Origin of the sequence: Crossiella sp. CA198 (assembly GCF_052078295.1) — a bacterium.
GTDB lineage: Bacteria > Actinomycetota > Actinomycetes > Mycobacteriales > Pseudonocardiaceae > Crossiella.
Map to the genome: position 1 here is coordinate 1 of NZ_JBQJIM010000032.1, position 57,671 is coordinate 57,671.

A 57,671-nucleotide genomic window follows, 5' to 3' on the forward strand; every position below is an offset into this window, starting at 1 on the left:
ATACTGAAGGAGGCCTCGTCGGGTCGGTTGTGTGTGGTAACTCAATCCAACCCGACGGGGCTCTTCACGTTCGAGGGAAGGTCAACTCCCGCGAGTTACGGACACAACTTCTGGCAACCCGCTTAGGCTATGCGGGTGAACGAACTGACCCTGACCGTCCTGGGCAACGCCACGCCCTACCCCACCCGGGACAACCCCTGCTCCGGCTACCTGGTGTCCAACGGCGACACCCGGGTCTGGATGGACGCGGGCACCGGCACCCTCGGCCCGCTGCAGCACCACACCGGCCTGGCCGGGCTGACCGCGATCTGGATCTCGCACGCGCACGCCGACCACACCGCCGACCTGCTCACCGCCTACTACGCGCTGCGCTACGCCGACATCGACCGCGACCCGCTGCCGCTGTACTGCCCGCCGGGCCTGGCCGATCGCCTGGCGAACTTCCTGACCAACGGCCCGGAGCGCAGCCCGGTGGAGTCCGCCTTCGCCATCCACGAGCTGCACGACGGCCACCAGGTCCAGCTCGGCGAGCTGACCCTGACCAGTCGCGCGGTCGAGCACGGCATCCCGGCCTTCGGCGTCCGGGTGGAGTCCCCGGATGCCTGCCTGGTCTTCTCCGGCGACACCGCGGCCTGCCCCGCGCTGACCGAGCTGGCCAGTGGCTGCGACCTGCTGCTGTGCGAGGCCGAGAGCGACCGGCGCCCCGCGGACGAGCCGCCGGTGCACCACACCCCGGAGGACGCGGGAGAGACCGCACAGGCCGCGGGCGCACGCAGGCTGCTGCTGACCCACCTGGGCCGCTCGGTCTCCCCTGACGACGCGGTGACCCGGGCCTCGGCGCGATTCGCCGGGCCGGTGGAGTTCGCCGAACCGGGGTCGCACATCACGGTCTGAGGTGATCCACCGTGACGAATTGGGTGGAATTACCTGACTTCGTCACGACTCGCTTGCGGGCTGGCCGGTTCGTCATCCACGGCCAGTACAGTCCCCCCACTGCGCGGGCACGGCACACCGCGCCGGGAGGTCGGGGATGAGTGGGTTGGACAGTGCGGGCACCGCGGTCGCCTCGCCGGCGGACCGGCGGCGGACTCAACGCGGATGGTGTTGGTATGACTGGGCGAACTCGGTTTTCCCGACCTCGGTCGTCACCGTCTTCCTGTCGCTGTACCTGACCTCGATCGCGCGGGCCGCGGCCGAGGCGGACACCGCGCGCAACGGGCCAGCGCCGTGCGCCAATGACAACACCCTGGTGCAGTGCGATGTCAGCATCCTGGGCCTGGTGTTCCCGGCCGGGTCGCTGTGGGGGTACCTGCTCTCCTTCGCCACCGTGATCCAGGTGCTGGTGCTGCCGGTAGCCGGGGCGATCGCGGACCGCAGTCAGAACAAGCGGCGGATGCTGGCCGGATTCGCCTTCACCGGCGCGGTGGCCACCTGCCTGCTCGCGCTGGTGGAGGGGCAGAACTGGCAGATCGGGGTGCTGCTGTTCACCATCGGCAACATCTGCTGGGGCACCTCGGTGGTGGTCTACTACGCCTTCATCCCGGAGATCTCCACCGCGGACGAACGCGACGCGCTCTCCTCCAGGGGCTGGGCCTTCGGTTATCTCGGCGGCGGGGTGTGCCTGGCGCTGCAGCTCGGGCTGTTCCAGGGCCACGAGCTGTTCGGGCTGGCGCAGAGCGAGGCGGTGCGGGCCTGCTTCATCCTCACCGGGATCTGGTGGGCCGCCTTCACCCTGGTGCCGCTGCGGGTGCTGCGCGACCGGCCCAAACCCGAGCGGGCCGACCTGGGCGGCGGGAAGATCGGCGGTGGCTTCCGCGAACTCGGCGACACCCTGCGCTATGCCCGCAAGTTCCCGCTGACGCTGGCCTTCCTCGGCTCCTACCTGATCTTCACCGACGGCATCTCCACGGTGGCCAACGTGGCGGGCCAGTACGGCAGTCTTGAACTGAAATTGCCGCAGTCCACGCTGATCACGGCCATCCTGATGACCCAGTTCGTGGCCTTCATCGGCGGTGTGGCGCACGGCCTGGTGGCCAAGCGGATCGGCGCCAAGAAGACCATCCTGGGCAGCCTGGTGGTGTGGATCATCATGCTCGCGCTGGCCTACCTGGTGCAGGCCGGGGAGGAGTTGCAGTTCTTCGGCATCGCCGCGGGCATCGGCCTGGTGCTCGGCGGCACCAACGCGCTGGCCCGGTCGCTGTTCAGCCAGATGGTCCCGGCTGGCAAGGAGGGCCAGTACTTCGCGGTGTACGAGATCGGCGAGCGCTCGACCTCCTGGCTGGGTCCGCTGGTCTACGCCGGGATCGGGCAGGCCACCGGCTCGTTCCGGCTGGCGATCCTGAGCATGATGATCTTCTTCATCGTCGGATTCATCCTGGTTTGGCTGGTTCCGGTCCGCCGTGCGATCCGCGCGGTCGGCAACTCAGAACCGGCGGTGCTGTGATCAACAACGGCCTCACGTTAGGGTCACGGCCCGTGGACGTACTTGCGGTACCCAACCGACCGGATCCCACCGACGCCCTGTCCGCGGTGCCCGCGGCCGGAGCGCGGCGGGCGCTGCCCGTCTCGGGCAGGCTGCGGTTCTTCTACGGACCGATGGACTGCGGCAAGTCCACCCTCGCGCTGCAGATCGACCACAACCTGGCCCGGCAGGGCCGGGGCGGCCTGCTGCTCGTGCGGCACGACCGATCCGGGCAGCCGCAGATCTCCAGCCGGATCGGGGTGACCCGGCACGCGGTGGAGGCGCATGAGGACACCGACCTGGTGTTACTGGTCCGGCAGTGCTGGGCCGAGGGGCGCCGGGTGGACTACGTGATCGTCGACGAGGCGCAGTTCCTCAGCGCCGCCCAGGTCGAACAGCTCGCCGAGCTGGCCGATGAGGTGCAGGTCGACGTCTATTGCTTCGGCATCGCCACGGACTTCCGCAGTGAGCTTTTCCCGGGCTCACGGCGGCTGTTCGAGCTGGCTGACGAGCTGCAGGCGGTGCAGGTGGAGGTGCTGTGCTGGTGTGGCTTGCAGGGGCGGTTCAACGCGCGGATCCTGGGTAACCAGATAGTCCGAGCGGGTGACACGGTTTTTGTCGCGGACACGGTGACCGATACGGACCAGCCAGTACCGGATACGGACCGTGCCCAGCGCGAGAGCGACGCAGGAGCTACGGTCCGTTACCAAGTGCTGTGCCGAAGGCACTTTCGTCTAGGTGAGCTTGGTCCCACCTCGACACCGGTAGGCCAGCTCAGCCTGGCTTGATCTGCATCAGCCCTCAATACCTACCCCCAACTGGGTGAACTAGCCGTAGCATGCGCTGATAACGCGTCATGACTCTGCGGCGATGACATCCCTATGGAGGACGTCCTCGTTGATAGGTGAAATAGATCACCGTGGGCGACCAACTAGGCCAAACCGGGAACGACAACGACGCCCTCGTTGTTGCACTCTGTAAGCAGTACGCCGTGAGCTGAAGGCGGGCGGTCTTCAGCCGAGCGAAAGGACACCGTCATGGCCGACCGCGTTCTGCGTGGCAGCCGGCTCGGAGCTGTCAGCTACGAGACCGACCGTAACCACGACCTCGCACCACGCCGGTCGGTGCGGTACGCCTGCCCGAAGGGGCACGAGTTCGACGTCCCGTTCGCCGACGACGCGGAACTTCCCTCCACCTGGGAATGTCGTCTGCACGGGACCGAGTCGGAGATGATCGACGGCAGCCAGCCGGAGGCGAAGAAGACCAAGCCCCCGCGCACCCACTGGGACATGCTGCTCGAGCGTCGTTCCATCCCCGAGCTTGAGGAGCTGCTCACCGAGCGGCTTGAGGAGCTTCGGGGACGCCGGAGCGCCACCTCCGCCTGATCCGCACCTGGATCAACCCGGACTGAACGCACCACCGCACCTCCCGCGCACCAGGAAAAAAACGAAGGCCGTCCGGTTCTCCCGCCCGGACGGCCTTCGTGCGTCTGCGAGCGACTCAGCGCCTGCTGAACAGCTTCTTGAGCTGACCGGCCCGGTGCTTGACGCCCCACTTGCCGACCAGCAGCAGCGCCTCGCTGATGATGTTGCCGCTCATCTTGGAGACGCCGATCTCGCGCTCGGTGAAGGTGATGGGCACCTCGACCACCCGGAACCCGGCCTGCACCGTGCGCCAGGCCAGGTCGATCTGGAAGCAGTAACCGATCGAGGTCACGCCATCCTGGATGATCTTGTCGAGGGCCTCGCGGCGGTAGGCCCGGTAGCCCGCGGTGATGTCCTTGATCCGCACGCCGATGGCCACCTGGGCGTAGATGTTGGCGCTGCGGGAGAGGATCTCGCGCCGTTTCGGCCAGTTGACCACCTTGCCGCCGGTGACATAGCGGGAGCCGATCACCAGGTCGGAGTCGATCAGGGCGTTGAGCAGCCGGGGCAGGTCCTCCGGGGCGTGCGAACCGTCGGCGTCCATCTCCACGATGGCCGCGTAGTTCCGCTCCAGGGCCCACTTGAACCCGGCGATGTAGGCCGCGCCAAGCCCGGCCTTCTCGGTCCGGTGCATCACGTGGATGCGGCCGCGCTCGTCCTTGGCGGCCATCTCGTCGGCGACCTCGCCGGTGCCGTCCGGGCTGCCGTCGTCGACGACCAGCACGTGGGCCTCCGGCAATGTCGCGTGCAGCCTGCCCACGATGAGCTGGACGTTCTCCCGCTCGTTGTAGGTCGGGATCACCACCAGCACCGGGCTGGGCGGCCCGCTGGGGCTCGGGTTCTCCGCGTGGCTGTCGCGCTGGTCGGCCATTCCGTGTCCTCCTCGCCGGCGGTGGACGGCGCCATCGCCTCCGCCGGTCGGTGTTCGTCCTTGTCGTCAGGGCGCGCCGGTATCGCAGGGCCGTGATCCATTCGGGCCATCGGCCGACTCACCCGGCAAGCGTAGTCGCTGACGGTAGCGGAGCCCGGGTCAGCGGGTGCCCGGACCGGCACAAGTGAGTCTTCCGGGTGACGAAGAACGCTGGACCTCCAGCGGGCCCGAGGTTGCAGACTCCCCCCGTGGACACCACGACCCGCGCTGCCTACCTCGCCCGCATCGGCGCCGACCTCCCGGCCGCCCCCACCGCCGCCGCATTGGCTGACCTGCAACGACGCCATCTGCGCACGGTCCCGTTCGAGAACCTGGGCATCCACCTGCCCGGCCACCTGAGCCTGGACCCGGCCGATCTGGCGGAGAAGATCATCACCCACCGCCGCGGCGGCTTCTGCTTCGAGTTGAACGGCCTATTCGCCGAACTGCTGCGCGCGGTCGGCTTCGCGGTGACCCTGGCCGGCGCGCGGGTCTTCCACGCCACCGCCCTGGGTCCGCCGCAGGACCACCTGGCGCTGCTGGTGACCGACGAACAGGGCGTCGTGTGGCTCTCCGACGTCGGCTTCGGCCGCTTCGCCCCGAGCCCCCTGCGCTGGGACTCCAGGGAGCCACAGGCGGACGCGGGCGGCACCTTCCGGTTGATCGACGCGGGCGCCGAGGTCGAAGTCTGGCACGGCGACTCCGGGGCCTACCGGGTCGACCCGCGCCCACTGCCGCTGCGCGATTTCGCCCCGATGTGCTGGTGGCACCAGACCTCACCCACCTCGCACTTCACCCGCAACGTGATGGTCTCACTGCCCCTGGCGAACGGGGCGGACCGGATCACCCTCTCCGGCCACACCCTGATCCGCACCGAGGGCGACCTGCGCCACGAGCAGCAGATCGAGGAGGCCGACCTGCTCGCGGCCTACCGCGAGTGGTTCGGCATCACCCTCCCCCAACTCCCCACCTACCCGGCCGCCACCTGACCCACCCACAACGGCCAACACACCGGCAGACCGGGTTCCTTATGCGCTGGGTTCGTTGTGGAGGTCGGCCAGGTGGTGGTGCTGGGCGAGCCCGATCCGGCTGAGGACAACAGCACCGAGCAGGACCCCTGCACCCGCCACCGACGGCACGACCCAGCCCACCACCGAACCGCTGTCCCCCTGCAACGCACTGACCGCCAGGAATGCTGCCGCGGCAGCGGAGAGCGAGCTGACCGCCCACGGCGTCCCGGATCCAGTGCATACGAACAGGTCGCGCCGCTGCCGGAACAACGTCGCGGCAAACAGCGCCAGTGCGGCCAGTGCCAAGGCGACGGCGGCCACCGGATCAGGGACGACCCTGGCCGCGATGGTCAACGCGGCCAGGCAGGTGGCGACAACAACCATGGCCCCTCATTCACTCGCTGGTCGCGCCGGCTCAGCACTGCTCGGAAGAGGTGACGACCCCGCTGACGATTCCGCCGATCCCACCGATGACGTGCCCTGGAGTTCCGCCGAGGCTCCCCACGATCACTCCCTTGGCGAATTCCTTGCTGATGTTCGTGGTCCAGCACCAGAAGCCACCGGCAAACTGCGCAACCCCCTGATCCGGCGTCCAGCTGACATGTGAGTCGTCAATTTTCCGGAACTTCCCGGCCAGCTCTGCGTCCCCAGTACCCGGCCGCCGCAGGGCCGGTCCGGTCTGATCGACCACCCGCCCGTCCGGTCCGAGAAAGCGCAGTCCACCGTCACTGGTGACGTCAAACCGGTAGCCCTCGCTGAGCAGCAGCTCGACAGTGGCGGTCTGGGTCAAGGCGTCGTAGGCACTCCGCCGGACCGCGACCTCACCCGGCTGCAGCTTGGCGGCGGCGGTCGCGGCGGGATTCTCCGTGGCTGCCGACGCGCTGACGCCGATCAGGCCGGTGGCGGTCAGCAGCACGGCGGGAATGGCCGCGGCACAGACAATCCGCTTGATTCGCATCATTTCTCCGGTCCCCCCTCGGAAACTTCCGAGGAAATGCGTTGGTGGCGATGAGCACTCGCATCGCCACCAACGCTAGATTCCCGGAATCTGTCGCGGTAAGTGCAGATTCGCACCAGCTCACCGTGACAATGTCAGGCCACGATCAGGCCGCGGGCCGGGTCAGCGTGCAGCCCGGCCGGGCCAGGTCCAGCACCGACCCCGCCCCGAGGCAGGCCGGGATCATGCTGGTCCGCTGCCCGTACCGATGCCCCTTCCGCACCGTCACCGTCCCATCCGCGGCCACCTCGCACGGGTTGTTCCGGGTGCACTGCTCCCCGTTGTCATTCCCGGTGTTGTGCACCCCCACCACGGTCGCCCCGTCCGCCGCCACCAGCGGCGAGCCCGAAGACCCATGCGAGGCCCCGCACCCGGCCGCGTAACGCAACGCGCCATCCTGCTGGTACCCGTCCTCACGCAGGTGCGGCACCTCCGCCTCGACCACGCAGCTGAACCGGTTGCCCTGCCCGCCGGAGAGGATGTCGATCTTGTCCCCCTGACCAGCGGGGCTGGTCGCGAGCTGGAAGATCTTGGCGCCGTCGGCTTCGAGCTGGGCGTAGGTCTGGTCCAGGCGGTACAGCGCGATGTCGGTGCCGGTCATGGTGGCGTACAGCAGCCGGTTCGCCTTGGCGGTGGCTTCGGCGTAGCCGTCGCGGTCGCCGATCCGCACCACCTGGTCGGCGGGCTGGTCCACCAGCGCGGAGCCGGGCTTGGGCTGGTTCTCGCCCACGCAGTGGCCGTTGGTCAGCAGCAGCGCCGGGTCCTGCGGGCGGGACTCCGGGGTGCGGACCACCGAGGCCGCGCACATGCCGAGGTCGACCGCGCCCTCCAGGTTCGGGCGGGGGCTGTCCGGCGGGACGGCGGTGCCGCTGGTGATGCCGTTGATCCAGCCGGTGAACCAGTGCACGTCGGTGTAGACGATGGGCTGGGTGGAGTTGCCGCCGCTGACCGCGCCGACCACCACCCACCGGTCGCCCTCGCGGATCAGCGCGGGACCGCCGGAGTCCATGTTGGTCGGCGCCACGCTGCCGTCCGGCGCTCCCACGCAGATCTCCCGCTCCTCGTGGATGCCCGCGGGCTTGCACAGCTCGTCCGGCTGCACGACGGTGTCGGCCTCGCGCAGGAATTCCGGGTAGCACTCCGGCTTCCGGTCATCACAGGTCATGCCCCAGCCGAGGATGCGCGCCGGGGTGTGGTCGGCGGGCGTGGCCGAGGGCATCTTGGCCGGTTCGGCGCGGACCGGGGTTTTCAGGTGCAGCAGGGCGAAATCGCCTTCGTGCACGTAGTTGGAGTAGCGGTAGAACTTGTCCACCTCGGTGAGTTCGCCGCCGGTTCTGGTGCTCAGCGCGCCGAAGCGGACCTTCCAGTCCCGCGGCGTGCCGACCTGGGCCTGGTTGGGATTGCGCACGCAGTGGCTGGCGGTGACCGCCCACTGCGGCGCGATCAGCGTGACCCCGCAGACGTGACCGTCCGCGCGCGGCGAATCGGGCCGCTGCAACGACCCCATGAACGAGTAGGGCTGCGGTGACTGGATGCCGCCCTTGATGGCCAGTGCCGGGAGGGCGCCCGCCATCATGGCCACCACCGCGAGGGTGGCGGCCAAGGCTGTGGTCTGTAGTCGCATGGCCGCCAAACTGGCCCTGCCATGTCCGGGTGATATCCGCGTTATGTCACGGCTGGGTCACAGCCGGTGCGGGCCGGGACTCAGGTGGCGAGGAAGTCGCGGATCTTGTCGCTGATCGCAGGCCAGTCATGGCCGAGCCAGACGAAGTGGCTGTCGGCGGCGCTCTCGATGAGCCTGCTGTGCCGGATCGCGGCGGATAGGGCCTCGGCGTGGGCGAAGGGCACGGCGCCGTCATCGCGGCTGGCGATCACCAGGGCGGGCTGGGTGACCACCTCGTCGGCCCCGGCCCGGATGGTGGCGAGGTCGTTGCGGAAGCCTTCGCCGGACCGCATCCGGGAGAACAGTTCGATCAACAGCTGCCGGTGTTCGGCCGTCAGCGCGGTCACGGCCTGCCGGGCCGGCACCGCGGCGAGGTCACCCAGCAGCAGGCGCAGGCCGAGATCCGGCACGGTACGCATGATCGCGCGCACGACTGACCAGGTGACGCGCTCGGTCGCGGGCGCGAAGGCGAACCGGGCGGCACGGCGGGTCCGCGCATCCGGCCACGGGAGCGGGCCGACCGCGCTCTGCAGGATGACCCGCTCGACCAGGTCCGGGTGGCGGGCGGCGATCGCCATCGCGGTAGGTCCCCCGGCCGAAACGCCGACCACGGCGGTGATCCGGGCGATGCCGAGGTGGTCGCACAGCGAACGGAGGACATCGGCGAACCCGCTGGTCGTCGTGCCGGTGGGCAGGGGTGTGCGGCCGTAGCCGGGGCGCGAGGGCGCCAGCACCGAGTAGCCGGCGTCGGCGAACACGTCCTCACCCAGCGCGAGGCCGGCGTTGAGGTGTCCGCCGTGCAACACCAGCACCGTGCCGCTGCCGCGCTGGTCGAATCGGTACTCGACCAGGCCACGAGCCAGTTCCGCGGTCGTGGTGGGACGGACGACACCGCTCATGCCGACCATGATGGTCCATCAGTCCCAGTGTGTTGGCCGTTCTCGTACGCTGTGTTTGCCGTTGTCGTACACCGTGTTGGCCCAAACCGACGTGCCACAACGGCCAAGACCCCGTACGAGAACGGCCAACACGCCGGCGCGCTCAGCCCGCGGGTAGTGGGACCACCACCGTGCCGGTGGCCCTGGTGATCACCAGGGGCTCGGTCAGCACGTCGGCGGAGGACGGGCCGCGGTTCGGGTTGGCGCGGCAGGTCACCCGGGCCTCGAAGGCCACCGACCGGGAGCGGTTGCCAATGCGGGTCAGCGTGGCGGTCACCTCCACCACGTCCCCGGCGTGCAACGGGGCCAGGAACTCCACGCCCGAGTACCCGGCGAACAGGCCCTCGTCGCCGTCGGTGCGGATGCACAGCTCGGTGGCCACATCGCCGAACAGGCCCAGGCTGTACGCCCCGTCCACCAGGTTGCCGCCGTAGTGGGCGTGCGCGTACGGCACGTACCTGCTGTGCGTGACCGAGAACCCTTCGACCAGTGCCGCGCTCACACCGCCACCTTCCGCTCGTTCATCGCGTGGACCAGGAAACTGGCCACCTCACCCGGGGTGGTGCCGCGGCCGAAGACCCGGTCCACGCCGAGTTCCTCGGCCATCAGCGGGTCGAACCGGGGGCCGCCCGCGACCAGCAGCGGGCGGCGTTCGCCCATGGCCTCGCGGAAGGCCGCGGACATCTCCTGGGTGTTGTGGATGTGCGCGTCCCGCTGGGTGACCACCTGGGAGATCAGCACCGCGTCGGCCTTCTCCGCGCGGGCCCGCTTGACCAGGTCGGGCACGGTGACCTGGGCGCCCAGGTTGATCACGCGCAGTTCCCGGTAGTACTCCAGGCCCTTCTCGCCGGCGAAGCCCTTGATGTTGAGGATGGCGTCGATGCCCACGGTGTGCGCGTCGGTGCCGATGCAGGCGCCGACCACGGTCAGCTTGCGGCGCAACCGTTTCTTCAGCGTCGCGTTGACGTCGGCGGGAGTGAGCAGCGGGTACTCGCGTTCGACCACCTGCACGGCGTCCAGGTCGATGATGTGCTGTACCGAGCCGTAGACCACCACGAAGGTGAAGTCCGCGCCGATGGGGTTGGAGTGCACCACCATGGCCGGGTCCATGCCCATCTTGTTGGCCAGCTGCTGGGCGGCGCCCTCGGCGCGCGGGCCGTGCGGGACGGGCAGGGTGAAGGACATCTGCACCATGCCGTCGCCGGTGGTGTCCCCGTACGGGCGGACGTGCCGCTTCTCCGCGCTCATCGGTCGCTCCCCTCGTCCAGGAGGTCACTGGCCGGGTTGACGTAGCCGTCGGCCTTCTCGATCACGCCGTCCGCGCCCTTGCCGCCGTCCGGCGGACGTTTCATCAACCCGAAGGTGCCCTGGGCGATCGCGGTGAGCAGGCCGTCGTCGACGACGCGTTCGAGCAGGTCGACCGCTTCGCCGAGGACCTGGTTGGCGCGCTTGACGATGAAGCCGTCCGGGGCGGGCCGGAAGTCCTCGGCCAGCCGTCCGGCCGCGTTGAGCACGTAGCGCACGTTGGCCAGGGCCAGGTCGCGGTCGGAGAGCCATGGGGTCACCACGGCCTCGGTCATCATGCCCACCAGCAGGATGCTCTGCCCGGTGAGCACCCCGGCCAGGTTGAAGAAGCCGTCCAGCAGGTGGCCGCGGAAGACGTCGCCGGTCATGTGCTTGGTGGGCGGCATCCACTTCAGCGGCGCGTCCGGGAACAGCTCGCGGGCCAGCAGGGCGTGCGAGAGTTCCATCCGGAAGGAGTCCGGCAGCTCCGGGTTGATCTCGAAGGCGTGGCCGAGGCCGAGCAGCTCGTCCGGGAGTCCGGCCTCGTGTGCGAAGTGCTCGTTGAGCAGCTGGGACACCGTGACGGTGTGCGCGGCCTCGACCGCGTCGGCGGTGGTGAGGTAGTTGTCCTCGCCGGTGTTGATGATGATCCCGGCGCGCGCGTGCACCTGACGGGAGAACCGTTGGTCCACAAAGGTTCTGATCGGGTTGATATCGCGGAACAGGATGCCGTACATGCAGTCGTTGAGCATCATGTCCAGGCGTTCCAGCCCGCCCAGCACCGCGATCTCGGGCATGCACAGGCCGGAGGCGTAGTTGGTCAGCCGCACATAGCGGCCGACCTCCTTGCTCACCTCGTCCAGCGCGGCCCGCATGATCCGGAAATTCTCTTGCGTGGCATAGGTTCCGGCGAACCCGTGATGCGTGGCGCCTTCGGGCACATAGTCCAGCAGGGACTGTCCGGTGGAGCGGATCACCGCGATCACATCGGCCCCGGCGCGGGCGGCGTTGCAGGCCTGCACCACGTCCTCGTCGATATCGCCGGTGGCCACGATCAGGTAGATCCACGGCCGCTGCGCCGGATCACCGATCTTGTCGACGAGTTTGGCGCGCTGGGCGCGGTTGCGGTCGATCCGCCGCATGCCCTTGGCCACGGCCACCCGCGCGGTCTTCGCCGCCCGCTCGGCCGCTTTCCCGGTGGGCACGGTGAAGGTGATCTGCCCGGCCGCGGTGGCCTCGGCCAGCTCGGTCAGATCGCCCAAACCGTGTTCCCGCAAGGCGTGGAAGACCGGCAGCACCGATCCGTGCGCCAGGCCGCACTGCTCGCGCACGGTGTCCACCACCCGGTTCACCCAGGGCACATCGCCTGCCCGGTGCGTGGTGTCCGCGCCGGTGATCCCGGCCAGGCGCAGGGTGGCGCGTTCCACCGCGACCGTGGTGTGCGCCTTGGCCAGGGTCACCACCGGCAACGCGGCCTCGGCCGCCAGCCGCCGTGCCCGTGCGACGACCTCGGCGTCGAGGTCGAGCATTGTCTCCCGGCTCACCGGCGGTCCTCCTCGATGTGGTGGATGGTGCGCCCGCGCAGCACGGTGCGCAGGCAGCGCGGCAGTTCGGCCCCGGCGTCCAGTCGAGGCAGGGCGGGCACCCGGGAGCGCGGGTCGGTGGACCAGCGTTGCACCTTCTCATCGGGTGCGGCCACTACCAGCTCCCCCGCCGCCCACACCGCGTAGGTGGCGGGCGCGCCGGGCTGCAGGGTGCCGCTGACGCCGTCCTGGATGCCCGCGGCCCGCCAGCCGCCGCGGGTGTGCGCGGTGAAGGCGGCCCGCGGCGAGATGCCCAGGCCCTCGGTGCGGTGGTACACGGCGGCCCGCACGGTCGCCCACGGATCCACCGGGGTGACCGGCACGTCGGAGCCGAAGGCGAGCACCATGCCCGCCGCGGCGACGGTGGCGAACGGGTTGAGCTGGGCGCCGCGGGGCAGGCCGAGGCGCTGGGCGTAGGCGCGGTCGGTGCCGCCCCAGGCGTCGTCGAACAGTGGCTGCATGGAGGCGATCACACCCCACCCGGCCAGCCGCGCGGCCTGTTCGGCGGTGACCATCTCCAGGTGTTCCAGGCGGTGGTGCCGGGCGGCCAGCGCGGCCGCGCCGACCACGTTCTCCGCCTTGTCGAAGCCGGCCACCACCTGGGCCACCGCCCGGTCGCCGATGACGTGGAAGCCGCCCTGCACCCCGGCCCTGGTGCAGGCGATGAGGTGCTCGGCGACCGCGTCCGCGTCCAGGTAGAGCGCCCCGGAGGTGCTGGGGTCGTCGGTGTAGGGCTCGCACAGCGCGGCGGTGCGCGAGCCGAGCGCGCCGTCCACGAACAGGTCCCCGGCCACCCCGGTGGCGCCGAGTTCCTTGGCCACGGCCAGCCCGCCTGCCTCGCCCCAGTAGCCGAAGACCTGCGGCACGTCCCCGGCGGCGGAGCGGCGGAGCAGGTCGGTGAGGTCCTCGGGGCTGGAGATGTCCGGCCCGGCGCACTCGTGCACCGCGGCCACCCCAAGACTCGCCGCGTGGGTGAGGAAGAGCCGCTGGGCTTCCTGCCGCTGGGCTGCGGTCAGCGATTCCTTGGCCGCCCGGCGCACGTGGTGGTGCGCCGCGCGGGCCAGCGGACCCTGTTCGGACCAGCCGTCGGCGTCCCTGGCCGCCGGGGCGCGGTGCAGCAGCGCGGTGGTGACCAGGGCGGAGTGCACGTCGATCCGGGACAGGTAGACGGGCGCGCCACCGGCGGCCTCGTCCAGTTCGGCGCGGGTGGGCGGGCGGCCCTCGGCCCAGTTGACCTCCTCCCAGCCGTGCCCCCAGATCAGCACGCCCGGGTGCTCGGCCGCGTAGGCGCGGACCAGGTCCAGGCACTGGCCCAGGGTGCGGCAGCCGGTGAGGTCCAGGCCGCTGTAGAGCAGTCCGGCCGAGGTGGCGTGCACGTGCGCGTCCACGAAGGCGGGCGCGACGAACGCGCCGTCCAGGTCGATGATCTCCGCGTCCGGGTGCAGGGCGCGGCCGACCGAGTCCTGCCCGACCCAGACCACGGTGCCGTCGGCGACGGCCATGGCGGTGGCATCGGGCGCGGCAGGCGAGTGCACGCGGCCGCCCAGCAGCAGCGTCGTGGTGGCGGTGGCGGGGTTCGGGGGGCTCATGGTGCTCACACCGGCGAAGTCTGCCGTTCGCGGGCCTCGAACATCCGCCGGACCCCCGGCTCGGCGCGCAGCAGGTCCAGGGCGAAGTCGGCGTGCCCCGGCACGTACCCGTTGCCGACCAGCATCTCCACGTCCGCGGCCAGGCCCTCCGCGCCCAGTGCGGCGGCGCTGAAGGAGGTGGCCATGGAGAAGAAGATCACTGTGCCGCCGTCGGCGGTGGCCAGCACGGCCCCGTGCTCGCAGCCCGGCACGTCCACGCACACCACGGTGACGTCGACCTGCGCGCCAACGGCCTCGCCGACCGCGACCGGGTTCCGGGCGTCGGCGATGACCACCTCATCGGCGATCCCGGCGGCCCGCACGGATGCGGCCTCAGCCTCGGTCGGCACCAGCGCGACCAGCCGTCCCGCCCCGGCCCGGCGCGCGGCGACCAGTGACAACGAACCGGACTTGCCGCCGCCACCGAGCACGCACACGGTGGCCGGGCGGCCACGTTCGGCGTTCTTGCGGCGCACGATCCGATCGGTCAGCGCGGGCGCGCCGCACACGTCCAGCACGGACAGCGCCAGGGATTCCGGCAGGTCAGCGGGCAGCACGGCGGCGATCGAACGCCCGAACAGCACCGCGGTCCCGCGGCAGGGCACCTGCTCCCCCGCCCCGTCCCAGTCGGCCAGCCCGTCGGTGATGACCAGCGGCGTCAGGCTCAGCGAGACCAGCGTGGCCACCCGGTCCCCCGGCTTGAGACCCAGCGGCGAGTCCGGGCCGACCGCGCGTACGGTGCCCATGAGCATGCCGCCGGACCCGGTCACCGGGTTCTGCATCTTGCCGCGCTCGGCCACGATGCCCAGCACCGCATTCCGCAGGTCAGCGGCGTCCGGGTGGGCTTCGCGCAGCTGGCGGTAGGAGGCAGCGTCCAGGTTGAGCCGCTCGACGTCGATCACGACCTCGGCCGGACCGGGCGTCGGATCGGCGTCCAGCCGCCACGCCTGCTGGGGCAGCACCCCGGCGGGCTCGATCACGCGGTGCAAACCGTACAGCGACGAACCACCACGCTCCGTCACAGTCACCTCCGGAAGATTTACGTCAGCCTTGCGCTCTGGCAGCATATCTTTACGTCTTCATGAGGGCGAGGAGTACTTATGACTGCGGTTCACGAGGTTGCGTCGGTGACCGAGGCGCTCGAACACGCTGCTCGGCAGCCATACACCTATGTCCGGAAGGAGCTGGTCGAACCCGACTGGCGGCGCTTCCCAGGATGGCGTGCGGTGACCGAGGCGCAGTGGCGCGACGCGCAGTGGCAACGGGTGAACTGCGTGAAGAACGCCAAGCAGCTGCGCAAGGTGATGGGCGAGCTGCTGACCGAGGACTTCTACGAGGACCTCGACGCCGACCAGCAGCGCATGGCCACCATGTCGATGCTGATCCCACCGCAGATGATCAACACCATGGTCCCCGAGGGCGCGGCCCCCGGCGTGGAGTTCACCACGGCCTTCCTGGCCGACCCGGTGCGCAACTACATGATGCCGGTGGCCAGCGACCGCCTGCGTGAGTGGACCAGCCACCCACACAGCAGCCGCGACTCGCTGCACGAGGCGGAGATGTGGGTTGTCGAGGGGCTGACCCACCGCTACCCCACCAAGGTGCTCGCGGAGATGCTCTCCACCTGCCCGCAGTACTGCGGCCACTGCACCCGGATGGACCTGGTCGGCAACTCAACCCCGTTGGTGGACAAGCACAAACTGTCCCTCAAACCGGTCGACCGGCAAGACCAGATGATCGACTACCTCAAACGCACCCCCGGCGTCCGCGACGTGGTCGTCTCCGGCGGCGACGTCGCCAACGTGCCCTGGCCGCAACTGGAATCCTTCCTGATGCGCCTGCTGGACATCCCCACCGTCCGCGACATCCGCCTGGCCACCAAGGCCCTGGCCGGCCTCCCCCAGCACTGGCTCCAGCCCAAGGTCGTCGAGGGCCTGGAACGGGTGGCCCGCACCGCCCGCCGCCGCGGCGTCAACCTGGCCATCCACACCCACGTCAACCACGCCCAGTCAGTGACCCCCCTGGTCGCCGAGGCCGCCCGCACGGCGATGGAGGTCGGCATCCGCGACGTCCGCAACCAGGGCGTGCTGATGCGCGGCGTCAACGCCACCCCGGACGCGTTGCTGGACCTGTGTTTCGCGCTGCAGGGCGAGGCGAACATCCTGCCGTACTACTTCTACATGTGCGACATGATCCCCAACGCCGAGCACTGGCGGGTCGCGGTGTGGGAGGCCATGGAGCTGCAGCACGCGATCATGGGCTACCTGCCCGGGTACGCCACGCCGCGGATCGTGTGCGATGTGCCGTATGTCGGGAAGCGGTGGGTGCACCAGATCTCGGAGTACGACCGGGAGCGCGGGATCTCCTACTGGACAAAGAACTACCGCACGGGGATCGAGCTGCAGGACCCCGAGGCGCTGGACCGGCGGTACCCGTACTACGACCCGATCACCAGCCTGCCGGAGACCGGTCGGCAGTGGTGGGCCGAGCACCAGAACGACTGAGCACAATGGACGGTCCGGAGCCTCGGAATGAGGTTCCGGACCGTCCGTTCCATATCCTCCGGCAACGGCCCGTGGTTTAGCCCGTATTCGCTGGTCAGGTCCTGTTGCGTCCAGTTGCACTTTTCTGTCGGATGGCCCACGGCCTCATGATTGGCCATGATCCTGTGTGTCTTCCAAGCTCGCCGAGGACACGTTGCGTGCAACAGGCCGTCCAACAGGTCGCGCTAACCGAAGCCGAGCACCTTCGCAAAACCCTCGTGGAACACCAAATGACCCGTGGCCAGGCTCGAACCCACCCTTCACGGTCACTTCTCTCTGGAGAGCGGCGCAGCGTCCGCAGGTAGTTCCACTCGGCCAGGTGTGGGGTGGCCGTCGGCACGGCCACCCCACACGATCAACGACCTGTTCAGGCCGCTCTGGCAGTCAGGCCCCAGCGCTGCTGCGGCGGTGCGTGGCAGTCCCACAGGAACACCCGGTCACCCTTGCCGGCATCCAGGCACCTGTCGGACTGGTTGTTCACCAGGGTGCCGTCCGGGCGCATCGCCCACTGCTGGGCGTTGTTGCCGTTGCAGTCGAACAGCCGCACCGTGGTGCCGTTGGCGGTGCCGCCGTTCTCCACGTCCAGGCATCGGCCGTAGGCGCGCAGGGTGCCGTCGTTGTGCAGGGAGACCGACCAGTTCTGCGCGCTGTTGCCGGTGCAGGAGTACACCCAGACCTCGTTGCTGCTGGGCGTGCCACCCTTGACGTCCAGGCACTTGCCTTCGGGGGTCTCGATGGGGTGGGTGGTCGCGGTGCCCTGGCGCAGGATCTGGGCGGCGAACCGCCAGGTCTGGGTTGGCCTGCCCGTGCAGTTCTCCAGGGTCAGCTTGGCGCGCTCGTCGCCGGAGGCCGAGGTCAGGCACAGCCCCGAGGGCGGGTTGACCAGCGCGCCGTCTGGACGCAGGTCCCACTGCTGTGGCTTGTCTCCGGTGCAGTTCCAGAACATCACCGCGGTGCCCGGCGTGGTGCCGCCGCCTTGCACGTCCAGGCACCGGCCGTAGGCACGAATGGTCTGATCCTCCACCATGCTCCAGGTCTGTGGGTTCTCCGCGGTGCAGCGGAAGAGCCACACCTCGGTGCCGTTGGGGTTGCCGCCCACGACGTCCACGCACTGGTTGTTTAGCCCGACCAACGCGCCGGAGGTGGCCCGCTTGAGCTTCGGCTGCCACGTCTGCTCGGCGCGGCCGGAGCAGTCCTGCAACACCACCGCGGCGCCATCGATCGCACCCGCCGCGGTCAGGCACAGGCCGGACCGGACGTTGACCACGCTGCTGTCGGCGCGCACGATCCACTGCTGGGCGTCCCACTGGTTGCAGTCGAAGAGCTGCACGACCGCGCCGGGCTGGGTCGAGGCGCCCTGGACGTCCAGGCACTTCCCATACCCGCGCACGGTGCCGTCCCCGGACAACGTCCAGGCCTGGGCGCGTTCGCTGTTACAGCCCCACATCCGCACCGCGTTGGTCGCCGGATCGGCGTCCTTGATGTCCAGGCACTTGCCGTTGATGCCGGCGAAGGAGCCGACACCGGTGACCGCGTTGCGCCGCACCCGGATGTCGCGGAATCGCACCTGGTCGGCGGAACCGGTGTTCTGCAGACCGATAAAGCTCGGCGTGGTCAGCCGCGACCGGTCCGCCACGGTGTGCTCGTTCACCTTCTGTGCGTTGAGGACGACGGTGACCTTGTTGCCGGACACGGTGATCTCGTAGGAGTTCCACTCCCCCACCGGCTTCTCCGCCATCGCGGTCGGTGAGCTGAGCCCGACCAGGCCGCCGGTCCGCAGTGTCGCCTGCGCGTTGCGCGGCCCGATCTGGACCTCGACCCCACGGCCGCCGGGGACGTCCGGATTGCCCGCGGGGTGCGGGAATCCGACCAGTACACCGGAGTCGGCGCTGCTGTCGGTGGTCTTGTAGTCCAGCTTGACCGTGTAGTCACTGCCGAAGCTGGCTGCCGAGTACCACGAAGTTCCCTTGCCACTGCCGGGAATCAGCTCACAGCCGTCCTGCCGGGCCGGGCCACCGCCTGCGAGCTGCCAGCCTGCCAGCCCGGTCTCCACCCGGCCGTCGAAGACCGGATCGAAGCCGCTCTCCCCGGTCACCGCTGGGCAGACCGCCCCGGGGGTGACCGGCGTGCCGCCGACGAAGTAGCCGTTGACGTCCACTGACACCTGCGCCCGGCCGCGTTCGTTGCGCAGGTTGACCTTTCCACTGGCGCCCAACGGGGTCAGCGTGGTCGCGGCCATGGTCTGGGCCTGGCCGATGCCGACCTGCGTCACCGGGGTGCGGCCCAGTTCGACCGGGCTCAGCGACAGCTCGGTGCCGAGGTAGTCCTCGGTGCCGGTGACGGTCAGCGCCGCGCCGGTCGCGGTGGCGCTGACTCCGGCGAGCCCACCGACCTGCACGGCCGTGGTCGAGGCGTGCCCGAGCGGCGCCTTCGGCAGGCCGCTGCCGGTGCGGGTGTCCACTACCCGTGCCGCTTCCCGCATGGGCACGTAACGTGCGCCCTGGCCGGGGCCGAACCAGCCGACGACGTCGACGATCACGTTGACCGCGCCCGAGTCGTTGCGCAGTCGGATGTTGCCGTCCTCGGCGATGCCGACGATGGCGAGGTTGGACCGTCGTTCACCGCGGCGCAGGTTCAGCGTCGAGGTTCGGCTGAGGGTGTTGGTGTAGGCGGAGATCCAGGTCTCCTGGGTGGCCTCCAACGCGGTGAGGTTCACCGCGACTGAGGTGGCCGCCGTCGGGATGCCGTGCTGATCGCGGACCGGCACGGAGACGACCTGTCCGGGGCCGAGGTGCCCGCGATGGGCGCCGGCGAAGCCGCGGGTGTCCAGGATCCGCCCCGGGGCGGGCTTGGCGAAATAGGTTGAGGCGCCGGTGCCGTCGAAGTGGCCGGCCAGGTCGATGACCACGTGCGAGTTGCCGGTCTGGTTACGCACCCACACCGTCCGGTCGGTGACCGTGGCGATCACCGACACCGCGGTGAACCCGGTGCCAGGGCGGACCTTGAGGTTGGTCGCCTTGCTCGCCGACTGCGCCGGGTTCGTCGAGAACACGTCGATGCTGGTCTCGGCGTCGGACTTGGCGGTGACGTTCAGTGCGACCGCGGTGGTTCCGGTGGGCACGTTCGACACCGGGAGCGAGATGGTCTGCCCGGGAGCCAGTGCCTGGTCGGCGATCCGCACCGGATCCGACAGGCTCTCGTAGCCGCTGCCCTGTACCACCGGCGCCTTGCCGGGGTCGCCCAGGTTGAGTTTGCCGTTGCCGCGCTGGTTGTCTGGTGGCCGGTTCCCGGCGTTCTCCCTGGCCCGGTTGACCAGCTGCGCCTCCAGTTGCGCGGCGTCCAGTTGCCGGTTGGCCGACTTGAGGACCGCGGCAGCGCCGGCGACGTGCGCCGCGGCCGCCGAGGTGCCGGTGAAACCGCCCTGGCCGCCGGTGGAGGTGGTGACCTTGGTGAAGCCGGAGAGGTCCGGCTTGAGCCGCCCGTCGACGGTCGGCCCCTGGCCGGAGTAGTGCTCGACGGACTCCCCGGTCGGGGTCATCGCGCCCACCGCGAGCGCGTAGGGCGAGTTGGCCGGTTCGGTGATGCTGCCGGCCGGGGTGCGCTCCTGCAGGGCGACGTTGGGATCCATCGTGGATGCCCCGAGCACGGACAGGTCGAACGGCATGGTGAAGCGCGCGTTGTGGTTGCGGACGTAGATCCAGTAGTTGCCGCTGGTCTGCTCGCTCGCCTTGCGTTCCACGGTGACCTGTTCGACCGGCCGCAGGCCGTTGGCGGCCTCGCGCTGGCTGAGCAGACTGGAGGCGACGATGAACTGCTCGGCGCCAGCATCCGTCGGCCGCTTGTTGGCCGACATCACGTAGAGGTCGAGGTCCTCGCGGGTGGTCGGCCAGGCGTCCCACTGCGTCGTCACGGTCACCTTCTGACCGGCCCGCAGCGAGAACATGTTTCCTTGGGGGCCTTGGTTGAACTCCACCCAGCCGTCGCCGGTGCGATCCGCGGCGGGCCCGGCGTAGTGCATCTGCGCCTGGTTGCCCGCGGCGACCGACTAGAGGATGCCCGCGTCCCGGAGACGCTTGACCACGGCGGCGGGACTGTCCCCGTCACCGGAGCCGTCACCACGACCGGTGCCGGCGAACCCGACCGCGGCGGTGATGACGTCCACCTTCTGCTGCCGCAACCATTCGGCCGCGGCGGCGAACCCGACGGAGTCGTCCATGCAGGCGAGGTAGAGCTGAGCCTCGGGCGCCATGTCGTGCACGACCTCGGCGACCTTCGTGCCGTGGTCCTCGTTGCGGGTCGCGTCAATGCAGTTCTCGTTGTTGGTGACCAGGTTCGCCCCGGTCGGCAACTCGCCGCCCTCCTGGGATTCAGCGACACCGCCAAAACCGACATCGATGATGCCGACCTTGACCCCGGCCCCCTTGTGACCGGCCGCGGCCCACTCGTTGGTTCGCGAGGCCAGCACGCCCTCCGAGGTCACCGCCATCGGCACCGCCCGCTCCGGCCGACGCACCTCCCGCACCCCGGCCGCCGCGGCCAGCTGCGGAATCCGGTCCTCGGCCACCGCGGCCCGCAGTCGCCCGGACACCGCGCCGGTGACAACGCCCCCGGCAGCGGCCACCGCCGCCCGCAAGGCCTGGTCCTGGGCGCCGTCCACGTAGACCAGCGAGCGGCCGTCCTTGCTCTTGGGGACGACCTCGTTCGGTTTCGGCGCGGTGACCGCGTTTCCTGGAGTACTGGTGTTCACCGGCGCGGCCCCGACGGGGCCTGCGACGACAGTCGCACCAACCGCCACCCCTACGGCCACGACAACTACTCGTCGCAACAAACTCATGTCAACCTTTCCCATTTGATAGTCAGCTCAACGGGTGAGCTCTTATCCCACCCCTGGCACGATCGACTCCCCCGCGAACCGAGAATCGGCCAGAAAACCGCACCTCGATACAGCCGCGCACACCGCAGAACTACCTACCCGCCACGCACCGTACCGAGAGTCACTCCGCAGCCGCCGCCGATACACCGAAATCCGAGAAGTCCTGCGGCAGGTTTGGACACTCGACACTATCTCCGAGAAATCCAGCAAGGAAGTCCGAGAAACCCATTTCATGCTCGCAGTACTTGACCCTGCAGTTCACAACTATCGTCCAGTTTTCTGGCTCACCTTCCGTCTTCCAGAAAAGGTAAGCACCACCTCGGTCGTACCCCCAGGGCAGTAGGCCACCGGGTTCCGGAAAAAGCGGATACGGGACGGAGTAGTCGCGCGCGCTCCGGCTCTCTCGGTACATATCCAGAATCCCGTTGCTAGCTTCCGGATACCCTGCCCCGACAACATCAGTACACGGGTGCATCACCAAGAGCAGGTCGTTCACCATCAGCGCAGGATAAGCCGAGCAGAACTCCTTATAGTCTGCCGGAAACTCGATGGAGAGGTCTCGCTCCACCTGATCCCAGTCAATTTCACCGGGCGCTCCCGGCACGTCGCCGAAGAACTCCCACAGCTCACCAGCACCAGCCACGATGCTTCACTCCACCTTTTCGGCACTAACGCCGAAGTCAGCGAAACCGCGCGGCACGTTCTCGCACTCCACACCGCCACCTAGGATGCCGGTAATAAACGCAGAAAAATTCAGGTCATGCCTACACGACCGATGTCTATAGTTAACTCCCACAGTCCAGCCATCCGGATCACCGACAGTTTTCCAAAAGTAAAAGCCTTGATCTTCGTCAAAACCCCACGGCAACACTCCGCCCCGCTCCGGAAAGATCGGAAGCGGGAACGAATCGCGCCCCACGGATCGCATATCCCGAAACGTATCGAGAATACGCGGGACCCGAAAGAGAAGGTCGCCTTCCCTGCTCAGGCAAACCGGATGCATGATCACAAACTTCTCATTCACCCGAACCGAAGGGTACCGCTCACAAAACTCACGATAGTCCGAAGGCAACGGGCTACCAAGTTCAGCCTCGATCAAGTCCCAATCGATCGAAGCCGGGACACCTGGAACATCGCCGAAATACTCCCAGAGATCGTCAGCAGCGGTCACCGTGACCAAACCCGCCCTCCTCGTCGATCAAAATTCAGGCCCGCGTAGCACTTACCCCAAAGTCAGAAAATCCGACAGGAAAGTTGGAGTATTCCAAGCTCCCCGCCAGCACTCCAGCCAGAAAATCAGAAAATCCCACCTCGTGCTCACAGTAGGACGTTCTGTAGTTCACCACGGTCGTCCAGTCACTTAGATTTGAGCTGGTCTTCCAGAAAAAGTAAGCGCCATCCTCGTCGTAACCCCATGGAATCAGCCCTCCCTCCTCTGGAAATAGCGGAAACGGCACTGAATGTGACCTTACCTCGCGCCCCTCTCGATATCGTCCAACAATGCTTGTCAACCCATCAACCAGATTCGCACCAACGGACTTCGAGGCTGGGTGCATGACCAGAAGCGATTCATTCACCAGCAAGGCCGGGTAACGTTGACAAAACTCTACGTAGTCCACTGGAAGTGTGGCAACCATACTTGACTCTACGGCTCGCCAGTCAACTTCAGACGCGCCCTCGACGTCACCGAAGAACTCCCAAAGCTCACCAACACCCGCCACGATCCCGCCTCGTCACACTGGATGCATGAGAAACAGGTGATCGTTCACCTTGAGAGCCGGATACTTCTCACAAAACTCACGGTAGTCCGTAGGCAAAGTAGTGCCAAAATCGGCTTCCAAGACGGACCAGTCGACACCCCCAGGAGCCCCTGGAACATCTCCGAAGAGACCCCGCAAGTCAGGCGAACCCATCCACTACCATTTTATGCTCGCAATAGGTGTCGTAACCGACCACAATTGTCCACTCATCCGGATCGCCGCGAGTCTTCCAGAACAGGTAGGCGCCATCCACATCGTATCCCCACGGCAGAATGCCGCCGTCGTCCGGAAACACCGGGAAAGGCACGCTTTCAGGTACCAGTTGTACGGTAGCTCTAATGCCCTCCAGTATGGCCGTCGATGACTCTATCAGGTTTCCACCATCGACATCCGACCTCGGATGGAGGATCGTGATAAACCCGTTGATCTCAATCGCCGGATAGTTCAGACAGAAGTCCTTGTAGTCATCCGGAAGTCCTCTTCCAAGCTCAGTTTCAACCTCGACCCAGTCGATAGTTTCGGGCGCGCCCGGCACATCACCAAAATAATCCCGCAACACATCAGCACCGGCCACGATTCACCGCTCCCGCAGTTCTGGAATTCTCGATTCTGACATCAATACAGAACCCGCCACTACCAATTGCATACATATCGACATACTTAGGCCGAAGACCGGAATTCTCATACACTGGCACAACCTGATAGTAGACCTCCTCGCCTGAGCCCAGTGCGCGAGCTGTCATTTTCTCATACAGACCCATACCATTCGGCGCCAGGTTTGCTGCAGCATGTAGCGTCACGATGTTCTCATTCTGCTCAGTCCCGCCAAACATGTGCGCAAGCAGGTGCCCACGATGGAAGGCGTATCCCTTCATGCGTCGCGGGTTGTCGTCCGGCCAACCGGGGGGCGCGAAGTCACGTCCCTCCCGAGTCTCCTCGTTGAGTGGCCCCGGGCACAGAACCGCGACAGCGCCGGTTGGCCGCTTAAGACCTGGTCTCAAAACTTAAGGGTGTGTCACTGCGTAACCTGCCGGTCCTGGTCGTCGATCGTGGGCAGTCGTGGCGAAGACGACACAGCAGCGGCGGGTCGAAGACCGGCTCTGGGAGCTGATCGAACCCCTGATCCCGTCCCGACCAGCGCCGCGCGGTCCGGGTGGGCGGCCCCGGATCGATGACCGTGCCGCGTTAGAGGGGATCTTGTTCGTGCTCGACACCGGCTGCCGCTGGCGAGACCTACCCGAGCAGCTCGGATGCGGTTCCGGGCACACCGCGTGGCGGCGGTTACGTGAGTGGCAGGACGCCGGCGTGTGGGACCGGCTGCACCAACTCGTGCTCGACGAGCTGTCCAACATCGACGAGCTCGACTGGACCAGAGGCTGCATCGACGCGGTGTCGGTGCAGTCGAAAAGGGGGGCGAGCTGACCGGCCGCAGCCCCACTGACCGGGGTAAAGCCGGCTCCAAGTACCACGTTCTGTGCGACGCGAACGGGCTACCGCTGCACATCATGTTGTCGGCGGCAAACACCCACGACAGCATGCTGTTCGAGCCACTGCTGGACACGAACCCGACCGTGCGCGGCCACCACGGCCGGGCGGGCCGGCCACGATGCCGACCGGACAAGCTGCACGCCGACAAGGGCTACGACTACCGCCGCTGCCGCCGCTACCTGACCCGCCGCGGTATCAAGGTCCGTATCGCCCGGCGCGGGATTGAGGGCAAGTCCCGCCTCGGCCGGGTCCGCTGGGTCGTCGAACGCACCATCTCCTGGCTGCTGCGGTTCAAACGCCTCGGGCTGCGCTACGACCGGACCGAACGCACCACGCTGGCGCTACTCACGCTGGCCTGCACCGTGATCAACCTCCGCCGGCTCATAAAGATCGAGCTCTGCGACCAGGTCTAACGCATCCATTCACTCGTTTGGGATACATCGGTAGCTCTGTGTCGTTGGGTGGGGGTGACTGGTGAGCTTCTGAGCGCAGAGCAGGTCCTCGGGTCGGCACGGGGCCCCGTCACCACGAGGGAGATCGATCTCCTGGAGGAGGCTGCAGCCGCGTTGCTGACGGCACCATCGCCGGGGATGAACGAGCACTCTCGTCGGGAAGTGATCAGCCATCGGTGGGGCCGCCTCTTCAGAGGCGTTCGATGCGGTCGGCCTGCGGGCCCCGGTCGCTCTGACGCACCGCGTACCGGACCCGGTCACCCTTCTGCAGCGGCTCCGACCCCATGATCACGGACACGTGGGCGAAGAGATCGTCGCCGCCTGCGTCCGGGGTGATGAAGCCGAAGCCGCGGTCGCCGTCGTAGCGCGCGACGACGCCCTCGCCGCCTCGTACGGGCACGTCCCGCGCCGCCGGCCCTGCGGCCGCGGCAGGTGCCGACCGCTGCGGCGCCGTCTGGGGCTCGGCGCCCCGGACCAGGTGCACGTCGCGGGCCTGCGGGCCCTTGTCTCCACTAGCCACCTCGTAGGCGACGCGGTCGCCCTCCGCGAGCCACGTCAGCCCCTCGGCCAGGGCCCGGGCGTGAACGAAGACGTCCCCGGCGCCGGAGTCGGGGTTGATGAAGCCGAAGCCCTTGTCCTCGTCGTACCAGGCCACCGTGCCGTCGGCACCGTCCGCGATGCCAGCCGCAGCGGGTGAGCCTGCCCCTGCTCCCAGCGGGATCACGTGCCCGGCCTGCGGGCCGCGCTCGCCTTCGACGATCAGGAAGGCCACCCGCTGCCCCTCGGTGACCACGCCGCCGGTCACGATGGCGGAGCTGTGCACGAAGATGTCGGCGCCGCCGCCGTCCGGCGACGCGAAGCCGTACCCCTTGCCCGGCTCGTACCAGTTGACGGTGCCGAGCAGGCCGACGGCGCTGCCGGTGGCCGCATCGGCGGTGACGCGAACGCGCAGCGCCTGGGGCCCGCGGTCGTTCTCGCCGACCTCGAACACGACGGCCTGACCCTCGCGGAGCACTTTCGCGCCGCCGTCCCCGACGATCTCGGAGGCGTGCACGAACACGTCCGGCGAGCCGTCCTCGGGCGCGAGGAAGCCGAAACCTCGTTCGGCGTCGAACCAACGGACGGTCCCCTGCGGCATCAAAGGCTCCAGGTTGAGAGGGCGGGCACTGGCCCCCAGTCTCTCTGACAGACCTCCGGTCCGTCGGGCCGGGCCCACAGGCGGGCGGTGCGGAGCCAGGGGCGGGCCGTTGGTTCACCTAGCGACACGCCGAGTTTTGAGACCAGGTCTGAGCTGCGCCAGTCCCTGACCGGAGCACCACAGGAGGGGATCCCCCGCCGCCACCCGGGATCCCCTCCGCCCGGTGGCTTCGACCGGCCTGCGTACGCGAGGTGACTCGGAAGATCCGGGCCGCGGCGGCCGCCTGGCCGGTGGAGGTCAGCGGGAGAACTGCCGGACCGGGATTGAGCTGGAGGACGCTGCGGCGCCGGACCGGCGGTACCCGCACTACGGCCCGATCACCTCGCTGCCGGAGACCGGGCGGCAGTGGTGGAGCGAGCACCAGAACGGCTGACCAGCCGTCGATTCGAGCCCCGAAACCGGGCAGCCTGGAAGTGGACCAGCTCGGTTGCGTCCACAATGGACAGATGAGCGCAGCGCCCCGGCGGCAGGCAGATCGTCAGCGCGTGAGCGGGACGGCGATCTGGCCGGGGAACCGCGGGTTCTCCGCTTCGTCCAGCATCGCGGCGGCAACGGTGTCCCGGCTCACCATGATGCGGAAGATGCTCTTGGGGGAGGCATCGAGGCCGACGGTGCGCCGGGACGGGCTGATCGGTTTGTTCGACAGGGGCCCGGCGTGGAAAACCGTTCCGCCGGCTTCAGTGACCAGGGCGTCCGACTCGACCTTGTCGGCGACCTCCGCTCCGAGTCCGCTGAGGATCAGCCGGTTGAGCGCGCTTGCCACCGCGGCCGAGGGGCCCGTGCCGTAGGCGCCCAGCCAGATGATGCGGGCACCCGAGGCCACCGCCGACCGGGCGCCCGCGGTCAGCACACCCGGTTTTGTCCCCTTGGGCACACCCAGTCCGGACAGCACCAGTTCACTGCCTTCCAGCGCCGAGTCAATCTCGTCAGTGTGGAACACGTCCGCGACGATCTTGGTCAGCCCCGGGGCGTCCGGAACGGTGATCCGGTCCGGATTGCGGGCGATGGCCCTGACGATGTGGCCACGTTCGAGTGCCTGCCGGGTGAGGGAGAGTCCGGTCGGGCTGGACGCGGCGAGAACGGTGAGGTGCATGAAAATCTACTCCTGGGGGGTCAGTGCAAACGATGTTTCCAGTTCGCGCGCCGCCGCGCGGGGGCCGGTTCGTCCCCTGCTTACCGAGTCGGATTTCAGTCGAGGATGTTCAGCTGTGCCGATGCATCCGGGGCATCGACCGGATCGAGGTAGAAGCGGACCGCTCCGGCGCGGCCGTCCTCGACCCGGATGATGACCGTGCCGCGGATGGTCTCGACGACCCCGTCGGCCCGCGTGCCGATCATCTCCCACTCCGTCCACACCCGGTCACCGTCCACCACGGAGTCGATGACCCGGGCGTCCAGGCCGTTTGAATACCGGGCGAAGATCGTCGTGTAGTTCGCGCGAACCTGGTCGGCACCGCGGAAGGAGCGAGCAGGGTGCACCGGCATCACGCAGTCGAAGTCGTCAGTGTAGTTGACCACCAGCTTTTCGACGTCACGTTCGGACATCGCCGCGGCCATTCGAAACGGAACGGCGCGCACTTCCTCGGTAGATGCACTCACTTCTCGCCCGCCTTGTCCGCAGACCCCTTGGCGATCGCGTAAAGCCCGGGGTTGCCCGCGAAAGGGGCTTTCCGCACGACGCGGATGCGCCGCAGCCGCCATTCATCATCGACCTGCCGCAGGTCGATGAACCAGAAAGCACGCACGACGAGCCAGTCGACCTCGTCGGCGGGAACGTGGTGGTGGGCCACCACAAAACTCCGGTAGACGGCGTGGTCACCCTCAACCTCGACGATGACGTTGGAGGTCGAGTGGTGAGTGCTCTGGAACCCTTCCAGCACCACCCGGCTGGCGACCACGAAATCATCGGCACTCAGTTCCTGCGCCGGTGCGCCCAAGTGCTCGGAGACGTCCATCGTGACGGTTTCGGCGAGAACCGCACGCAGACCGTCCCAGTCCTTCAGATCCTGTGACCAAGCGAAACGGGCCACGGTCTCGGCGACAGCGACCCGGTCGGCAAGGCGGTTGACATCGGTCATGACAATTCCTTCATCGAGAACACGGTCAGCAAAACATGGAGAGAGGAGCGCGTGTCAACGCAGATTCGCGTGCGCCGTCTCCGCCTTCCCGGTGACCATTCTTCCGGGTTTCGGCCGCCGTAGCGGGGGCCAAGTTGTCCCCTGCTGGCGGATGCCGCTGATACTGTTCGGCCATGTCGGACGCGAGCACTTTCGGAACGGTGTTGCGGGAGCGACGTGAACGCACCCGACCCGAACAGGTGGGTATCGCCGGTCACGGCCGCAGGCGCACCGGCGGCCTGCGCCGGGAAGAGCTCGCCGAATTGGCCGGCGTGTCGGCAGATCACCTGAAACGCATGGAGCAGGGTCGCCGGCATCCCTCTCCCGGCGTGTTGAACGCCCTGGCCCGAGCACTCCGGGTGAGCAGGGCGGAGTACGAGCACCTGTGCACGCTGGCCGGTTACGCGCCGGTGGAAGGGCGGGTGCCCCGCCAGCTCAGTGATGGCGCGCGCCGGCTCGTGGACCGGATCGCGAACACTCCGGTGTGCGTGCTCGACGCCACGTGGACGGTCGTCGGCTGGAACCGGGCCTGGGAGGCGCTGGCCTGCGGGGCGCCCTCGCGCCACCCGCGCGAGGGCAACATCCCCTGGCGGGTGTTCGTCGGTCAGGGCGGCCAGGTGCTGCGGCCGCCGGGTGAGGACGCGCGCTTCCAACGCCTGCTGGTGGCCGAGCTGCACGCGGCCTCGACCCGCTACCCTGCCGACGAGGACCTGGCCTCGTTGACCGCCGACCTCCGGCGCGCCAGCGCCGTCTTCGCCGAGCTCTGGGCGAGCACGCCCACCGCCGGGCAGCACGACAGCCGGATGCTGCTGCGGCACGAGGATCTGGGGCAGTTCGCACTGGACTGCGACACCGTCCACATTCCCGACGGCGACCTGAGGGCGGTGGTGTTCACGGCAGACCCGGGCTCGACCGAGGCCACGTCGCTGACCGAGTTCCTGCTGGACGCCCGCAGCGCGCAGGCCGGCCAGTGAACGGCTGGATCGAGCGCATGAGCGGTCGCCGCCGCACCGGGAATCGCCGAGCAGCAAGGGTGTGGCGCGTTCGGCGGAGCCGGTGCTCGTAGCCACGGCTGCCTCAGCGTGTGAGGTTGCCGGCCCTCGGCTCGTCTGGGCGCGGTGCTGCCAGCCGCTGGAACTCCTCCTCGGAGATCGGGAGCACGGTGTTCCCGAGCAGCATGTCCGTTGCCGGCTGTCAGCCGTCCGGTGTCCACAGCTCGTATTCGAGTTCGTACGGGTTCGGCAGGCGCTTGGCCAGGAAGACGGCTTTGCTGAGATCGTAGAAGTCGTCCTTTTCGCGGAAGACTGCTCGGTAGTCGTGGGTGTGGCCGCGGAAGGCGTGCGATCTCCCCATGAACGCGGCGACGTGGCGTGCGCTGCGGAAGTGCGGCTCGCCGAGTTCCACCACCCACCAGCCGGACTCCAGCCGCCCGAGCACCTCGGTGTGTTGCCGGCAACGCGAGGATGCCGACCAGCCTGTCCGTCGTCCCCGCGTGTGCGGGGGTGGTCCCCGGCGGACCTGAGCACCCGGGCAGGACATCCTGTCGTCCCCGCGCGTGCGAGGGTGGTCCCCTGCCCGCGGACTGGATGCGGCCCCTGCTCCCGTTGTCCCCACGTGTGCGAGGGTGGTCCCACGCCGACGGCCCGGAGAGGGCGCGCCTGCTGGTCGTCCTCATGCTTGCAGGGGCTGGCCCGTTGAACGTCAACGTGTCCGGGTTGACACGCCCAACTCTGTGACGGCCCACAGACGGCCCCATGATCACCTAACAGGTCCAAAACACAAGTTCAGCACCCTTCCAGCTCTACTTCACTGATCATGTGCGACATGATCCCCAACGCCGAGCACTGGCGGGTCGCGGTGTGGGAGGCCATGGAGCTGCAGCACGCGATCATGGGCTACCTGCCCGGGTACGCCACGCCGCGGATCGTGTGCGATGTGCCGTATGTCGGGAAGCGGTGGGTGCACCAGATCTCGGAGTACGACCGGGAGCGCGGGATCTCCTACTGGACAAAGAACTACCGCACGGGGATCGAGCTGCAGGACCCCGAGGCGCTGGACCGGCGGTACCCGTACTACGACCCGATCACCAGCCTGCCGGAGACCGGTCGGCAGTGGTGGGCCGAGCACCAGAACGACTGAGCACGGCGGTCGGTTGGGCCCCTATCTTGGGCGGCCTGTTGGGCCGCCAGCGTGGACCGGCCCGTGGCGCGGTGTTTCCACCGTGTCGCGGGCCGGTCCGCCGCCGGAGCCCGAAGCGGGGTGTCAGCGCAGCTTCTGCTTGATCAGCGGGACCAGGGCGTCCACCGCGTACGGGATGCTCAGCACCGAGGCCGCCGACAGCGCCAGGCCCACGTTCGGGTCCTCCGGATAGACCATGCGCCCCTCGGCGTTGGCGGCCATGCGGGCGATCTGCGGGTACTGGGCGAAGGCGTCCTTCATCGGCATGCCCTGCTGGCTCAGCACGATGACCACATCCGCGTTGGCGTTGGCCAGGGTTTCCGCGGAGACGTCGACGAAGTAGTCGTTGGTGCCCAGGCCCTTGACGAACGGGGACGGGACCAGGCCCAGGGCGGTGACCACCTGCATGCGGGTGTCATTGGGGGTGTAGACGCCGACCTTGCCAGCGTAGGCCAGCAGGATCGAGACCGTGCGGTCCTTGAACGACGGGTTGTCCTGGGCGGCCTTGCGCAGGCGCTCCTCGGTGGCGGTGATGAGCGCCTTGCCCTCGGCTTCCTTGCCGACCGCCTTGGAGATCAGTTCGGTGGACTGGCGCCAGGACACCTGGTTCGGTTTGACGCCCTTGGGCAGGCCGACCGTGGTGGTGATGCCGGACAGGGTGCGGTACTCGTCTTCCTTGCCCTGGGACTGGACGTTGACGATGAGGTCGGGTTCGAGGTTGCCGACCTGCTCGAAGTTCACCGGCGGGCGGAAGAACTTCGGCGTGCTGCCGCCGAGGGCCTTCTCGGCCCAGACACCCACGCCGCGGGTCATCTGCGGGACGAACTGGTGCACGCCGACCGGGACGATGCCCAGGGCCAGCAGGACATCGTGGTCGGTGCGGCCGAGGGAGAGCACCCGGGACGGGGCCTTGTCGATGGTCACCTGGCCGAAGCCGTCCTCCACCGTGACCGGGAACTTGCCGCCGCCGGGAGTGCCGGCGGGAGGCTGGGTTTCCTTCGGGGCGGACTCGGCGCAGGCGCCCAGCAGCGCGGCCGAGCCCAGTGCGGCGGCGCTGACCGAGAGGAACCGCCTGCGGCTCAGGCGGGACGGGCCGGGAGCGGGATTGTTCATGGATCACCTTGTCGGGTAGGAAGAATTCCGGTCAGGGTTGTGGGGTGAGGTAGCCGCCCATGGTGGTGAAGTACTCGGTGGCGGCGTGGGTGATGCCGTCCTCGGTGCGGACCTCTTCGATCAGCAGGCCGTGGTTGCGGCCCCGGCGGGCATCGGCTCCCGCGACGATGACGATGCCGTTGGCTTCCTTGATGAACACGCGTCCTGGAGTGCCGCCGTAGCGGCCTTGTGACACCGAGGCCTTGGTGATGCGCAGGCGGTTGCCCTTGTGGAAGGTGAAGGCGTTGGGGTAGGGGTCGCACTGGGCGCGGATGAGGCGGTCGATCTCCTCGGCGGTCCAGGTCCAGTCGATAAGACTGTCCACAGTGGACCGTTTGTGGAAGAAGGACGCCTTGGTCTGGTCCTGGGGGGTGAGGGTGGGGCGGCCGGCGGCGATGGCGGCCAGGGCCTCGACGACGATCGGGCCGATCAGGTCGACGGTGCGGTGGAACAGGTCGGTGGTGGTGTCCCTGGGGCCGACCGGGATGGCGCGCTGGGCGACGATCGGACCGGCGTCGAGGATCTCGTCCATCATGTGCGCGGTGACGCCGACCTCGGGTTCGCCGTTGATCAGGGCCCAGATCAGCGGGGAGAACCCGGCGTAGGCCGGGAGCAGGGAGTCGTGCACGTTGAGGGTGCCGTGGCGGGGCAGGTCGTAGATCTCCGGCGGCAGCCAGGTGCGCCAGTTGTTGGCCACGTTGATGTCCGGGTCGGCCTCCTTGAGCCGGGACACCAGCTCCTCATCGGGCCGGTTGGCCAGCACGACCGGCACCCCGTGCTCGGCGGCCAGGTCGGCGACCGAGTCGTCCCAGATCTTCTCGTAGGCATGGTCGCTCTTGGGATGGGTCACCACCAGCACGACCTCGTGTTCGGACGCCAGCAGCGCGCGCAGGGTCCGATGCCCCCAGGTCTGGTACCCGAACATCGCGACTCGCATGCGTTCTCCCTCTTTCTGTGCACGGCGCGCGGTCAGCGCGGCCGTCTGATGTGGACGATCAGCAACCAGGCCAGGTACAGCCCGCCGATCGCCGCGGTGCCCACGCCGACCGGCAGCTGGACGGGTGCCAGGGCCCGCTGGGTGAGCAGGTCGCTGGCCACCACGATCACCGCGCCCATCAGCGCCGAACTCGCCAGGCCGGGGGTGGCCGCGCGGGCGAGTCTGCGGGCCAGTTGCGGGGCGGCCAGTGCGACGAAGGCGACCGGGCCCGCGATGGCGGTGGCGATCGCGACCAGGGCGACGCCCAGCAACAGCAACGCCAGCCTGCCCCGGCCCACCGACATGCCCAGGGCCTTGGCGAGTTCGTCGCCGAGTTCGAGCTGGGCCAGCCGTCTGCCCTGGGCCACGGTGAGCGGCAGCAGCACGGCCAGCACCAGCAGTGGCGGCAGCAGGGTGTCCCAGCGGACCTCGTTGAGGCTGCCGGCCAGCCACCGGTGCGCGGCCTGGGCGTCCACGATGTCGGCCCGGGTGAGCAGGTAGGCGTTGACCGCTTCCAGCAGGGCGTTGATCCCCACGCCGGTGAGCACGATCCGGTACCCGCTGAGCCCGCGCCGGGCGGCCAGCAGGTAGATCACCAGCGCGGTGGCCAGGCCGCCGCCGAAGGCGCCGAGCGCGATCTGGGTGGAACCGCCCTGCAGCGCCAGGATCACCAGCAGCGCGCCGGTGGCGGTGCCGGTGGAGAACCCGATCAGATCCGGACTGGCCAGCGGGTTGCGGGCGGTGCTCTGGAACACCGATCCGGCCAGGCCCAGGGCCAGGCCGACCGCGACCGCGGCGAGCAGCCGGGGCGTGCGGAGCTGGTTGACGGTGTACTCCAGCCCCTTGGGCCCGTTGCCGAAGATGGTGCTCAGCACCTCGGCCGCGGTGGCCCGGTAGGTGCCGGTGAGCATGGTCCACAGGCCGAGCGCGAGCAGGGCCAGCACCAGCAGCGCGGCCACCCACAGCGCCCGGTTGTGCCAGCGCAGCGAGACCCGCCCTGCCGGGGAACGCAGCACCCGGTGTCTGGTCATGGTCACAGCGTGGCCACCTGCCGTCGCTGGATCAGCGCGAGGAAGACCGGCACGCCAAGGAACGCGGTGACGATGCCGACCTCCAGCTCGCCGGGCAGGGCGATGATCCGGCCGATGATGTCCGCGCCCAGCAACAGGATCGGCGCGAGCAGCAGCGAGTAGGCCGCCACCCAGCGCTGGTCGGGGCCGGTGATCAGGCGGGCCACGTGCGGCACGGTGAGACCGACGAACCCGATCGGGCCCGCCGCCGCGGTGGCCGCCCCGCACAGCAGCGCGACCGCGACCGCGGTGACCAGTCTGGTCCGGCCGAGGTGCACGCCAAGGGCGCGGCCGGTGGTCTCGCCGAGGGCGACCGCGTTGAGCGGGCGGGCCATCAGCAGCGCGAGCAGGATGCCGATGGCCAGGACCGGGCCGAGCTGCCAGACCACGTCGATCTTGCGTCCGGCCAGTGAACCGACCGCCCAGAACCGGAACTGGTCCAGCCGCTGCTGGTCAAGGAAGAGCAGCACGGTGACCAGCGCGCCCAGCGCCGCGGTCAGCGCCACTCCGGCCAGCACCAGCCGGTCCGGGCTGCTCGCCCGGCCCGCCGAGCCCAGCAGGTACACCGCCACCGACACCGCGCCCGCGCCGAGGATGGCGAAGTAGACGTAGGCCGAGGGGCTGCTCACGCCCAGGGTGATCGCGAGCACCACCGCGGTGGAGGCGCCCGCGTTCACCCCGAGCAGCCCGGGATCGGCCAGCGGGTTACGTACCAGCGCCTGCATCAGCGCCCCGGCCAGCCCGAGCGCGGCGCCCACGAGCAGGCCGAGCACGGTGCGCGGGATCCGGACCTCGTGCACGGCGAAGGCGTCATCGCCGCCGTCGTCCTGCCAGAGCAGCTGCCACACCGAGGACAGCGGGATGTCCCGCGCGCCAACGGAGATGCTCAGCGCGCACAGCAGGACGAGCGCGGCCACGGCCACCACGAGCCCACCCCAGCGCACGGCCCCGCCGCGGGATCGCGCGCTGGGGTCGATCGGGGTCACCGCAGCGCTCACCCGGCGGCCGCGAAGGCCGCGGAGGACTCCCCCATCGCCACCGCGATCTTGCGCGGGCCGGTGAAGGGCTCCCGTCCGTGCGCGACGAGCATGTTGTCCACCAGCACCACATCGTCCCGCTGGTAGTCGAAGCGGGTGCTGGCCGAGCGGTAGGCCTGGCGCAGGTGGTCCACCACATCGTCGGGGATGGTGCCGCCGTCGCCGTAGTAGGTGTTGCTGGGCAGGCCGTCCTCGCCGTAGATCTCCAGCATGCTCTCCCGGATCTCCGCGGGCAGGCTGCTGTTGTGGAACAGGACCACGTGGTTGAACCACACCTCGGCGCCGGTGACCGGGTGCCGGTGGATCGGCTCGCGCACCGCGCGGGTGCGCAACCCGTTGTCCGGCTGCCATTCCGCGTGCAGGCCGCCGGTGGCGCACTGGCGTTGCACCTCGGCCCGGTCCTCGGTGCCGAAGACCTGCCACCAGCGCAGGCCGATGTCGTTGCCGTAGTTGCGCACCACCGACCACTTGCGGCCGCGGAACTCCTCGCGCACCGCCGGGTCGATGGCCTCGTGGACCGCGCGCACCGAGGCCAGCGGGGTGGCGCCCTGGGTCTCCGGCGGGGTGACGCAGTGGAAGTAGAGCACCATCGGCCACACGGCCTGGTAGGACATCTCGTTGTGCAGCGGGATCTCGGCGTTGGCCGGGTACTCGGTGGAGGTGTAGACCTTGCCCTTGATCACGCTGCGCGGGCTGGACTGCTCGGTGTAGGTCAGTGGCGCGCCGGAGAACTCCTGGACACACGCCTCGAACCCGTCCACTCCGCCGACGGCGAAGCCGCGCAGCAGCAGCGCGCCGTGCTCGGTGAGCTTGCGGCGCAGTTCCGGCCGGTGCGCGGCCAGGTGCGCGGCCGCGGAACCGCCGTCGCCTTCGACGACGAACGGGATCTCGGGGGCGGTCATCGGATCGACTCTCCTGTCTGCTGGGCGTAAGCGCCGAGAATGTCCTGCCACCCCAAGGTGATCGCCGCGACGGCGGCCGGGGCCAGGATGGTGTGCGGGTGGGTCCACGAGGTCCGCAGCCGCGGTCCGTCCGGGGTGTCCTCGATGATCGCGGTGACGTCCAGGGTCACCGCGAGTGGCAGGCCGTGCTGGGCCGCGCGGCAGGCGGCGGCGGTGTCGAACTCCGGTGACCTGGTCCACAGTCCACCGGTGACCGGGGTCCGGCCGAGGTAGTTGAACCGCAGCCGCGGCGCCGGCAGATCGCGGAGCTTGTCCGCGGTGTCCGGGTCGAGGTGCCGGAGAATCCCATAGCCCAGACCGCGATCCGGCAGTGCGGCAAGGGTTTCGCCGACGCGGCGGGCCAGCGTGGCCAGGTCGCCGCCGGTGGTCTCCACCAGCAGCGGGTGCTCGGCGGTGAACCAGCCCACGGTGCGGGCGAGGTCCGTGCCGGGCACGGCTTCCTCGTGGCGGCCGTGGCGTTCCAGGCTCAGCAGCACTGGCCCGGGATTCGCGTGGTGCCGGGCGATCGCGCCTGCCAGTGCGGCGATGAGCAGGTCGCTGACCGGCACCCCCTGGTCGCGGGCGGTGTCGAGCAGAGCCGTGGTGAGCGGGACCGGCAGGGTGCCGACCTCGGTGCGGGCCTGTGCCCAGGTGTCGCGGGCCGGGTCGAGCGGGCGTTCGCCCAGCGGCGGTTGCGCGGTGGCCAGCATGGCCTGCCACCGCGGCAGTTCCGCCGCCCGGCCGGGTTGCCCGGCCTGCTCGGCCAGGGCCATCGCCCACTGCCGCCAGGAGGTCGCCGCCGGTGCCAGTTCCGGTGGCGCTCCCGCGGTGACCGCGGCCCAGGCCTGGGCGAGGTCGTGGGTGAGCAGCCGCCAGGAGATGCCGTCGACGACCAGGTGGTGCGCGAGCACCAGCAGCCGTCCGGGTTCCGCGCCCGCGTCGAACCAGACGAGTTGCAGGGTCACGCCGCCCGCCAGGTCCAGGCGGGCCAGGGCGCGGTCGAACTCGGCCAGCGGGTCCGCGGTGGCTTCGACCCGGCGAACCAGGGATGCCGCGGTGACCGCGCCGCGGGGCAGCACCTCCAGCACCGGTCCTGGTGTGTACCGGGAGCGCAGCGCGTCGTGCGTGTCCACAATGGACTGAGCTACCGCGGCGAGACCGTCGCCGGGCAGTCCGGGTGGCACGATCAGCCAGGCGGACTGGGTGAACCGGTCGAAGTCCCCGCCGCGTCCGGTGACCTGATGCAGGATCGGGGTCGCCGGAGCCAGGCCGATCGGATCTCCCGCCGCGGCGGGTGTGGCGGGTGTGGCGGCGGCCAGCGCGGCCACCGTGGGGTGCTCGAAGACGTCTCTTGCGGTGATCGACAGTCCGGCCGCGCGGGCCCGGCTGATGAGCTGGACGGAGAGGATGCTGTCCCCGCCGAGGGCGAAGAACGAGTCGTCCACGCCTACCCGCGCCACGCTGAGCAGGTCGGCGAACAACGCGCACAGCACCCGTTCCGCCTCGGTGTCCGGGGCCCGGTAGCCCGCGCCGGCGAAGGCGGGTTCGGGCAGTGCGCGGCGATCGACCTTGCCCGCCCTGGTCAGCGGCAGCGCGTCGAGCAGGACCAGCACGGTGGGCACCAGGTATCCGGGCAGCCGCTGGTCCAGCCAGGCCCGCAGGGCGGTCTCGGTGAGCCCGGCCTCCACCGCGCAGTAGCCGATGAGGTGCTGTGCCCCGCCGGGGGCCTGCCCCACGGTCACCGCGGCCTGGCGGACGGCGGCGTGGGTGGCCAGGGCAGCCTCGATCTCCTCCAGCTCGATCCGCCTGCCGCGGATCTTGACCTGGTTGTCCGCGCGTCCCAGGAATTCCAGCCGTCCGTCCGCTCGCCACCGGGCGAGGTCGCCGGTGCGGTAGAGCCGGGCGCCGGGGGTGAACGGGTTGGCCACGAACCGGGACGCGGTCTGACCGGGATCCAGCAGATAACCGCGGCCCAGCAACAGGCCACCGGCGTACAGCTCGCCGGGCACCCCGGCCGGGACCGGGTTGAGCGCGTGGTCGAGCACGTAGAGCTGGGTGTTGGGGTTGGGCACGCCGATGGTCATCTCGCCGCAGTCCTGGCCGGGCGGGTAGGACTCCTGGCTGACGCCGATGGTGGCCTCGGCCGGGCCGTAGCCGTGGATGACGTGGCAGTCGTGCTTGGCGCGCAGGCGGCGGAACAGCTCGGGCCCGAACACCTCGCCGCCGCACCACAGGTGCCGCAGCGAGGCGGCCTGTTCGGCGAAGCGGTCCAGCCGGACCATCGTGTCCAGCATCGAGGAGACGATGTAGGCGAAGGTCACCCGGCGCCGGGCGATCAGGCCGAGCAGGTACTCGCTGTCGCGTTCGCCGCCGGGTTCGGCGATCACCAGGCGGGCGCCGGTGACCAGGGGCAGGAAGATCTCGTTGATGGAGATGTCGAAGCCCAGCGGGGCCTTGAACAGCGCGGCGTCACCGGGGCCGAACTCCAGTTTGCCCTGTTGCCACCGCAGGCGGGCGCAGATCGCGGTGTGCACGATCATCGCGCCCTTGGGCGTGCCGGTGGAGCCGGAGGTGTAGATGACGTAGGCCAGCGAGCGCGGGTGCGCGTGCGGGTGCGCCGGATCCAGAGCCGGGCCGCGCAGGCAGTCGGCCAGGGTGGTGACCCGGACTCCGGCGGGGGCGATCAGCTCGTCGGGCTGCTCGGTGAGCACCGCGGCGAGTCCGGCGGTGGCGCAGATGCCGGTGATCCGTTCGGCAGGCCAGGCCGGTTCCAGGGGCACGAACGCGGCCCCGGCGCGCAGCACGCCGAGCAGGGCGGCGATCAGCTCGGGTGAGCGGTCCAGGTGCAGGCCGACGATGTCCTCCTGGCCGATGCCCTCGGCGAGGAGGTGGTGCGCGACCTGGGCGGCGAGCCGGTCGAGTTCGGCGTAGGTCAGCGTGCGGTCGCCGGATTCCACCGCGATGGCATCCGGTCGCCGCCGGACCTGGTCGGCGACCAGTTCGGTCAGGGTGGTCTGCACGACCGGTTCGGCGGTGTTGTTCCACTCGTGCAGGATCCGCTGCCGCTCGGCAGGCTCCAGAATGTCCACAGTGGACAGACGGGAGGCCGGGGAGTCGATCAGGGCGGTGAGCACGCGCAGGTAGCGCTCGGCCAGCGTGGCGGCGGTGGCGCGGTCGAACAGGTCCTCGCTGTAGCGCAGTGCCAGGGTGATCCGGTCGGAGCCGGACTGGTCGTCGAAGTCGAAGGACAGGTCGAACTTGGCCGATCGCAACGGGTTCGGCACCCGGCTGACCTCGATGCCGCCGTCCCAGCCGGGGATGTCCGCGCGGTGCTGATAGGACACCATGGTCTGGAACAGCGGGTGCCGGGCCGGGGAGCGTTCCGGGCCGATCAGGTCGACCACCCGGCCGAAGGGCAGGTCCTGGTTGGCGTAGGCGGCCAGCGCGGTGTCCCGGACCCGGTCCAGCACCTCGCGCAGGGCCGGGTCGCCGCTGAGGTCGTTGCGCAGCACCAGGGTGTTGACGAAGAACCCGACCGCCTCGGTCACGGCCTCCTCGGTGCGCCCGGCGATCGGGGCCCCGATCGGCAGGTCGGTGCCCGCGCCGAGCTTGTGCAGCAGGATCGCGGCGGCGGCCTGCGCGGCCATGAACTCCGTTGCCCCGCACCGGGCGGCCAGTGCGCGCAGGCCGCGGGTGAGTCCGGCGGGCAGCACGAGTTCCACCACACCGCCGCGCTGGCCCGGCACGTTCGGCCGCGGCCGGTCGGTGGGCAACGGCAGCTCCGCGGGCAGTCCGTCCAATGTGGAGGACCAGAAGGCGGACTGCTGGGCGCTGACCTCGTGCCGCTCGTCGAGCAGTGCGCGCTGCCAGAGGGTGTAGTCGGCGTACTGGACCGGCAGTGGCGCGAAGTCCGGGGCGGCCCCGGTCGCCCTGGCGGCGTAGGCGGTGGCCAGATCGCGCAGCAGCGGGCGGATGGACCACTCGTCGGCGGCGATGTGGTGCAGCACCAGGGACAGCACGTGCTCCCGCGCGCCGAGGCGGAACAGCCGGGCGTGCAGGGGTGGTTGTCCGGCCAGCCGGAACCGGTGCTCCCGGTCGGCGTCGAGTGCGGCTGGCAGGTCCGCCTCGGCGAGGTCGAGCACCGGCAGGTCGCGCCAGGCCAGGCCGATGTCCAGGACCTGTTGCCGGGGCACGCCGCCGGTGGCCGGGAAGATCGTGCGCAGGGTTTCGTGCCGGGCCTGGATGTCCCGCAACGCGGCGTTGAGGGCGGTGACGTCCAGTTCGCCGGTCAGGCGCAGGGCGACGGGCACGTTGTAGGTGGCGTTGGGGCCGTGCAGCTCGTCCAGGAACCACAGTCGTTGCTGCGCAGGGGACAGCGGCACCACCTCGGGCCGGGGTGCGGGCCGCAGGGCGGGTCGGCGGCGTTCGCCGAGGCGGCGGGCCAGCCCGGCCGCGGTGGGGGCCTCGAAGACGTCCCGGATGGACAGTTCGGCGGCCAGCGTCGAGCGGACCTTGGCGATGAGTCTGGTGGCCAGCAGGGAATGGCCGCCGAACTCGAAGAAGGAGTCCTCCGGGCCGACCCGGTCCAGGCGCAGGACTTCGGCGAGCAGGCCGCACAGGGCCTCCTCGATCGGACCGGCCGGGTCGCGGGTGCTGACCTGGGCGGCGAAGTCGGGGGCGGGCAACGCGGCCCGGTCGAGTTTTCCGTTGCCGGTCAACGGGAACGCGTCGAGCCGGACGAAGGCCGACGGCAGCATGTGCTCGGGCAGGGCGGCCGCGAGGTGCGCGCGCAGCCCGGCGATCGGGAGGTCGCTGGGCAGGACGACGTAGGCGATCAGGGCGGCGTCGCGGGCGATCACCACGGCCTGGCGTACCGCGGGGTGGGTGAGCAGCACTGCGGTGATCTCGCCGGGTTCGATCCGGAAGCCGCGGATCTTGACCTGCTCGTCGGCGCGGCCGATGAAGTCCAGTTCCCCGGCCGGGGTCCAGCGCGCCAGGTCGCCGGTGCGGTACAGGCGTTCGCCGTCGCCGAAGGGGCTGGCGATGAACCGGGTGGCGGTCAGGCCGGGCCTGCCGAGGTAGCCGCGGGCGAGCTGGTCGCCGCTGACGTAGACCTCGCCGGTGACCCCTGGCGGCACCGGCGCCAGGGCGGAGTCGAGCAGGTGCACGCCGAGACCGGGCAGTCCCCGCCCGATCGGGCTGGCCGCGCCCGCGCCGCCGGGCAGGTCGGTCACCGTGACGTGCACGGTGGTCTCGGTGATGCCGTACATGTTGACCAGCCGCGGCCCGTCCGGGAACCGCTGCTGCCAGCCGACGAGCCGGGCCGGTTCCAGCTGCTCGCCGCCGAGGATCACCGTGCGCAGGGCCAGCGGCCGGTCGTCGGCGCTGGCGGTGTCGGCGAGCTGGTAGAAGGCGCTCGGGGTCTGGTTGAGCACGGTGACCCGGTGTTCGACCAGCAAGTCGAGGAAGTCCTCGGCGGAGCGGGCCACGTCCTTGGGCACCACGATCAGGGCGCCGCCGGTGGTGAGCGGCCCCCACAGCTCCCACACCGAGAAGTCGAAGGTGCAGGAGTGGAACAGCGTCCACACGTCGTCGCCGCCGAAGTCGAAGTGCGCCTCGGCCGCGGTGAGCAGGGCGACCACGTTGCGATGGCTCACCAGCACGCCCTTGGGGTGGCCGGTGGAGCCGGAGGTGTGGATGAGGTAGGCCGGATCGTCCGGGTCCACCAGCACGGGCACCGGGGTGCCTGGCGGGTCCTCGGCGGTGATCCGCAGGGTGGGCAGGCCGGTCGGGAGGTCCAGGGCGCCGGTGGTCACCAGCGCGGTGGGGCGGGCATCGGCCAGCAGCAGCCGGATGCGGTCCTCGGGGTAGTCCGGGTCCAGCGGCAGGTAGGCGGCCCCGGCCTTGAGCACGCCCAGGACCGCGATCACCAGCTCCGCCGAGCGGGGCAGGGCCAGGGCGACCAGGTCGTGCGGGCCGTCGGCGAGCAGGCGCTGCGCGAGGTGGTCGGAGCGGGCGTCGAGTTCGGCGTAGGTCAGTTCGGTGCCGCCGAAGACCACCGCCACCGCCTCCGGGCTGCGCAGCGCCTGCACCTGGAACAGCCGGTGCAGCGTGGTTTCCGGCACCGCGAGGGCGGGTGACTGCCAGTCCCGGGTGAGCAGCCGCCGCTCGTTCTCGGTGCGGATGTCCAGGCCCGCCAACGGTGCGCTCGGGCGGTCGGCGAGGAAACGCAGCACCCGCAGCAGGCGGTCCGCGATCGCGCCTGCCTCGGCACCGGTGAGCAGGTCCGGCTGGTGCTTGAGGGTCAGGTTCAGGGTGCCCGCACCGGGTTCGACCATCAGGGTGACCGCGTAGTGGGTGGCGATCGGCCGGGTGGTGGCGGTGGCGGTGAGGCCACTGGCGCGCTGCAGGTCGGTGATGCCGGAGCGGTCGAACGGGAAGGACTCGAACACCGTCAGCGTGTCGAACAGCTCTCCCCCGGTGAACCCGGCGGCGCGCTGGATCTCGGTCAGGCCGAGGTGCTGGTGGTCCAGCAGGTCGCTCTGCCCGGCCTGGACCCGCACCAGCAGCCCGGCGGCGGACTCGGCCGGGTCCAGCGTGATCCGCACCGGCACGGTGTTGATGAACAGCCCGACCATGGATTCCACGCCCGGCAGCTCCGGTGGCCTGCCTGCGACGGTCGCGCCGAAGACCACGTCGTCGCGGCCAGTCAGCTTGCCCAGCAACACACCCCAGGCCGACTGCACGACCGTGTTGAGGGTGACGCCGTGCGTGCGGGCCAGCGCGGTCAGCCGCCCGGTCAGTTCGGCCGGGACGGTGGCGGTGACCTCCTCGGGCAGCACCGCCCCCGCCGCACCGGCGCGCGGGGCCAGCAGGGTCGGCTCGCTGACGCCGGCCAGGGCGCGGGTCCAGGCACGCAGCGAGGCCGCGCGATCCTGGCCGTTGAGCCAGGCCAGGAAGTCCCGGTACGGGCGCACCGGCGGCAGCGGCCCGGTGTTCGCGTAGAGGGTGAACAGGTCCTTCATCAGCAGCGGGGTGGACCAGCCGTCCAGGATCAGGTGGTGGTTGGTGAGCACCACCCGGTGCCGCTGCGGCGCCAGCGTGATCAGCTGGAAGCGGATCAGCGGTGGCTGGGTCAGGTCGAACCGGTCGGCGCGGTCGGCGGCCAGCATCCTGGCCAGTTCGGCCTGCTGTTCGGCCTCGGTCAGCGCGGACAGGTCGAGTTGGGTCCAGGGCGCGGTGACCTCGGCGAGCACCACCTGGACCGGGTCGCCGAGGTCCTGCACGAACGCGGTGCGCAGGCAGCCGTGCCGGTCCACCAGGGCCTGCGCGGCCCGGCGCAGGCGGTCGGCCGCCAGCGGGCCGTCCAGGTCGAGCACCAGCTGGGCCACGTACACATCGGCGCCCTGCTCGTCGTACTGGGCGTGGAAGAGCAGGCCCTCCTGCAGCGGGGTCAGCGGCAGGACGTCCTGGATCCGGGATCGCGGGGCCATCAGCGCGCCCACCTCGACTCCAGCGAATCCAGCTGGGACTGGTCCAGGGAGACCAGCGGCAGGTCCGAGGGGGTGTGGCCGCCGCTGCCGGGGTCCTCGGCGTGCCGGGTGATCGCGGTCAGCGCCGCGTTCCAGCCCTCGGCGATCTCGCGCACCTGCTCGTCGGTGAACAGGGCGGCCGGGAACATCCAGTGCGCGGTGAGCACCGGCCCGTCCGGCCCGTTCTCGGTGAGCGCGTTGACCACCAGCGGCACCGCGGCCGGCATGTCCGGGTCCGAGCCCGCGCTGAGACCGCCGGGCACGACGGTCCAGTCACCGCCGCTGACCTGGTCGAAGCGGCCGAGGTAGTTGAAGGCCAGTTTTGGTTCGGGCAGTGCGGCGAATCCGGCCGCGGTGGACTCGTTGAGGTGGCGCAGCATGCCGTAGCCCAGGCCGTGGTCGGCGACCTCGCGCAGGGTTTCCTTGACCCGCTTGATCGCCTCACCCGCCGCCGGGCCGCCAGCGAGAGCGTCTGCAATGGACAGTCCGGCGAGGTCGAGCCGGACCGGGTGCTGGCTGGTGAACCAGCCGACCGTGCGGGCGAGTTCGGCGCCCTCGACCACCTGTTCCTGGCGGCCGTGGCCTTCCAGGGTGAGCAGCACGGAGGGTTCGTCCTGGCCGCGATCGGCCCGCCAGCGGGTGACCGCGAGGCCGAAGGCGGCCAGCAGCACGTCGTTGACCCCGGCGTAGAAGGCCGCGGGCACCGTGCTGAGCACGGCGGCGGTGATCTCGGTGGGCAGTGTGCTGCTGACGGTGCGCACGGTGGACCAGCGGTCCCGCACCGGGTCCAGCGCGCGGCTGCCGGGTTCCGGATCGGGTCCCCGCAACACCGACTGCCAGCGTTGCAGCTCGGCGACGCGTTCGGGTTTCCCGGCCGCGGCGGCCAGGCCCTGGCTCCAGGCGCGGAAGGAGGTCGGCACCGGTTCCAGGGTGATCGGGCGATGCTCGGCGACGGCCTGCCAGGCCTGGGCGAGGTCGCCGGTGAGCACCCGCCAGGACACCCCGTCGATGGCCAGGTGGTGCACCACGAGCAGTAGCTGACCGGGCTGGCCTGCGTGATCGAACCAGACGGCCTGCACCATGATCCCGTCCCGTGGGCGCAGCCGGGACCTGGCCTGTGCCAGTTCCCGGGCCACCTGCTCGGGGCCGTCCGCGGCGGCGGCCACCCGGCGGGTCACCGCGGCGGCGGACAGCGTGCCCCTGGCCGGGATGTGCAGGGACAGGTCCCCGCTCAGGCGGGCACGCAGGGCGTCGTGCTGGTCGAGCACGGCCTGCAGCACGGTGTGCAGCTGCGTTTGTGCCAGCGCCGGGATCTCCAGCAGCGCGGCCATGTGGTGGTGGGACAGCAGCGCGCCGCGTTCGGCGAAGGAACGCATGATCGGCGTGGCCAGGACCGCTCCGGTGCCCTCGGCCAGGGCAGGCGCGGCCGCGGGCGCCTGCGCCTGCTCGGCTTTCGCGGCCGCGATGGCCGCGGGGGTGCGCAGGCTGAACACATCACCCGGGGTGAGCCGGATGCCCGCGGTGCGGGCCTTGCCGACCAGCCGGATGGCCACGATGCTGTCGCCGCCCAGTTCCAGGAAGGACTCCTCCGGGCCGACCCGGTCCAGGCCGAGCAGGGTGGCGAACAGCTCGCACAGCGCGCGTTCCAGTTCGGTGGCGGGTTCGCGGCTCTCGGTGGCGGCGGCGACCTCGGGCGCGGGCAGCGCGCGGCGGTCGGTTTTGCCGGAGGGGTTGAGCGGCATGGCGTCCAGGACCACGAACGCGGCGGGCACCAGGTAGTCCGGCAGCATCGCGGCCACGTGCTCGCGCAGGGCCGCGGTGTCCGCGGTGGCCCCGGCGGCGGGCACCACGTAGGCGACCAGCCTGCGGGCGCCGGGACCGTCCTCGCGGGCGAGCACCGCGACCTGGCCGACCGCGGGATGCCCGGCCAGCACCGATTCGATCTCACCGAGTTCCACCCGGAAGCCGCGGATCTTGACCTGGTCGTCGGCGCGGCCCAGGAAGTCGATCGCGCCACTGGGCAGCCAGCGCACCAGGTCCCCGGTGCGGTAGAGCCGTTGCCCGGCGGCGAACGGGCTGGCGATGAAGCGGGTGGCGGTCAGCGCGCGGCGGCCGAGGTAGCCGCGGGCCACCTGGACACCGCCGACGTAGAGTTCGCCGACCACGCCCACCGGCACCGGGCGCAGCGTGTGGTCCAGCACGTAGACCGAGGTGTTGTCCACCGGCGAGCCAATGGCCACCGGTCCGGCGGGCAGGTCGCGGGCGGTGCCCAGGCCGTGCAGCAGACAGCCCACGGTGGCCTCGGTCGGGCCGTACTCGTTGATGATCTCGAAGTTCTCGTGCGGGGCCCGCCAGCCGGACAGCGCCTCGCCGTGCAGGGCCTCGCCCGCGATCACCAGCGTGCACTTGGAGCCCGCGTCGGCGAAGCGCACCGACTCCAGCAGTGGCAGGTGGCTGGGGGTGACCTTGAGGAAGGTGGTCGCGCCGGTGGCGCCGACCAGGGCGTCGAGGGAGTCCTCGCACAGTTCCAGGGTGCCGCCGGTGATCAGCGGTCCGTACAGGGGCGTGACCGAGAAGTCGAAGGACACCGAGGAGTGCATCAGGGTGTGCCCGGCCAGGCCGGGGAACTCGCGCACCGCCCAGGCCAGGTGGTTGCGCAGCGCGTCCTGGGTGATCACCACTCCCTTGGGCACGCCGGTGGAGCCGGAGGTGTAGATGACGTAGGCGGGGTTGTCTGGGTGCAGCGGGCGGACCCGGTGTGCGTTGGTCGGATCGGTGTCCGGGAACCCGGCGCTCCCGTCCTCCAGCAGCAGCACCGGCAGGCCCTCGGGCACTGGCAGCGCGGTGGCGGCGGTGCTCAGCAGCAGGACGGGGTCCGGGTCGGTGAGCATCAGGCGCACCCGGTCCGCCGGGTAGGCCGGGTCCACCGGCAGGTAGGCGGCACCGGCCTTGAGCACGGCCAGCGTGGCCACGACCAGCTCCGCGGACCGCGGGATCGCCAGCGCGACAAGGTCTTCCGGGCCGACTCCGCGCGCGGCGAGCCGGTGCGCGAGCCGGTTGGCGCGGGCGTTCAGCTCGGCGTAGCCGACCGAAACGCCCTCGCACACCACCGCGATGGCCTCGGGGGTGCGCCGGGCCTGGGCCTGGAACAGTTCGGGCAGCAGGGTGCCGGGGTGCTCGACCGCGGTGGCGTTCCAGGTCTCGACCAGTTCCCGTCGTTCGGCTTCGCCGAGCAGCGGCAGCCGGTCCACCGGGGTGGCCGGGTTCGCGGTCGCGGCGGCCAGCAGCGCGTCGAAGTGGCCGAGCAGTCGCTCGATCACCGGGCGCGCGTCCGGGGTGGCCGGGTAGTTGGCCTCCACGGTGAGGTCCTCGCCGGTGACCTCCACCGCCAGGGTCAGGTCGAAGCGCGCGCTGCCGTTGCTCAGGTGCCGCTTGGTCGCGTGCAGCCCGTGCGCGGCGAAGACGTCCAGAATGGGGCTGCGCAAGGACAACACCAGGTTGAACAACGGTGCGCCCGCGCGCAGCCGCCGCGGGTCGGCGGCCTTGGCGATCTGGTCCAGCTCGACGTCCTGGTGCGCGTACCCCCGCACACACGCGGTGCGGGCCTTGGCGACCAGCTCGGCGAAGCTCTCCCGGCCGTTCACGGTGACCCGCAACGGAATCGTGTTGCCGAGATAACCCATGACGGTGTCCGCGCCCGCGACATCGCGGTTGACCACCGGCGCGCCGATGAGGAAGTCGGTGGCGCCGGTGTAGCGGTAGACCAGGGCCGCGGTCGCGGCGTAGAGCACCATGAACGAGGACACGCCCTCGGCCTGGGCGAAGGCCCGCACCCTGGCGCCCGCCCCGGCGTGCAGCAGCCGGGCCTGCTCCTCGCCTGGCTGGTCCGCGGCGATCATCCGGCCGCCCACCGCGGGCAGGTCGATGAGTTCGGGCAGCGGGGCCAGCGCCTCGGCCCAGTAGGCGGCGCCCTCGGCGCGGGCCTCGCCGGCCGGCGCGAGGTCGGTGTACTGGAGCCCAGGCCCGGCCTCCACGCGTGGCGCGCCGGTGCTGATCCGGCGGTACCCGGCCAGCAGCTCGTGGAAGAACAGGGTGGTGGTGCCGTCGTCCCAGGCGATGTGGTGCCCCACCACGACCAGCGTGCAGGACAGCGGGGAGGTGCGGATCAGCCGCACCCGCACCGGGGCCTGGGTGGCCAGGTCGAAGACGTGCCGGGCGGTCTCCACCGCCAGCGCGTCCACCTCGTCGGCCGCGGCCTCCCGCCAGTCGAAGGACAACGGCAGCCGCTCGTGCACGACCTGCACTGCGCCCGCGTCGGTGGCCCGGTAAGTGGTGCGCAGGATGTCGTGCCGGTCCGCCAGCGCTTCCAGCGCGGCGCCCAGGGTCTCCTGGTCCAGGGCCGAATCGAGGTCGAAGGCGATGAACACGTTGTAGGCCACCGTGTCCGGCGTCAGCTGCTGCACCGACCACATGCGCTGCTGGCCGGGGGAGAGCGGGAACTCCGAACCAGCCGGGGTGCGCTTGGATTCGGTGGGCCGGGTGCTCAGGTTGGCCTCGGCCAGCTTGCGCCGCAACAGTTCCCGCCGGGCCGAAGCCAGATCCTGGGGTGCCTGCGAAGTCACTTCCGGGGGCCCTTCGTGCCGGGGATGTCGACGGGGTGGGCCCGGCCGTCCATGGCCTGGGCGAGGCTGCGCGGGCGCAGGTCCGTCCAGTGGATGTCGATGTAGTCGGCGCAGGCCTGCTTGGCGCCCTCGCAGACCACGGTCCAGCCGTCGGGAACGGGGATCACGACGGGCCACAGCGAGTACTGGTCCTCGTCGTTGCGCAGCGCGAAGAACGCGCCGTCCTGGTCGTCGAACGGGTTCACCGTCGGCGGTCCCTTCGTTGTCCGGGCAGGCGGCATCGCCCGGCACACCGGGGCGCGACGGGGAGCGTCCAGCTGGCTGTCTACGATCTTCTACATTTGTGTAGAAGATAGCCTAACCTAACCCGGGAGGGAACCGGGGTGGACCGATGAGGGGACTTCGCAGCGGCTACCGCGAGGCGAGTTCCAGCAGCTCGAACAGGTCGTACACGCACTCGCCCGTCCACACCACGGTGCCCACCGCGACCAGCCCGAGCAGCACACTCGCCCACCGGCGCTGCTCACCGGGCGCCAGCAGCGCGGCGACCCGCCGCGGCACCACCCCCGGCTGCGCTCCCAGCGCGGCCAGCGAACGGTGCGGGATGAGGGCCCGGGCCTGACGGGCCGAGGCCAGGGCCGCGTGGCCGAGAGCCTTGGCGACCTCCCTGCGGTCGCCGAGTTCTTCGGCGGCGGCCTCATCGGCGGCGCGCTCGACCAGGTAGGCGACCTGTTTGGCCACCGGCCGCAGTAGCGGGTGCATGATCGCGGCGAGCGAGGCCAGCCAGACCAGCCGCTGGTGGCCGCCGTCCAGGTGGGCCCGCTCGTGGGCGATGACGGCCGCGCGCTGGCGCTCCCCCAGCAGTTCGACCATGCCGGTGGTGATCACGATCCGGCCGCGCTCACCGGCCGCGCCGGGCAGGGCGTAGGCGTCGATCCGGTCGTCGTGGACGGTGACCACCCCGTTGTGCTGGGGCAGTCCCTCGGTGTCGGCCTTGGCGAAGCGCAGCGCCCGGCGGCGGCGCCTGCACGCGTAGGCCACCGCGGCCAGCAGCAGGATCGTCCAGACCAGCGAGACCCAGGACACCCACGGGACATGCGCGGTGTCGGCGACCACGACATCGTGCGACCAGCCGCCGAAACCGGCGATCTCGGGGATCTCGGCGAGGGCCTTGAGCGCGAAGACGAACAGGTTGATCGTGCTGGCCCAGGCGGCGATCACGGTGGCCCAGGCCAGGGTGCGCGCCGCCAGGTCCGGTCGCAGCCGGTCGGCCAGCAGCCAGGCTCCCAGCACCACCAGCACCGGTGTGGCCAGCACCGACCAGGCGAAATGATCGAACACCCGAGCCTCCTCTCCCCGTCGACACCCTGCCATACATCGGCGACGGCGAGAGAGAACGTAGGATCCGGCCGTGACCGACAGGGCAGCCGACGACGCGACCCAGGGACGGCGGCCGTACGGCTCGCTCGCCGCTGAGGTGCTGCGCGTGCTCTCGGCGGCAGCGAGCCCGCTGATCCCCGCCGAGGTCCGGACCCTGGTGGACCCGACCGGCTCGATCTCCTACAGCGCGGTGGTCACCACGCTCACCCGCCTGCACGACAAGGGCGTGGTCACCCGGCAGCGCGACGGCCGCGCCTACCGCTACGCCGCGGTGGCCGACCCGCCCGCCCTGGTGGCCTGGCGGATGAGCCGCCTGTTGGAGAGCGAACCCGACCATTCCCGGGTGCTCTCCCGTTTCGTGGATTCCCTGGACGCCGAGGACGAGCAGACCCTGCGCGAGCTGCTGCGCGGACTGGACTAAGGGCGCAACAGGGTCCGCGCCACCGGCGATGACCAGCGACACCGGGGCGAGCTGGGCGACCCGTTCCAGGCTGTGATCAGCCGTACATCGAAATGAGCTTAGCCTAAGCTACCTTCTACTTCGATGTAGATGCCCGATTCTTCGCATTTGTCGCCGAGGAGCCCTCATGCCCCATCGTTCACCTCGCCGCGCGGTCGCGGTCGTCCTCGCCATGCTGGGCGCGACGCTCGCCGCCTGCGGCGACGCCGGAACGCCAGCAGGCAGCCCCGCCCCCAGCTCATCGGCGGCGGCCTCGGACAAGAAGGTCACCGTCTACAGTGGACGGAGCGAGTCCCTGGTCAAGCCGCTGCTGGAGAAGTTCACCCAGCAGACCGGGATCGCGGTGGAGGCCCGGTACGCGGGCACCGCCGCGCTGGCCACCCAGTTGCTGGAAGAGGGCGAGAAGTCCCCTGCGGAGGTCTTCTTCGCCCAGGACGCGGGCGCGCTGGGCGCGGTGGCCAAGAAGGGCCTGTTCAGCACGCTGCCTGCCGAGGTGCTCAAGCCGGTGCCCTCGGCCTACCGGGCCAAGGGCGGCGAGTGGGTCGGGGTGAGCGCGCGGGCCAGGGTGCTGGCCTACAACCCCGAGCTGGCGCCCGCGGCCGGGCTGCCCAAGTCGGTGTTCGAGCTGACCGGGCCGGCGTGGAAGGGCAAGGTGGGCGTGGCCCCGACCAACGCCTCCTTCCAGGCGTTCATCACCGCGATCGTGGTGCAGCACGGGGAGGCCAAAGCCAAGGAGTTCCTGGCCGGGCTGGCCGCGAACCAGCCGCAGATCCGGGACGGCAACGCCAAGATCCTGGAGGAGATCGACACCGGCAAGCTGGCCGTGGGCCTGATCAACCACTACTACCTGGGTGAGCGGGCCAAGGAGCAGGGCAAGGCGCCGGACGCGCTCAAGGCCAGGCTGCACTTCTTCCCCGGTGGCGACAGCGGCGCGCTGGTGAACGTGGCCGGAGTCGGCCTGCTCAAGCGCGGCGCCGCCGATCCGGACGCGCGCACGCTGCTGGACTACCTGCTCAGCGCCGAGGCGCAGCAGCACTTCGCGGAGAAGACCTACGAGTACCCGGTGCTGGCAGGCGCGCCGGCTCCGGCGTTCGTGCCCGCGCTGTCCAGCCTGACCGTGCCCACGGTCGACCTCAACGACATCGACAACCTGGCGGCCACGGTGAAGCTGATCAAGCAGTCCGGGCTGGTTCCTTGATCCAGCGCGCTGCCCGGCGGGGGCGGCCGGTCCTGACCGGACTGGCCGCCCTCGCCGTCGCCGTCACGCTGATCCCGTTGGCCTACCTGGTGGTGCGCACCGCGCAGGCAGGCTGGGAGCGCATCGCCGAGGAGCTGCTGACCACCCGGGTCGCCGAGCTGGCCGGACGCAGCCTGGCGCTGGCCGCGGTGGTGACGGCGGCCAGCCTGGTGCTGGGCGTGGGTTCGGCGTTGCTGGTGGTACGCGCCGATCTGCCGGGACGGCGGGTGTTCGCGGTGCTCGGCGCGCTGCCGCTGGCTGTTCCGTCCTATGTGGCCGGTTTCGCCTGGACGTCCACAGTGGACGGTTTCGCCGGGTTCCCGGCCGCCGCGCTGGTACTCACGCTCGGCTGCTACCCGTACGTCTTCCTGCCGGTGGCCGCCGCGTTGCGGCTGGCCGATCCGGCGCAGGAGGAGGTGGCGCGCTCGCTGGGGCACGGGCCGTGGCGGGTGCTGACCGGAGTGACCCTGCGCCAGGTCCGGCCCGCCATCGCCGGCGGCGGGCTGCTGGTCGCGCTGTATGTGCTCGCGGACTTCGGCGCGGTCTCGGTGCTGCGCGCGGACACCTTCACCCGGGCCATCTTCGTCGCCTTCGACCTGGGCTTCGACCGCACCGGCGCACTGGTGCTCTCCTGCGTGCTGCTGGTGCTGACCGTGCTGGTGCTCGGCGCCGAATCGGGCACCCGGCGGCCGGGCGCGCGCTACGCCGCGCTGGGCGGCGCCCGCAGGCGAGCGTCGATACTGCGGCTGGGCAAGGGAACCTGGGCCGCGGTCGCCGGATTGGTCGCGGTGGCGGGGCTGGCGCTGGGGGTGGTGGCGTTCAGCCTGGGGTCGCGGCTGATCGACGGGGTGTCCCGGCCAGGGGCGTGGCCGGAGGTGGCGGCCGCGGCGGGGTCCTCACTGTCGTTGTCACTGGCGGGCGCGGGCCTGACCGTGCTGCTGGCGTTGCCACTGGGCCTGCTGAGCGCACGCGGCGGCGGGCGGACCGCGACGGTGCTGGAGCGGCTGAGCTACCTCACGCATTCGCTGCCAGGGCTGGTGATCGGGCTCTCGCTGGTGTTCTTCGGCATCAACCTGGCCACCCCGCTCTACCAGACGCCGTGGCTGCTGGCCCTGGCCTACGCCGCACTGTTCCTCCCCCTGGCCGTGGTCTCCATCGCGGGCGCCGCCGCCCAGGCGCCACCCGCACTGGAGGAGGTCGCCCGGACGCTGGGCCGCCCGCCCGCGCGGGTCGCGCTGACCGTCACCCTGCCGCTGATCCTGCCCGGCATCGGCGCGGGCGCGGCACTGGTGTTCCTCAGCGCGATGAAGGAACTACCCGCGACGTTGCTGTTGCGCCCCACCGGAACCGACACCCTGGCCACCGAGCTGTGGACGCACACCACGGTCGCCGCCTACGCCGCCGCCACTCCCTACGCCGCCCTGCTGGTGCTGCTCTCCGCCGGTCCCGCCTGGGCGCTGGCGGCCCGCAGCGGGTTGCTGTCCAAGGAAGCGAGCCCATGAGCGAACTCCGGATCACCGGCGCGATCCGTTCCTACGGCCCGGTGCACGCACTGCGCGAGGCGAACCTGACCGTGCCCTCGGGCTCCTTCACCGCGATCCTGGGCCCCTCCGGCTGCGGCAAGACCACCCTGTTGCGCTGCGTCGCCGGACTGGACCAGCTCGACGCGGGTGTGATCAGCCTCGACGACCGCCCGATCACCGACCTGCCCGCGCACCGCCGCCGGATCGCCATCGTCCCCCAGGAAGGCGCCCTGTTCCCGCACCTGACCGTGGCCGCCAACATCGGCTACGGCCTGAACCGGATCCAGCGACGGGGCCCCCGGATCGCCGAACTCCTCGACCTGGTCGGCCTGGCCGGTCACGGCGATCGCTGGCCGCACGAACTCTCCGGCGGCCAGCAGCAACGGGTCGCGGTCGCCAGAGCCCTCGCGCCAAGGCCGGCGCTGGTCCTGCTGGACGAACCCTTCAGCGCGCTGGACGCCGCGCTGCGTACGGAGCTGCGGCAGGACGTCCGGCGCGCGCTGCGGGCCGACGGCGCCACCGCGGTGCTGGTCACCCATGATCAGGACGAGGCCCTGTCCACCGCGGATCAGGTGGCGGTGATGCGGGCGGGCACGCTCGTGCAATCCGGCTCCCCCACCGAGATCTACCGGCGGCCCACCGACGAGTGGGTGGCACGGTTTGTCGGTGAGGCCGTCGCCTTGCCCGCGGTCGGCAGCCCGGCCGGAGCGCTCACCGCCCTGGGCGCGGTGGCGGCGCCCGGTCATCCGCAGGGCGCGTTCACCGTGCTGGTGCGGCCGGAACAGATCGCGTTGCGGCGTGGGGCCGCGGCCGTGGTGACCGAACTGGCCTACCACGGCCACGATTCCCGGGTACGGCTGCTGCTGGCCGATGGCACCGAGGTGATCGCCCGCGTACCAGCCGGGGTCGTGGTGGCTCCGGGCGAGCGGGTGGGCCTGGAAGTCCGGGGCCAGGCACTGTTGCACCGGCAGGGATCAGGTCCGGAGCGGAACGGTCGTTCGAGCTGACACCAGCCACAACGCCCCAAGTCGGAGGCCACGCCACTCCCCGATTGGTTCCCGTTCCCAGGTGCCAAGTGGACCCAGATTCCGAGCCGAAACCGGGCTACTTTTGGAGTCACCAAGCGTCCACAAGGGAGATCTGATGGTAGTACTGGCCGCCGCTCGGCAGGAGCGCGCATGGTCGGTCGCGACGGTGTTCGCGCGCCTCGCACTGGCCGCCGGGTTCCTCTCGGCCGTTGCTGATCGGTTCGGCTGGTGGGGACCGCCGAACACCGGGTCGGTCGGGTGGGGCGATTTCTCCGCGTACACCGCCTACACGCACGTTCTCTCGCCGTACGTGCCTGACGGGCTGCAGAGCGCCGCCGCGTGGGGCGCGACCGCCGCGGAATCGGTGCTGGGCTTGACGTTGCTGGCCGGTGTCCTCGTGCGCTGGTCCGCATGGGCCGCCATGGCGCTGCTGCTCGGGTTCGCGCTGTCGATGGGGCTTTTCCTGGACTGGGAAGCGCCGCTGAGCAACTCCGTGTTCGCCGCCGCGGCCGCCGCCCTGTTGCTGGCCCTCGCCCCCGTGGACACCTTCGCCCTCAGCGTTGACCAACTCTTCGGCAGGAAGCGCACAAGCGGGTCAGGCCGCGGCCGCACCGGGCTCGCGCGCGGTGGGCCTGATGACCTGACCGCCGCGCGATAACACCTGGGAGCACTCATGGTTCCACCACAGATCGTCGGTCGGCTGCTGGCCGTTGCCGTGTTGACCGGCGTTGCAGCATGTGGCTCTGCCAACGAGAGCGTGCCCGTGGCGGCCTCGGCGACGAGCGCGGCCGCGGCGCCGCCACCCCAGGTGAGTGTCCTGCTGCAGCAGGCTCTGCCCAACGCCGAGGGCAAGACGTTCACCTCGCAGGTGGTGGACTTCCCGCCAGGTGCGGCCGCGATGCCGCATCGGCACGGCCGGGCTTTCGTCTACGCCTACGTCCTGCATGGTGCGGTGCGCAGCCGGGTCGATGACGGGCCCGCGACCACCTTCCACCAAGGCGAGAACTGGTTCGAGCGGCCAGGTACCCACCACGTCGTCGCCGCGAACGCCAGCACGACCGAACGGGCCAAGCTGCTGGTCGTCTATGTCTCCACCACCGGAGACCCGCTGCAAGCCGACGATCCGCACTCGTGAATCCGGCACCCGGCAGCACGGCCGCGCGAGCCGTGGCCGCGCCGGTCTGGTCGTATCGTTGTCCGGCATGACCGAACAAGCCGATCGCGGTGCCCGGACCTCCGGCCTGGACCTGCACGTGGGCCCGCTCGGGCGCAAGGTCCGAGCGGGACTCATGGACGCCTTCCGGGAGGCGATCCGCACGGGCAGGCTGGCGCCGGGGACCCTGCTGCCCTCAAGCCGGGTGCTGGCGCACGATCTGGGGCTCGGCCGCAACACCGTGGTCCGGGTCTACTCGGAGCTGATCAACGAGGGATGGCTGCTGGGGCAGCACGGTTCCGGCACGAAAGTGGCGCAGCGCTCGGCCGAGCTGGTGGCCGAACGGGAACCGCCGCGGCCGCCCGCGGCCCGGCCGCGGCTGGCGCAGGACCTGCGGCCTGGGCGGCCGGATCTGTCCTCGTTTCCGCGCGAGGAGTGGATTCGGGCGGTGAAGCGGGCGGTGAGCGCGGCGCCCTGCGAAGCCTTCGGGTACACCGATCCGCACGGCCGCGGCGAACTGCGTGCTGCTCTCGCCCGGTACTTGGCCAGGGCCAGGGGATTGCGCGCGCGGGCAGGCAACGTCGTGGTGTGCAGCGGGGCCGCGGAAGGTCTGCGGCTGGTGGCCGGAGTGCTGCGGAAGCTGGGTGTCACGACGGTCGCGGTCGAGGAGTTCGGCCTGCAGACCCAGCGCGAGGCGTTGCTGAAGGCCGGGCTCGACGCCGTCCCGATGCCGGTGGACGCGGACGGCGCCGATCTGTCCACACTGGACGGTGCGCCGACTCCGGGGGCGGTGCTGCTCACGCCGTCACACCAGTTCCCCCTGGGGGTGGCGCTGCATTCCGATCGGCGGGCGGCGGTCGTGGACTGGGCTCGCCGGCGGGGCACGCTGATCATCGAAGACGACTACGACGGGGAGTTCCGCTACGACCGGTCTCCGGTGGGTGCGCTGCAGGGACTGGACCACGACCGGGTGATCTATCTGGGCACCGCGAGCAAGTCCCTCGCGCCGGGGCTGCGCCTGGGCTGGCTCGTGGTGCCGGACCACCTGGTCGGCTCGATCGTCGCGGAGAAAGGGTGGGCGGAGGAGACCGTGGGGTTCCTCAACCAGTTGGCGATGACCGACTTCATCGAGTCGGGGGCGTACGACCGGCACATCCGGGCGATGCGCTCGCAGTACCGCCGCCGGCGTGCGCAGCTGGTCGAGATGATCGACCGGCACGCGCCGGCCGCGCGGGTGACCGGGATGTCCGCCGGACTGCACCTCGTGGTCGAACAACCCGGCTGTACCGGCGCCGAAGTCGTGCGCCGTGCCGCCCGCGAACAGCTGACCGTCGAGCCCCTCGACTTCTTCCGGCATCCCGGGTCCACATCGGACCGTGACGGCGTGGCCATCGGATTCGCCGCACCCTCCGCCAGCGCCTGGTCGGGCGCGCTGGCGGCACTGGTGCGCGCACTGCGGTGACCGCCCGATTGGTTCCCGTTCCCAGCGGCCAGGTGGACCCAGGTCCGGCGCCGAGATCGAGTTAGCGTCAACCGGCCGGACCACCGCGTCCGGGGACGTTGTTCGGCCGCGAGGACTGGGATGCGGGGAGACAGGCGGATGAAGGCGATCGTGGTGGCGGATCAGGCCGAGGGAACGGCCGGGATGACGCTGGCGGAACGACCCCAGCCCGAGCCGGCGACGAACGACGTGCTGGTCGAGGTGCACGCCTCCGGGTTCACCCCGGGGGAACTGGAGTGGGCCGAGACCTGGACCGACCGCCTCGGCCGCGACCGGACGCCGTCGATTCCCGGGCACGAGCTGGCCGGGGTGGTCCGCGCTCTCGGCTACGGCACGACAGGGTTGTCGGTGGGCCAGCGGGTGTTCGGCCTCGCTGACTGGACCCGCGACGGCACCCTGGCGGAGTACGTGGCCGTCGAGGCGCGCAACCTCGCGCCGCTGCCGGGCGACCTCGACTTCACCACGGGCGCCAGTCTGCCGATCTCGGGCCTGACCGCGTGGCAAGGGTTGTTCGTGCACGGCCGCCTCCAGACGGGGCACAGCGTCCTGGTGCACGGCGCCGCAGGCGGAGTCGGTTCCGTGGTGACCCAACTCGCCAGGGAAGCGGGCGCGTACGTCATCGGCACCGGACGAGCTGCCGACCGGGAAGCCGCGCTCGGCATCGGCGCCCACGAGTTCCTCGACCTCCAGGACGACTCGCTGGCAGCGGTCGGCGCGGTCGATCTGGTGTTCGACATCTTCGGCGGAGAGATCCAGCAGCGGTCCGCGGGCCTGGTTCGGGCCGGCGGAACGCTGGTGACCATCGCAGGCCCGCCGCAGGCCCGGCCCGCCGAAGGCCTGGCGATCGGTTTCGTGGTCGAGGCCGACCGCGCGCAACTGGGCGAGATCGCCGCGCGGGTGCGGGAAGGGCGACTGCGGACGCTCATCGGCAACGTCGCGACTCTCGACGACGCCGTCGCCGCCTTCAACCCGGCCGAGCGGGTCAAGGGCAAGACGATCATCCGCGTTCGTCCGTGAGGGCGCGGCGGCGCACGTCATGACACCCGGCTCCCGGTTCCGGCTCGTCCCGATGGTGCCGAGGGACCCGGACGAAGCCGGGCGCACCGCGTCCACGCTGGAGCTGTTCTTCGACCTCGTCTTCGTCGTCGCCGTGGGCACCGCCGCCGCGGGACTGCACCACGGGCCACGTGCTCGACGGGATTCTCCACTACGGCTTCGTGTTCTTCGGGATCTGGTGGGCCTGGATGAACTTCACCTGGTTCGCCACCTCCTTCGACACCGACGACTGGCTGTACCGGCTGCTGACGATCCTGCAGATGGGCGGCGTGCTCGTCTTCGCCGCAGGCATCGGCCCCGCCTTCGCCGAACACGACTACTCGGTGCTCATCACCGCCTACGTGCTCATGCGGGTGGCACTGCTCGCCCAGTGGCTGCGCGCGTCCCGGTCATCAGGCCCCACCCGCCGGACCACGCTCAGCTACGCGGCAGGGATCTCACTGGTGCAGGCCCTGTGGCTGGCCGCACTGCTGCTTCCCGCCGGGATGCTCGCGGT

The 57,671-nt window shown here is 70.3% G+C and carries 48 protein-coding genes and 2 pseudogenes (1 of these 50 running past the window's edge); 20 read left to right on the plus strand and 30 right to left on the minus strand.

Annotated elements, in window-relative coordinates; genetic code table 11:
• Window positions 1-135: 135 nt before the first annotated feature.
• The 4 genes from ACTOWY_RS38440 to ACTOWY_RS38455 all read left to right on the plus strand — a co-directional run bounded on the left by ACTOWY_RS38440 (window position 136) and on the right by ACTOWY_RS38455 (window position 3,846).
• A complete protein-coding gene (locus ACTOWY_RS38440; protein ID WP_441314513.1) occupies window positions 136-894 on the plus strand; it encodes an MBL fold metallo-hydrolase in 759 nt (252 codons plus the stop codon).
• A gap of 136 nt (window positions 895-1,030) precedes the next feature.
• The gene (locus ACTOWY_RS38445; RefSeq protein ID WP_441314514.1) at window positions 1,031-2,443 is read left to right on the plus strand and encodes an MFS transporter; all 1,413 of its coding nucleotides are present in this window, start codon (window positions 1,031-1,033) and stop codon (window positions 2,441-2,443) included.
• A gap of 32 nt (window positions 2,444-2,475) precedes the next feature.
• Window positions 2,476-3,249 carry a thymidine kinase gene (locus ACTOWY_RS38450; RefSeq protein ID WP_441314515.1) on the plus strand — a complete coding sequence of 258 codons (774 nt, stop codon included), beginning with the start codon at window positions 2,476-2,478 and terminating at the stop codon, window positions 3,247-3,249.
• Window positions 3,250-3,498: 249 nt separating this feature from the next.
• Window positions 3,499-3,846, plus strand: coding sequence for an RNA polymerase-binding protein RbpA (locus tag ACTOWY_RS38455; RefSeq protein WP_247764830.1), 348 nt, complete (start codon window positions 3,499-3,501; stop codon window positions 3,844-3,846).
• Window positions 3,847-3,961: 115 nt separating this feature from the next.
• Here the strand turns inward: ACTOWY_RS38455 and ACTOWY_RS38460 are convergent, their stop codons facing one another.
• Entirely contained in the window at window positions 3,962-4,756 is a 795-nt protein-coding gene (locus ACTOWY_RS38460) for a polyprenol monophosphomannose synthase (RefSeq protein WP_441314516.1), read from the minus strand.
• Between the two features lie 248 nt (window positions 4,757-5,004).
• On the opposite strand from ACTOWY_RS38460, the gene ACTOWY_RS38465 reads away from it, so the two are divergent.
• Window positions 5,005-5,784, plus strand: a complete 780-nt coding sequence (locus ACTOWY_RS38465; RefSeq protein ID WP_441314517.1) for an arylamine N-acetyltransferase family protein — start codon at window positions 5,005-5,007, stop codon at window positions 5,782-5,784.
• A 39-nt stretch (window positions 5,785-5,823) separates the two neighbouring features.
• On the opposite strand, the gene ACTOWY_RS38470 is transcribed toward ACTOWY_RS38465, so the two are convergent.
• From ACTOWY_RS38470 to ACTOWY_RS38510, 9 genes are all read right to left on the minus strand, one after another.
• Entirely contained in the window at window positions 5,824-6,189 is a 366-nt protein-coding gene (locus ACTOWY_RS38470) for a hypothetical protein (protein WP_441314518.1), read from the minus strand.
• Between the two features lie 31 nt (window positions 6,190-6,220).
• A complete protein-coding gene (locus tag ACTOWY_RS38475) occupies window positions 6,221-6,763 on the minus strand; it encodes a hypothetical protein (RefSeq protein WP_441314519.1) in 543 nt (180 codons plus the stop codon).
• Window positions 6,764-6,908: 145 nt separating this feature from the next.
• Window positions 6,909-8,426: a trypsin-like serine protease gene (locus ACTOWY_RS38480; RefSeq protein ID WP_441314520.1), complete on the minus strand. Its 1,518-nt coding sequence runs from the start codon at window positions 8,424-8,426 to the stop codon at window positions 6,909-6,911.
• Between the two features lie 80 nt (window positions 8,427-8,506).
• Complete coding sequence (locus ACTOWY_RS38485) at window positions 8,507-9,364, minus strand: alpha/beta fold hydrolase (RefSeq protein WP_441314521.1); 858 nt, start codon at window positions 9,362-9,364, stop codon at window positions 8,507-8,509.
• A gap of 142 nt (window positions 9,365-9,506) precedes the next feature.
• Entirely contained in the window at window positions 9,507-9,905 is a 399-nt protein-coding gene (locus ACTOWY_RS38490) for a hotdog domain-containing protein (RefSeq protein ID WP_441314522.1), read from the minus strand.
• Window positions 9,902-10,651, minus strand: coding sequence for an OAM dimerization domain-containing protein (locus tag ACTOWY_RS38495; RefSeq protein WP_441314523.1), 750 nt, complete (start codon window positions 10,649-10,651; stop codon window positions 9,902-9,904). Before ACTOWY_RS38495 ends, ACTOWY_RS38490 begins: the two co-directional genes overlap by 4 nt.
• Window positions 10,648-12,231, minus strand: coding sequence for a lysine 5,6-aminomutase subunit alpha (locus ACTOWY_RS38500; protein ID WP_441314524.1), 1,584 nt, complete (start codon window positions 12,229-12,231; stop codon window positions 10,648-10,650). The genes ACTOWY_RS38495 and ACTOWY_RS38500 overlap by 4 nt, the downstream gene beginning before the upstream one ends.
• Entirely contained in the window at window positions 12,228-13,859 is a 1,632-nt protein-coding gene (locus ACTOWY_RS38505; protein ID WP_441314525.1) for an amidohydrolase, read from the minus strand. Before ACTOWY_RS38505 ends, ACTOWY_RS38500 begins: the two co-directional genes overlap by 4 nt.
• Window positions 13,860-13,864: 5 nt before the next feature.
• A complete protein-coding gene (locus ACTOWY_RS38510; RefSeq protein ID WP_441314526.1) occupies window positions 13,865-14,878 on the minus strand; it encodes an L-erythro-3,5-diaminohexanoate dehydrogenase in 1,014 nt (337 codons plus the stop codon).
• A gap of 147 nt (window positions 14,879-15,025) precedes the next feature.
• Between ACTOWY_RS38510 and ACTOWY_RS38515 the strand changes: the two genes are divergently transcribed.
• Window positions 15,026-16,402 carry a KamA family radical SAM protein gene (locus tag ACTOWY_RS38515; protein ID WP_441314527.1) on the plus strand — a complete coding sequence of 459 codons (1,377 nt, stop codon included), beginning with the start codon at window positions 15,026-15,028 and terminating at the stop codon, window positions 16,400-16,402.
• Window positions 16,403-16,808: 406 nt separating this feature from the next.
• Here the strand turns inward: ACTOWY_RS38515 and ACTOWY_RS38520 are convergent, their stop codons facing one another.
• The 6 genes from ACTOWY_RS38520 to ACTOWY_RS38545 all read right to left on the minus strand — a co-directional run bounded on the left by ACTOWY_RS38520 (window position 16,809) and on the right by ACTOWY_RS38545 (window position 24,075).
• Window positions 16,809-20,459 (minus strand): ricin-type beta-trefoil lectin domain protein, encoded by a 3,651-nt coding sequence (locus tag ACTOWY_RS38520; RefSeq protein WP_441314528.1) that lies wholly within the window; start codon window positions 20,457-20,459, stop codon window positions 16,809-16,811.
• Window positions 20,460-20,486: 27 nt separating this feature from the next.
• Window positions 20,487-21,188 carry a hypothetical protein gene (locus ACTOWY_RS38525; protein ID WP_441314529.1) on the minus strand — a complete coding sequence of 234 codons (702 nt, stop codon included), beginning with the start codon at window positions 21,186-21,188 and terminating at the stop codon, window positions 20,487-20,489.
• Between the two features lie 247 nt (window positions 21,189-21,435).
• On the minus strand, window positions 21,436-21,957 hold the full coding sequence (locus ACTOWY_RS38530; RefSeq protein WP_441314530.1) for an SMI1/KNR4 family protein: 522 nt from the start codon (window positions 21,955-21,957) through the stop codon (window positions 21,436-21,438).
• Window positions 21,958-21,963: 6 nt separating this feature from the next.
• Complete coding sequence (locus tag ACTOWY_RS38535; RefSeq protein WP_441314531.1) at window positions 21,964-22,494, minus strand: hypothetical protein; 531 nt, start codon at window positions 22,492-22,494, stop codon at window positions 21,964-21,966.
• A 719-nt stretch (window positions 22,495-23,213) separates the two neighbouring features.
• Complete coding sequence (locus ACTOWY_RS38540; protein ID WP_441314532.1) at window positions 23,214-23,648, minus strand: SMI1/KNR4 family protein; 435 nt, start codon at window positions 23,646-23,648, stop codon at window positions 23,214-23,216.
• Entirely contained in the window at window positions 23,635-24,075 is a 441-nt protein-coding gene (locus ACTOWY_RS38545) for a DNA/RNA non-specific endonuclease (protein ID WP_441314533.1), read from the minus strand. The genes ACTOWY_RS38540 and ACTOWY_RS38545 overlap by 14 nt, the downstream gene beginning before the upstream one ends.
• Before the next feature lie 58 nt (window positions 24,076-24,133).
• On the opposite strand from ACTOWY_RS38545, the gene ACTOWY_RS38550 reads away from it, so the two are divergent.
• Window positions 24,134-24,975, plus strand: a protein-coding gene (locus tag ACTOWY_RS38550) for an IS5 family transposase (RefSeq protein ID WP_441314534.1) whose coding sequence is annotated in 2 segments (ribosomal slippage) — window positions 24,134-24,484 and window positions 24,487-24,975 — 840 coding nt in all. Because the reading frame shifts where the segments join, the coding sequence is not laid out codon by codon here.
• A gap of 229 nt (window positions 24,976-25,204) precedes the next feature.
• Here ACTOWY_RS38550 and ACTOWY_RS38555 read toward each other — a convergent pair.
• The gene (locus ACTOWY_RS38555; RefSeq protein WP_441314535.1) at window positions 25,205-26,152 is read right to left on the minus strand and encodes a cold-shock protein; all 948 of its coding nucleotides are present in this window, start codon (window positions 26,150-26,152) and stop codon (window positions 25,205-25,207) included.
• A gap of 223 nt (window positions 26,153-26,375) precedes the next feature.
• On the opposite strand from ACTOWY_RS38555, the gene ACTOWY_RS38560 reads away from it, so the two are divergent.
• Window positions 26,376-26,585, plus strand: a complete 210-nt coding sequence (locus ACTOWY_RS38560; protein WP_441314536.1) for a hypothetical protein — start codon at window positions 26,376-26,378, stop codon at window positions 26,583-26,585.
• A 105-nt stretch (window positions 26,586-26,690) separates the two neighbouring features.
• Here ACTOWY_RS38560 and ACTOWY_RS38565 read toward each other — a convergent pair whose 3' ends face one another.
• The 3 genes from ACTOWY_RS38565 to ACTOWY_RS38575 all read right to left on the minus strand — a co-directional run bounded on the left by ACTOWY_RS38565 (window position 26,691) and on the right by ACTOWY_RS38575 (window position 28,290).
• Window positions 26,691-27,305, minus strand: coding sequence for an NAD(P)-dependent oxidoreductase (locus ACTOWY_RS38565; RefSeq protein WP_441314537.1), 615 nt, complete (start codon window positions 27,303-27,305; stop codon window positions 26,691-26,693).
• Between the two features lie 95 nt (window positions 27,306-27,400).
• The gene (locus ACTOWY_RS38570; RefSeq protein ID WP_441314538.1) at window positions 27,401-27,790 is read right to left on the minus strand and encodes a nuclear transport factor 2 family protein; all 390 of its coding nucleotides are present in this window, start codon (window positions 27,788-27,790) and stop codon (window positions 27,401-27,403) included.
• Between the two features lie 17 nt (window positions 27,791-27,807).
• Window positions 27,808-28,290 (minus strand): nuclear transport factor 2 family protein, encoded by a 483-nt coding sequence (locus ACTOWY_RS38575; RefSeq protein WP_441314539.1) that lies wholly within the window; start codon window positions 28,288-28,290, stop codon window positions 27,808-27,810.
• A 173-nt stretch (window positions 28,291-28,463) separates the two neighbouring features.
• Between ACTOWY_RS38575 and ACTOWY_RS38580 the strand changes: the two genes are divergently transcribed.
• Complete coding sequence (locus ACTOWY_RS38580) at window positions 28,464-29,303, plus strand: helix-turn-helix domain-containing protein (protein ID WP_441314540.1); 840 nt, start codon at window positions 28,464-28,466, stop codon at window positions 29,301-29,303.
• 220 nt (window positions 29,304-29,523) lie between these two features.
• Here the strand turns inward: ACTOWY_RS38580 and ACTOWY_RS38585 are convergent, their stop codons facing one another.
• Window positions 29,524-29,766 carry a hypothetical protein gene (locus tag ACTOWY_RS38585; RefSeq protein ID WP_441314541.1) on the minus strand — a complete coding sequence of 81 codons (243 nt, stop codon included), beginning with the start codon at window positions 29,764-29,766 and terminating at the stop codon, window positions 29,524-29,526.
• 378 nt (window positions 29,767-30,144) lie between these two features.
• On the opposite strand from ACTOWY_RS38585, the pseudogene ACTOWY_RS38590 reads away from it, so the two are divergent.
• Window positions 30,145-30,468: pseudogene (locus ACTOWY_RS38590) on the plus strand (lysine 2,3-aminomutase); the annotation flags it as partial.
• A gap of 123 nt (window positions 30,469-30,591) precedes the next feature.
• Here ACTOWY_RS38590 and ACTOWY_RS38595 read toward each other — a convergent pair.
• The 9 genes from ACTOWY_RS38595 to ACTOWY_RS38635 all read right to left on the minus strand — a co-directional run bounded on the left by ACTOWY_RS38595 (window position 30,592) and on the right by ACTOWY_RS38635 (window position 49,178).
• Window positions 30,592-31,620 carry an ABC transporter substrate-binding protein gene (locus ACTOWY_RS38595; RefSeq protein WP_441314542.1) on the minus strand — a complete coding sequence of 343 codons (1,029 nt, stop codon included), beginning with the start codon at window positions 31,618-31,620 and terminating at the stop codon, window positions 30,592-30,594.
• A gap of 31 nt (window positions 31,621-31,651) precedes the next feature.
• The gene (locus ACTOWY_RS38600; RefSeq protein ID WP_441314543.1) at window positions 31,652-32,596 is read right to left on the minus strand and encodes a methionyl-tRNA formyltransferase; all 945 of its coding nucleotides are present in this window, start codon (window positions 32,594-32,596) and stop codon (window positions 31,652-31,654) included.
• Between the two features lie 32 nt (window positions 32,597-32,628).
• Window positions 32,629-33,666 (minus strand): FecCD family ABC transporter permease, encoded by a 1,038-nt coding sequence (locus tag ACTOWY_RS38605; protein ID WP_441314544.1) that lies wholly within the window; start codon window positions 33,664-33,666, stop codon window positions 32,629-32,631.
• Window positions 33,667-33,668: 2 nt separating this feature from the next.
• Window positions 33,669-34,691, minus strand: a complete 1,023-nt coding sequence (locus tag ACTOWY_RS38610; protein ID WP_441314545.1) for a FecCD family ABC transporter permease — start codon at window positions 34,689-34,691, stop codon at window positions 33,669-33,671.
• An 8-nt stretch (window positions 34,692-34,699) separates the two neighbouring features.
• Window positions 34,700-35,644, minus strand: a complete 945-nt coding sequence (locus tag ACTOWY_RS38615; RefSeq protein WP_441314546.1) for a TauD/TfdA family dioxygenase — start codon at window positions 35,642-35,644, stop codon at window positions 34,700-34,702.
• Entirely contained in the window at window positions 35,641-43,176 is a 7,536-nt protein-coding gene (locus ACTOWY_RS38620) for an amino acid adenylation domain-containing protein (protein WP_441314547.1), read from the minus strand. The genes ACTOWY_RS38615 and ACTOWY_RS38620 overlap by 4 nt, the downstream gene beginning before the upstream one ends.
• Window positions 43,176-47,837, minus strand: a complete 4,662-nt coding sequence (locus ACTOWY_RS38625) for an amino acid adenylation domain-containing protein (RefSeq protein WP_441314548.1) — start codon at window positions 47,835-47,837, stop codon at window positions 43,176-43,178. Before ACTOWY_RS38625 ends, ACTOWY_RS38620 begins: the two co-directional genes overlap by 1 nt.
• Window positions 47,834-48,082, minus strand: coding sequence for an MbtH family protein (locus ACTOWY_RS38630; RefSeq protein ID WP_441314549.1), 249 nt, complete (start codon window positions 48,080-48,082; stop codon window positions 47,834-47,836). The genes ACTOWY_RS38625 and ACTOWY_RS38630 overlap by 4 nt, the downstream gene beginning before the upstream one ends.
• 166 nt (window positions 48,083-48,248) lie before the next feature.
• Window positions 48,249-49,178 (minus strand): M48 family metalloprotease, encoded by a 930-nt coding sequence (locus ACTOWY_RS38635; protein WP_441314550.1) that lies wholly within the window; start codon window positions 49,176-49,178, stop codon window positions 48,249-48,251.
• A 70-nt stretch (window positions 49,179-49,248) separates the two neighbouring features.
• On the opposite strand from ACTOWY_RS38635, the gene ACTOWY_RS38640 reads away from it, so the two are divergent.
• From ACTOWY_RS38640 to ACTOWY_RS38685, 10 genes and pseudogenes are all read left to right on the plus strand, one after another.
• Complete coding sequence (locus ACTOWY_RS38640) at window positions 49,249-49,638, plus strand: BlaI/MecI/CopY family transcriptional regulator (protein WP_441314551.1); 390 nt, start codon at window positions 49,249-49,251, stop codon at window positions 49,636-49,638.
• Between the two features lie 166 nt (window positions 49,639-49,804).
• Complete coding sequence (locus tag ACTOWY_RS38645) at window positions 49,805-50,875, plus strand: extracellular solute-binding protein (protein ID WP_441314552.1); 1,071 nt, start codon at window positions 49,805-49,807, stop codon at window positions 50,873-50,875.
• Window positions 50,872-52,416 (plus strand): ABC transporter permease, encoded by a 1,545-nt coding sequence (locus ACTOWY_RS38650; protein ID WP_441314553.1) that lies wholly within the window; start codon window positions 50,872-50,874, stop codon window positions 52,414-52,416. The genes ACTOWY_RS38645 and ACTOWY_RS38650 overlap by 4 nt, the downstream gene beginning before the upstream one ends.
• The gene (locus ACTOWY_RS38655; protein ID WP_441314554.1) at window positions 52,413-53,444 is read left to right on the plus strand and encodes an ABC transporter ATP-binding protein; all 1,032 of its coding nucleotides are present in this window, start codon (window positions 52,413-52,415) and stop codon (window positions 53,442-53,444) included. Before ACTOWY_RS38650 ends, ACTOWY_RS38655 begins: the two co-directional genes overlap by 4 nt.
• A gap of 136 nt (window positions 53,445-53,580) precedes the next feature.
• The gene (locus ACTOWY_RS38660) at window positions 53,581-54,123 is read left to right on the plus strand and encodes a hypothetical protein (RefSeq protein ID WP_441314555.1); all 543 of its coding nucleotides are present in this window, start codon (window positions 53,581-53,583) and stop codon (window positions 54,121-54,123) included.
• Window positions 54,124-54,222: 99 nt separating this feature from the next.
• Complete coding sequence (locus tag ACTOWY_RS38665; RefSeq protein WP_441314556.1) at window positions 54,223-54,600, plus strand: cupin domain-containing protein; 378 nt, start codon at window positions 54,223-54,225, stop codon at window positions 54,598-54,600.
• Between the two features lie 67 nt (window positions 54,601-54,667).
• Window positions 54,668-56,080: a MocR-like pyridoxine biosynthesis transcription factor PdxR gene (gene pdxR / locus ACTOWY_RS38670; RefSeq protein ID WP_441314557.1), complete on the plus strand. Its 1,413-nt coding sequence runs from the start codon at window positions 54,668-54,670 to the stop codon at window positions 56,078-56,080.
• A gap of 138 nt (window positions 56,081-56,218) precedes the next feature.
• The gene (locus ACTOWY_RS38675; protein WP_441314558.1) at window positions 56,219-57,136 is read left to right on the plus strand and encodes an NADP-dependent oxidoreductase; all 918 of its coding nucleotides are present in this window, start codon (window positions 56,219-56,221) and stop codon (window positions 57,134-57,136) included.
• 52 nt (window positions 57,137-57,188) lie between these two features.
• Window positions 57,189-57,269 (plus strand): annotated as a pseudogene (locus tag ACTOWY_RS38680) (hypothetical protein); the annotation flags it as partial.
• Window positions 57,270-57,306: 37 nt separating this feature from the next.
• Window positions 57,307-57,671 carry the 5' end (the start) of a low temperature requirement protein A gene (locus tag ACTOWY_RS38685; protein WP_441314559.1) on the plus strand. The gene runs 661 nt beyond the window's last position, so only the first 365 of its 1,026 coding nucleotides appear in the window; it begins with the start codon at window positions 57,307-57,309; its stop codon lies beyond the right edge, outside the window.

Coding starts and splice junctions, on each gene's coding strand:
- ACTOWY_RS38460 (WP_441314516.1), bottom strand. CDS start 4,756: ATGGCCGACCAGCGCGACAGCCACGCGGAGAACCCGAGCCCCAGCGGG.
- ACTOWY_RS38620 (WP_441314547.1), bottom strand. CDS start 43,176: ATGGCCCCGCGATCCCGGATCCAGGACGTCCTGCCGCTGACCCCGCTG.
- ACTOWY_RS38470 (WP_441314518.1), bottom strand. CDS start 6,189: ATGGTTGTTGTCGCCACCTGCCTGGCCGCGTTGACCATCGCGGCCAGG.
- ACTOWY_RS38580 (WP_441314540.1), top strand. CDS start 28,464: ATGTCGGACGCGAGCACTTTCGGAACGGTGTTGCGGGAGCGACGTGAA.
- ACTOWY_RS38575 (WP_441314539.1), bottom strand. CDS start 28,290: ATGACCGATGTCAACCGCCTTGCCGACCGGGTCGCTGTCGCCGAGACC.
- pdxR (WP_441314557.1), top strand. CDS start 54,668: ATGACCGAACAAGCCGATCGCGGTGCCCGGACCTCCGGCCTGGACCTG.
- ACTOWY_RS38660 (WP_441314555.1), top strand. CDS start 53,581: ATGGTAGTACTGGCCGCCGCTCGGCAGGAGCGCGCATGGTCGGTCGCG.
- ACTOWY_RS38655 (WP_441314554.1), top strand. CDS start 52,413: ATGAGCGAACTCCGGATCACCGGCGCGATCCGTTCCTACGGCCCGGTG.
- ACTOWY_RS38495 (WP_441314523.1), bottom strand. CDS start 10,651: ATGAGCGCGGAGAAGCGGCACGTCCGCCCGTACGGGGACACCACCGGC.
- ACTOWY_RS38455 (WP_247764830.1), top strand. CDS start 3,499: ATGGCCGACCGCGTTCTGCGTGGCAGCCGGCTCGGAGCTGTCAGCTAC.
- ACTOWY_RS38605 (WP_441314544.1), bottom strand. CDS start 33,666: ATGACCAGACACCGGGTGCTGCGTTCCCCGGCAGGGCGGGTCTCGCTG.
- ACTOWY_RS38595 (WP_441314542.1), bottom strand. CDS start 31,620: ATGAACAATCCCGCTCCCGGCCCGTCCCGCCTGAGCCGCAGGCGGTTC.
- ACTOWY_RS38520 (WP_441314528.1), bottom strand. CDS start 20,459: ATGCACTACGCCGGGCCCGCCGCGGATCGCACCGGCGACGGCTGGGTG.
- ACTOWY_RS38445 (WP_441314514.1), top strand. CDS start 1,031: ATGAGTGGGTTGGACAGTGCGGGCACCGCGGTCGCCTCGCCGGCGGAC.
- ACTOWY_RS38555 (WP_441314535.1), bottom strand. CDS start 26,152: ATGCCGCAGGGGACCGTCCGTTGGTTCGACGCCGAACGAGGTTTCGGC.
- ACTOWY_RS38485 (WP_441314521.1), bottom strand. CDS start 9,364: ATGAGCGGTGTCGTCCGTCCCACCACGACCGCGGAACTGGCTCGTGGC.
- ACTOWY_RS38675 (WP_441314558.1), top strand. CDS start 56,219: ATGAAGGCGATCGTGGTGGCGGATCAGGCCGAGGGAACGGCCGGGATG.
- ACTOWY_RS38615 (WP_441314546.1), bottom strand. CDS start 35,644: ATGACCGCCCCCGAGATCCCGTTCGTCGTCGAAGGCGACGGCGGTTCC.
- ACTOWY_RS38475 (WP_441314519.1), bottom strand. CDS start 6,763: ATGCGAATCAAGCGGATTGTCTGTGCCGCGGCCATTCCCGCCGTGCTG.
- ACTOWY_RS38480 (WP_441314520.1), bottom strand. CDS start 8,426: ATGCGACTACAGACCACAGCCTTGGCCGCCACCCTCGCGGTGGTGGCC.
- ACTOWY_RS38600 (WP_441314543.1), bottom strand. CDS start 32,596: ATGCGAGTCGCGATGTTCGGGTACCAGACCTGGGGGCATCGGACCCTG.
- ACTOWY_RS38505 (WP_441314525.1), bottom strand. CDS start 13,859: ATGAGCCCCCCGAACCCCGCCACCGCCACCACGACGCTGCTGCTGGGC.
- ACTOWY_RS38645 (WP_441314552.1), top strand. CDS start 49,805: ATGCCCCATCGTTCACCTCGCCGCGCGGTCGCGGTCGTCCTCGCCATG.
- ACTOWY_RS38565 (WP_441314537.1), bottom strand. CDS start 27,305: ATGCACCTCACCGTTCTCGCCGCGTCCAGCCCGACCGGACTCTCCCTC.